The organism is Kitasatospora sp. NPDC056184, assembly GCF_042268405.1.
In the GTDB taxonomy this organism is placed as follows: domain Bacteria; phylum Actinomycetota; class Actinomycetes; order Streptomycetales; family Streptomycetaceae; genus Kitasatospora.
The window spans coordinates 31,738-89,408 of sequence record NZ_JBHJUI010000011.1 but is presented as its reverse complement, the minus strand read 5'-3'; the positions used below and the strand labels follow the sequence as shown (position 1 = coordinate 89,408).

Below are 57,671 nucleotides of genomic sequence, written 5' to 3'. Positions count from 1 at the left end.
TGCAGCACCAGCTTCACGCCGATGAAGCCGAGGATCACCGACAGGCCGTACGAGAGGTGGACCAGCTTCTTCAGCAGGCCGCCGATCAGGAAGTACAGCTGGCGCAGGCCCATGAGGGCGAAGGCGTTGGCGGTGAAGACGATGTACGGGTCCTGGGTCAGGCCGAAGATCGCCGGGATCGAGTCCAGCGCGAACAGGACGTCGGTGGTGCCGATCGCCAGCATGACGATCAGCATCGGGGTCATCAGCCGGCGGCCGTTCTCCCGGATGAAGAGCTTGGTGCCGTGGTACTTGTCGGTCGACGGGAAGCGCTTCTCGATCGACTTGAGGAGGCGGTTCTCCTCGAACTCCTCGTCCTCCTCGTCGGCCCGCGCCTCCTTGATCAGCTTCCACGCCGTCCAGATCAGGAAGCCGCCGAAGATGAAGAACACCCAGGAGAACTGCGCGACCAGCGCGGCGCCGCCGGCGATGAAGACCGCGCGCAGCACCAGGGCGATGATCACACCGAACATCAGCACGCGCTGCTGGTAGATCCTGGGCACCGCGAACTTGCCCATGATCAGGATGAACACGAAGAGGTTGTCGACGCTGAGCGACTTCTCGGTGATGTAGCCGGCGAAGAACTCACCGGCCGGCGTCGCGCCGGAGTGCCACCAGAGGAAACCGCCGAAGATCGCCGCCAGCACGATCCAGACCGTGGTCCAGATACCGGCTTCCTTGATCGACACCTCGTGCGGCTTGCGGCCGCCGATGAAGAAATCGGCGGTGATCAGGGCCAACAGCACCACGATGGTGCCGACCCAGAGGCTTACGGAAACGTCCACTACTGCTCCTCCGGCAGGTAGGCGAGACAGTCATCGTCACTGCCGGAGGTCTCTTCCGCCCGTCGGGCGCGCGGCCGCGCACCCGCGGACCAGCGCCCCGGGGCACCGCGACGGGTGCCCGTGATGACGGGGACGGCTGCGTGGGAATACTCCCCTCCGCTGCCAAGAAGGGTAACAGCACCGCCAAGGAAAGGTAAAGAAGGTAAAGGCCCGTCAGAACCTCCGGCCGGTCCGCGCCCCGGCCGGGTCCCGCTACAGGAACGGCTCGATGGCCGGCAGCAGGTCCTGGAAGGTCCGCCCCTTGGCCGGGGCGCCGATCGCCTGCATCTCCCAGCCCCCGCTGCCGTCCCGGAACACCTTCGCCATGATCTGGCCGGTGTGCGGGCCGCCGCCGGTCAGCTCGTAGCGGGCCAGCTCCAGCCCGGTCGACTCGTCCACCAGCCGGCAGTGCGCGTTCCGCACCTCGGCGAAGGTCTGCCCGGTGTACGAGCTGACCGTGAACACCACCTGGGTGATCTGCGGCGGCACGTGCGCCAGGTCGACCAGGATCGACTCGTCGTCCTCCCCGGCGCCGGACCCGCCCACCAGGTTGTCGCCGGTGTGCCGCACGGAGCCGTCGGAACTCTCCAGGTGCTGGAAGAACACCACGTCGGACGGGGTCCGCCCGGCGTACAGCAGCGCCGAGGCGTCCAGGTCGATCTGCCGGGTCCGGCTGCCGAACAGGCCCCGCCGGGGCGCCGCCTTCCAGCCCAGGCCCATCCGGACCACGGTGAGCGTCTCCCCCGGCCCCTTCTGCAGGCTGACCCGCTGGCCCTTGGCAAGGTTCACCGACACGGCGCATGTCCTCTCTGCCCGGCCGCGCGGGCACCCCCGCGCCGGCTCCACGGTGGAACACCCCGTTGCCGTCCCCCGGCTGAGGCCCCCTCTTCCGGCCGCCCGTCCAGGGCGGCACCGCAAGCCAGCCTAGGCCCTGCGGTCGAACCCGCTGCCCGCCCCGTACCCCTTTGTGGCAGGGCTGAGACACCGCCGGGCTTGACCGGGAACGGAACCGGCCACGCCCGGCGGGGAGGCCGGCGCGAACGCGCCGGGGCCCACCGGGCCCGGCTCAGGCGATACCGGCCTCGCGCATCTGCCGCAGCTCCTTCTTCAGCTCCTTGACCTCGTCCCGCAGCCGGGCCGCCACCTCGAACTGGAGGTCGACCGCGGCGGCGTGCATCCGCTCGGTCATCGACTGGATCAGCTCGGCCAGCTCGGCCGCCGGCAGCGACTTCGCCGGCTTGCGCTCGGCGCCGAGCGCCGGCACCGGGGCCTTGCCGCCCTTCCCGCCCGTGCCGCGGTAGCCGCTGGACAGCAGCTCGCCGGTGTCCACGTCCTCGCGGGCGAGGGTGTCCAGGATGTCGCCGATCTTCTTGCGCAGCGGCTGCGGGTCGATCCCGTGCTTCTTGTTGTACGCCTGCTGGACCTCCCGGCGCCGGTTGGTCTCCTCGATGGCCTTCTCCATCGACGGGGTGATCCGGTCCGCGTACATGTGGACCTGGCCGGAGACGTTGCGGGCGGCACGGCCGATGGTCTGGATCAGCGAGGTGCCGGAGCGCAGGAAGCCCTCCTTGTCCGCGTCCAGGATCGCCACCAGGGAGACCTCCGGGAGGTCCAGGCCCTCGCGGAGCAGGTTGATGCCGACCAGCACGTCGTACTCGCCGGCCCGCAGCTCGCGCAGCAGCTCGACGCGGCGCAGCGTGTCGATGTCGCTGTGCAGGTACCGCACCCGGATGTCCAGGCCGAGCATGTAGTCGGTGAGGTCCTCGGCCATCTTCTTGGTGAGCGTGGTGACCAGGACGCGCTCGTCCTTCTCCACCCGCTTGCGGACCTCGTGCACCAGGTCGTCGATCTGGCCCTCGGTCGGCTTGACGATCACCTCGGGGTCGATCAGACCGGTCGGACGGATGATCTGCTCGACCTGGCCGTCGCCCCGCGACAGCTCGTACGGGCCCGGGGTCGCCGACAGGTAGACGGTCTGGCCGATCCGCTCCAGGAACTCCTCCCACTTCAGCGGGCGGTTGTCCATCGCCGACGGCAGCCGGAAGCCGTGCTCGACCAGGGTGCGCTTGCGCGAGGCGTCGCCCTCGTACATCGCGCCGATCTGCGGGACGGTGACGTGCGACTCGTCGATCACCAGGAGGAAGTCGTCCGGGAAGTAGTCGAGCAGGGTGTTCGGCGGGGAGCCGGGCTCGCGGCCGTCGAAGTGCATCGAGTAGTTCTCCACGCCGGAGCAGGTGCCGATCTGGCGGAGCATCTCGATGTCGTAGGTGGTGCGCATCCGCAGCCGCTGGGCCTCCAGGAGCTTGCCCTGCTTCTCCATCCGGGCGAGGGTCTCCTCCAGCTCCTTCTCGATGTCGTTGACCGCGCGCTCCATCCGCTCCGGGCCCGCGACGTAGTGCGAGGCCGGGAAGACGTGGATGGCCTCGGGCTGGCTGATGATCTCACCGGTGAGCGGGTGCAGCGTGTAGAGCGCCTCGATCTCGTCGCCGAACATCTCGATCCGGACGGCCAGCTCCTCGTAGACCGGGAAGATCTCGATGGTGTCGCCGCGCACCCGGAAGGTGCCGCGGGTGAAGGCGAGGTCGTTGCGGGTGTACTGGATGTCGACGAAGCGCCGCAGCAGCACGTCCCGGTCGATCTCCTCGCCGACCTTCAGCTGCACCATCCGGTCCACGTACTCCTGCGGCGTGCCGAGGCCGTAGATGCAGGAGACCGACGCGACCACGATCACGTCCCGGCGGGTGAGCAGCGAGTTGGTCGCCGAGTGCCGCAGCCGCTCGACCTCCTCGTTGATCGAGGAGTCCTTCTCGATGTAGGTGTCCGTCTGCGGGACGTACGCCTCGGGCTGGTAGTAGTCGTAATACGAGACGAAGTACTCGACCGCGTTGTTCGGCAGCAGCTCGCGGAACTCGTTCGCCAACTGCGCGGCCAGCGTCTTGTTCGGCGCCATCACCAGGGTGGGCCGCTGCAGCTTCTCGATCATCCAGGCCGTGGTGGCCGACTTGCCGGTACCGGTGGCACCGAGCAGGACGACGTCCTTCTCCCCGCCCCGGATCCGCCGCTCCAGCTCCGCGATCGCCGCCGGCTGGTCACCGTTGGGCTGGTAGGGACTGACGACCTCGAAGGGCGCCACTGACCGCTCAATACTCGTGATGGGTCGCACGCCTCCACCGTACGACCCACCACCGACAACCGAGCACCGCTCCCTCAGGCCGCGTGCGCCTCGAACCTGATCGCGGGCTCCCCCGCCGGGTCGATGCGGACCGCCGAGTCGAAGGCGGCGGCCAGCCGCTCGATCAGCGGCAGGGTCGGATCGACCCCGCTCTCCTCGATGCTCTCGACGGTCTCCTCGTCCAGCCCGGCCCGCCCGGCCAGCTCGGCGAGGGTCCAGCCGAGCGCCGAACGACGGGCGTACACGGCCTCGGCCAGCGCCATCCGCCGCCCGGCCGCCCGGTACTCCTCGGTCTCCCGGTGCTCCGGCGGCACGACCCAGCGGGTGTGGTAGCCGCTGCTCATCGCTCCTCCTCGTCCCTGTCGTAGACCTGGTGGTCGCCGGCGGGGCCGTGCTCGGCCTCGCACACCTTCTGGGCCCGGTGCGCCCGCCCGACCTCGTCGGTCTCGCGGCTCCTAGTCTTGCGGAAGACCGTCAGCAGCACAGCCCGCCGGCCGGGGGCGAGCCAGTACGTGATGCGCATCGGCCCGACCCGGAGTTCCCGCAGCGGGCCGCCGAGGTGGCTGGCCAGCGGGAACGGCAGCAGCTCGCCGTCCCCGGCCAGCCGGTCGGCGGCGCGTTCGGCCGCCCGGTACTCGGTGATCGAGCAGGTGCGCAGCCACGCGCGCACCTCGGGCTCGATCTCAATCGTCCAGGCAGCCTGTTCCCCGGTCATGTTCTCCCCTCGCTTCGACCCCTGCCGCAGGGAGCAACGCCCGACCGGGGGCGCGGGTCACGCCCTCAGCTCTTGGCGCTGTCGCGGGCGAGGGCGACGAGGCGGGAGACGGCGCGGAGGTACTTCTTGCGGTAGCCGCCGCGGAGCATCTCCTCGGGGAAGACCTGGTCGAAGGGGAGGCCGGAGGCGGTGACGGGGAGTTCGCGGTCGTACATGCGGTCGGCGAGGACGACCAGGCGCAGGGCGGTGGACTGGTCGTCGACCTGGCGCACGCCGCGCAGGCAGACGGCGGTGACGTCGTCCAGCAGGGCGCCGTAGCGGCTGGGGTGGACGGCGGAGAGGTGGGCGAGCAGGGCGTCGAAGTCGTCGAGGGAGGCGCCCGGGGTGCGGGCGGCGACGGCGTCGACCTCGGCGGCCCGGTACGGCGGCGGGGCGTCCGGCAGGCCGCGGTGGCGGTAGTCCTGGCCGTCGATCCGCATCGGGCGGAAGTGCGCGGACAGGCCCTGGATCTCGCGGAGGAAGTCGGCGGCGGCGAAGCGGCCCTCGCCGAGCTTCTCGGGCAGGGTGTTGGAGGTGGCGCAGAGCTTGACGCCGTTCTCCACCAGGCGGCCGAGCAGGGTGGAGACCAGGACGGTGTCGCCCGGGTCGTCGAGCTCGAACTCGTCGATGCAGAGCAGCCGGTGCCCGGACAGGGTCCGTACGGCCTGCTGGAAGCCGAGCGCGCCGACCAGGTTGGTCAGCTCGACGAAGGTGCCGAAGGCCTTGGGGCCGGGGGCGGCGTGCCAGAGCGAGGCGAGCAGGTGGGTCTTGCCGACGCCGTAGCCGCCGTCCAGGTAGATGCCGGCCGGGCCGGCCGGGGCCGGGGCACTGCGGCGGAACCAGCTGCGCTTGGGCGCGGAACCGTTTCCGCCGTTGAGCGTGCCGGCGAACTCCTCCAGGACCTGCACGGCCTCGTACTGGCTGGGCTGGGCCTGGTCCGGGATGTACGTCCCGAAGCTCACGTCGGAGAAGCGCGGCGGCGGCACCATCTCGGCGACCAGGCGCTCGGCGGGGACGACGGGGCGCCGGGAGGTGAGGGCGATCGGTGAGCCGGAGGCGCTCGCGGCGGCTATCGACTCGGTCGCGGTGGCGGGGCGGGAAGCTGCGGGCACGGTGGTCAAGGGTACGCCTGGTCGCGAGGGCTCCGGGACGGTGGCCGCCGGAACCGCCGGTGGAAGACTGGGGGCATGCAACAGCTGATCAGCCCGGTGGCGCAGACCTTCGACGATCCGAGTTCGCTGGAGGCGCTGGCCGCCGTCTACGCGTACCCCGAGCAGGCGCGCGGGGGGCGGCCCTGGCTGCGCGCCAACATGGTGGCGGGGCTGGACGGCGGGGCCCGGCTGGACGGGCTCTCCGAGGGGCTCTCCGGCGACGCCGACAAGCGGATCTTCGGCGTGCTGCGGGCCCTGTCGGACGTGGTGCTGGTGGGGGCCGAGACGGTGCGGGCCGAGGGGTACCGGCCGGCCCGGGCGCGGGCCGACTTCGCCGGGGCGCGCCGGGCGGCCGGGCAGGCGCCGGCGCCCGCGATCGCGATCGTCAGCCGCTCGCTGGGGCTGGACCTCGCGGCGCCGCTGTTCACCGAGCCGCTGGTGCGCACCGTGGTGATCACCACCGAGGACGCGCCGGCGCGGAGTCTGGCGGCGGTGGCCGAGGTGGCCGACGTGATCGCGGTCGGCCGGGGCGCGGTGGACCTGCGGGCGGCGGTCGCGGCGCTGGCCGAGCGGGGCTGGACCCGGCTGCTGACCGAGGGCGGCCCCCGGCTGCTGGGGCAGCTGGCCGCCGCGGACCTGCTGGACGAGCTGTGCCTGTCACTGGCGCCGCTGCTCACGGGCGGCGACGCGCCGCGCATCCTGCACGATGCGCACATGCCCGACGTGCAGCGGATGCGGCTGGTCTCATTGATCGAGCAGAAAGGATTCCTCTTCACCCGCTACCTGCGTCCGACCACCCCGTGACCTCCGGATCGTGATCCCGCTCCCACTCGGGGCCTCCTCCGCGTGGCCCGTGTGCCGGGTGGGGAGCGTGCGGAAAGCTTCCGCCGGGCAGTATGGGATGCGAAGCCGGAGCCCGGGGGCCGGCGACTGGAAGGGACTCACGTGTTCAAGACGGTACTGATGATCGAAAAGGCGCTCTCCGACGCGGACGTGGAGCTGGTCACCACGCTCCACAGCGAGGAGAAGGTGTCCTTCGTCGTCCTGATGCAGCCGCGCGGCAAGCAGGACGAGCTGCTGCGGGCGCTCGACGACGTCGCGCTCGGCCACCTCGACAAGGTGGTGCGCGAGCACGACGAGTCCGAGAGCGGGCCGACGGTCGCCACCGAATCGCTGGAGCACAGCCTGCGCCACCTGCGGCGGGCCGGTGCCGAGGCGGTCGGCGAGCTGGTCGAGGAGTCTCCGCTGGAGCGGCTGCGCTCCGTGGTCGAGGAGCACCAGGCCGACGAGGTGGTGGTGCTCACCTCCCCGCACTTCGTGGAGGAGTTCTTCCACCGCGACTGGGCCTCCCAGGCCCGCCACAAGGTGGGCGTCCCGGTGCTGCGGCTGTTCGCCAGCGACTCCTGACGAACCCCGGCGTGGTGCAGAATCGTCCTTGCGGTCCGGCCGCGAGGACGATTCGCACGCCGTCCGCCCCTCCCCTGATCCCCGCCCGTACGGAGCCCCGCCTTGAACGACGCCGCGCACGACCTGCACGCCCCGCACTTCATCGGCATCGGCGGCGCCGGGATGTCCGGCCTGGCGAAGATCCTCGCGGTGCGCGGGGCCAGCGTCTCCGGCAGCGACGCCAAGGAGTCCGAGACCGTCCGCGCGCTGCGCGCCCTCGGCGCCGGCGTGCACATCGGGCACGCCGCCGAGCACGTGCCGGAGGGCGCGAGCAGCATCGTCGTCTCCAGCGCCATCCGCGCCGACAACCCGGAGCTGGCCGCCGCCCGCGAGCGCGGCATCCCGGTCGTGCACCGCTCCGACGCGCTGGCCGCGCTGATGGGCGGGCGCCGGGCGCTGGCCGTGGCCGGCACCCACGGCAAGACCACCACCACCAGCATGCTCGCCGTCGCCCTCGGCGAGCTGGGCCTGGACCCGTCCTACGCGATCGGCGGCGACCTCGACGCGCCCGGCTCCAACGCCCACCACGGCACCGGCGAGATCTTCGTCGCCGAGGCCGACGAGAGCGACCGCAGCTTCCACAAGTACGCGCCCGAGGTGGCGATCGTGCTCAACGTGGAGCTGGACCACCACGCCAACTACGCCTCGATCGACGAGATCCACGAGTCCTTCGAGACCTTCGTCGGCCGGATCGTGCCCGGCGGCACCCTGGTCGTCTCCGCCGACCACGAGGGCGCCCGCGAGCTGACCGCCCGGGTGTCCGGCCGCGCGGACCTGAACGTGGTCACCGTCGGCGCCGCCGAGGACGCCGACCTGCGCGTCCTGTCGGTCGTCCCGCACGGCATGACCAGCGAGGTCACCGTGCTGCTGGACGGCGCCGAGCTGGCCTTCACCGTCTCGGTGCCCGGCCGGCACTACGCCCACAACGCGGTCGCCGCGCTGGCCGCCGGCGTCGCGCTCGGCGTCCCGGCCGCCGACCTGGCCAAGGCGCTCGGCGCCTACACCGGCGTGCGCCGCCGGCTCCAGCTCAAGGGCGAGGCGGGCGGCGTCCAGGTGATCGACTCCTACGCCCACCACCCGACCGAGATGGCCGCCGACCTGGAGGCGATCCGGGAGGCGACGGCCGGCCGCGTGCTGGTGGTCTTCCAGCCGCACCTGTTCAGCCGCACCCAGCAGCTCGCCGAGGAGATGGGCGCCGCGCTGGCGCTCGCCGACGCCTCGGTGGTGCTCGACATCTACCCGGCCCGCGAGGACCCGATCCCCGGCGTCACCAGCGAGCTGATCATCGACGCCGCCCGCCGGGCCGGTGCCGAGGTGACCGCCGAGCACGACTTCGCCGCCGCCCCCGCGGTGCTGGCCGGCCTGGCCCGCCCGGGCGACCTGCTGCTCACCATGGGTGCGGGCGACGTGACGAACCTGGGTCCGGAAATCCTCGGGCACCTCGCGAACGTTGCCACCAACGTCTGAGTCCCCGGACGAGTCCCGGACCTGTCGCGACCTGGAGCTGTCATGAGCTACGAGATCGAGAAGACCGACGCCGAGTGGCGCGCCCAGCTCACCCCCGAGGAGTACCACGTCCTCCGGGAGGCCGGCACCGAGCGCCCCTTCACCGGCGAGTACACCGACACCAAGACCGTCGGCGTCTACGGCTGCCGCGCCTGCGGCGCCGAGCTGTTCAGCTCGGAGACCAAGTTCGACAGCCACTGCGGCTGGCCGTCCTACTACGCGCCGCTGGCCGGGGACCGCGTCCAGTACATCGAGGACACCTCGCTCGGCATGCGCCGGGTGGAGGTCCGCTGCGCCCGCTGCGGCGGCCACCTGGGCCACGTCTTCGAGGGCGAGGGCTACGGCACGCCGACCGACCAGCGCTACTGCATCAACTCGGTCTCGCTCACGCTGAAGCCGGCGGAGTAGCGCGGAGCACGAGGAGGCCCGGGCACCCGAGGGTGTCCGGGCCTCCCCGTGTCATCCGGCGACCGGGGTGAAGCGGACCGGGAGGCGGACCAGGGCGCGGTGGAAGGGGCCGGGGCGCCACCGGAGGTCCTCGGCGGGCTCGGCGAGTTCGAGGTCGCCGATCCGGCTGGTCAGCTGCTCGATCGCGGTGATCGCGATCAGCAGGGCGGGGTCCCGGGCCGGGCAGGCGTGCGGGCCGGCCGCCCAGGCCAGGTGGGCGGACTCGCCGCTGCGCAGCTCGGCGGTGTCCGCGGTGGCGGCGGGCGGGGCGGCCTGGGAGTTGGCGGCCGCGTAGGAGACCAGGATCAGCGAGCCCGCCGGGATCGCGCGGCCGTGCAGGGTGACGTCGACCCGCGGGTAGTGGGCGGAGAGGTTGGCCAGCGGCGGCTCGTGCCAGAGCACCTCGTCGATCGCCTGGTGCGCCGTCATCGCGCCGCCGAACAGCGAGCCGGCGTAGCGGGCGTCGGTGAGCAGCCGCAGCAGGGCGTTGCCGATGAGGTTGGTGGTCGGCTCGTTGCCCGCGATCATGGTGAGGGTGATCTGCCGGACCACCTCGTCGTTGTCCAGTCCCGCCGGGTGGGTGAGGAACCACGAGGTCAGGTCGTGCCGGGGGCGTTCGCGGCGCTCGGCGACCATCCCGGTGACCACCTCGACGAGGTCCGCGTACGCGGCCACCGCGTGCCGGGTGGACTCGATCGAGCCGACGATGCCCACCACCAGCCGCTCGCGGTGCTCCTCGGGCACGCCGAAGCCGGTGGTGAGGACGTGGACGGGCAGCCGGCGGGCGTAGTCGGCGATGAGGTCGGCGGAGCCGGCCTCCCCGAAGGCGTCGATCAGCCGGTGGGCGACCTCGGCGACCCGGCGCTGCAACTGGTGCGGCTCCAGCAGCGCCAGGCCGTCGGTGATCACCTGCCGGTAGCGGGCGTGCGTCGCGCCGTCGCTGAACAGCGCGGTCGGCCGGTAGCCGAGCACCGGCAGCAGCGGGGAGTCCGCCGGGACGGTCCGCTGCCAGGCGCGGGAGTCCTTGGAGAAGGTGTCGGTGTCGCGCAGCAGGTCGAGGGCGGCCTGGTAGTCGGTGACCAGCAGGGCCCCGACGCCGGGCGCGATCTCCACCTCGGCGATCGGGCCCTGCCGGCGCAGCCGCTCGTAGACGGCCTGCGGGTCGGCGGCGAAGGCCGGGCCGTGGAGGGCGATCGGGGGGTGGGCGGCGGGGGCGGTCATGGCTGCTCCGGGGCGGCGGCGGGGAGGCCGTGCAGGACGTGCTCGGTGAGCGCGATCAGGGCGTCCAGGCTGGAGCCGCGCTCCCGGGCGTCGCAGAGCACCAGCGGGGTGCTCGGGTGCAGGTCGAGGTGGCTGCGCAGCACCGCGGCCGGGTGGATCGGTGAGTCGGGGAAGCGGTTGACGGCGACCGCGTAGGGCAGGCCCTGCTCCTCGACCATGTCCATGATCTCGAAGGAGTCGGCGAGCCGGCGGGTGTCCGCCAGGACGAGGGCGCCGATGGCGCCGCGCGCGATGTCCTGCCAGAGCGGGAAGAACCGCCGCTGGCCGGGGGTGCCGAACATGTAGAGCACCAGCTCGCCGGGCAGGGTGAGCCGGCCGAAGTCGACCGCCACCGTGGTGGTGGTCTTGCCCGGCACTCCGGCCACGTCGTCGACGGGGGCGCCGGTCTCGGTCATCGCCTCCTCGGTGTGCAGGGTCGGGATCTCCGAGAGGGTGCGGATGAAGGTGGTCTTGCCGACGCCGAACGGGCCGGCGACCACCAGCTTCATCAGCGTCTGTTCGGGGTCGGGCAGGTAGCCCACCCGGTCCGGCCGCCCCGGACCGGGCGGATTACCGGAGAGTGCGGAGTCCAACGAGGAGCCTCTCGACGAGGGAGCGGTCGGTCTGCTGGGCGCGGGGGATCGGCGCGCGGGCCTGCAGGCAGCCCGCCTCGACCAGATCGGCCGCGAGGAAGACCGTGGCGCTGACCGGCAGCCGCAGGTGTGCGGCGGCCTCCACCACGGTGAGCGCGCCGGGTCGTAAGAGGTCCCAGAGCCGTCGGTGCTCCGCCTCCAGCTCCGCGAGCGCCGACGGCCGGTCGGCGCCGGTCGCGAACAGCACCGTGAGCCGTTCGAAGCCGGCGCCGCCCGGGCGGGTCCGGCCGCCGGTGGCCAGGTAGGCGGGCACCATCCGCCTGCGGGGGGTGGGGGTCATGACCGCGCGGGGGCGTCCTGCCGCCTGGCGGGGCTCGCCAGGGCCCGGCCCAGGGCGGCGACCTGGACCTGCATCTGGTAGGCGACGTTGCCGAGCTGGGCCTCGGGCGTGGTGAACACCGCGAGCGAGGTGTTCTCGCCGGCCGGGACGACGACGGCGAAGCCCAGGTCGGACTCGACCACGGTCTGCGCCAGCCGGGGCTGCTCGGCGTCGGTGAAGGCGGTGGTGAACGCCCGGGCGGCGGCGTGCACGGTGGCGGTCATCGCGGCGACCCGCTCGGCCGAGGCGCGGGCGAGGCCGTCCGAGGCGGCCTCGACCAGGCCGTCACCGGTGGCGATCACCGCGTGCACGACGCCCGGCAGTTCCAGGAGCGGGGTCAGCACCCAGGCGATGCCGTCGGTGTCGGACGGGCTGGGCGTGGTGCTGGTGGGGCTGGGCGTGCTGCTCACAGCGCGGCTCCTCAGGGGGTCTGGGTGGTGCGGCGGCCGGACGCGTCCGCGGGGCCGGCGCCGGTGCGGGCGGCGTCGGTGCGGGGCGGGGCCGCCCGGTCGGCGCCGGTGGGGCCGGTCGCCGCGGGGGACGGGGGGGACGGGGGGTGGGGGCTGGGGGCGGGGCCGGCCGGGTCGGCGGCCCCGGGGTCGGGTTCGGTGCGGGTGCCGGCGGCCTCGGCGACAGCGGCCTCACCGGTGCCGGCGGCCTCGGCGACGGCGGCGCGACCGGAGCCGGTGCCGTGCTGGAGCGCCTGCCAGCGGGCGGCGGCCTGCTCGGGCGTGCGCACCGGCCGGACGGCGGCGGCCGGATCAGGTGTTCCGGCGGGGGCGGCCTGCGGGGTCGGCGCCAGCGGCCGGCGCCGGCGGCGGCTGGGCAGGCCGGTGCCGTCGTCCGCCGGTCCGGGGCCGTCCGGTACCGCGCGCACCGGCGGGACGGCGTGCACCGGCGGCTCCTCCGACGGCCCGGGCGCGTCCGGCCCGTCGGGCGCGTCCGGCACCGGCGGCACGACCCGGATCGCCGGGACGCCCTCGCGGCCGCGGCCGCCCGCCGGGCCCGGGGCGGACGGCGCGGCGGGCGCGGGCCCGGGGCGCAGCGGCAGCGGGGTGAGCACCGAGAGCGGCTGCTCCTCGTCCACCACGGTCAGCAGCCCGGCCGGGATCCGGATCAGCGCGCGCATGCCCCCGTACGGGGAGGGCTCGACGTGGCAGGTGAAGCCGTACTGCCGGGCCAGCTTGCCGACCACCGCGAAGCCGGTCTTCGGCGGGTTGCCCAGCTCGGTGAGGAGCACCTCGGGCGGGCCGGCCAGCAGCCGGCGGGCCCGGCGCAGCTGGTCCTCCTCCATGCCGATGCCGCTGTCGTCGACGATCACCAGCGCGCCCCGGCCGCCCTGCTGGACGGTGACCGGGACGTCCGTCTCCGGGTGCGAGTACGCGGTGGCGTTGGCGAGCAGCTCGGCGATGGCGATGGCCACCGGCTCGGCGGCCCGGGCGACCACGGCGAGCCGGTCCTCGCGCAGGTGGTTGGCCACCTTGACGCGGGCGTAGCCGGGCACCCGGGAGAGCGCGCCGACCACGACCTCGGCGAGCGGGGAGTCGGTGCGGGCCAGGCCCGGCCAGGCCTCGCAGAGCACGGCGACGGTCTGGATCCGGCGCAGCGCGACCTCGTTGCGGAAGTCGACCTCCAGCAGCCGGGGGTCGTCGTTCTCGTGCTGGAGCTGCTGGACCAGGCTCTGGATCTGGTAGAGCAGGGTCTGGATCTTGGAGGTGGCGCCGCGCATCGCGGAGCGGGCGGCGGCGTCGACCCGCTCCCGCTCGTCGGTGACGGCGGCCGCGGCGGCGTCCAGGACGGCCTGCAGGGCCTGCACGGCGTCCGGGCCGACGTCGGCGGCGTCCAGCGGTCCGGCGATCGGGGCGTTGGGGTGGCTCAGGCGCAGGGCGGCGGCGGCCACGCGTTCGGTGGCGAGGTGGCCGATCTCGGCCAGCAGGGCGGCGGTGCGCCCCTCGGCCGCCGCGGCGGCCCGCTCGGCGCCGCCCGCCCGGTGCTCCGCCTCGGCGGCCGCCCGGTCGGCGCCGTCGGCGCGCTGCCCCTCCTCGGTCGCCCGCTGCTCGGCCCGGTCGGCACGGTCCCGGGCGGCCAGTGCGCGGTCGGCCGCGGCGCGGGTCCGCTCCGCCGAGCGGTCCGCCTCGTCCCGTGCCTCGCGGGCCTGCTGCTCGGCCCTTCCGGCCCGGGCCTCGGCGGCCTCGGCGCGTTCCTCGGCCAGGCCGGTGGAGGCCTCGGCGGCCGCGGCCCGGGCGAGCGCGCGGGAGCGGCCGCGGGCCAGCCGGCCGGCCGCGGCCAGCGCGGCGAGCACGATCAGCGCCAGGGCCGGGACCAGCAGCTGCGTCATCGACGTCCTCGGAGTTTCCTTGTACGAAGAACGGACTTGGGGCGGTCGGTGCTTGTGCGAACGGGTGCGGGCGGGCCGCTCAGGCCGCGTCGCCGGCCGCGCGGGGCCGGGTCGCGCGCCGTTCGGCGTCCTCGTCCAGCTCCCGGGCGACCAGGGCCACCTGGCTCATCGCCTCCAGCACGTTCGGCACCCCGGTGCCGTCCAGGTGCCGGTACTCGGCGGCGACGGTGAGCACCAGCCGCTCGGGCAGGCCGAGTTCGGGGTACCGCTGCTCGGCGATGATCCGGCGGGCCGCGTCCAGCGCGGGCAGGCCGGCCCGGTGCAGGGCGTGGGCGCGCTCGCGGACGTACCCGAGGTAGGCGATGTGCTCCCGGACGCCGGGCCGGTCGAGGACCGGGCCGTGGCCGGGGACGATGATCTCGGCGCCGGTGGCCAGGATCCGCTCGCAGGCGGCGACGATGTTCTCCAGCGGGCCGGCCCAGTGCGAGGGGTGGTCGCCGGGCTGCGCGGCGGTCGAGCCGAAGATGACGTCGCCGGCGAACACCGCGCGCTGGTGCGGGAGGTGGACGATGAGGTCGCCGCCGGTGTGCGCGGAGGGCAGGCCGGTGATCTGCACCGGGTACTCCCCCACCCGCAGCTCCAGCTCGCCGTGGAAGACGGTGTCCGGGTGGACCGGCTCGGTCCGCGACCAGTCGAACTGCCCGAAGTGGCGGCGGAGGTAGCCGCCGAGCGGGGAGTCCGGGTCGCTGCCGGTGACCAGGCCCTGGGTCTGCTGGGGCGTCGGCTCCCAGTGGATGTGCTCCAGCGCCTCGCGGGTGGCGATCACCTCGGCGTCGGGCAGGACGCCCGCGCCCCAGAGGTGGTCGCCGTTGGCGTGGGTGACGACGATCCGGTCGACGGTGACGCCGTCGGCCAGCCGCTTGCGGCTCTCGGCGAGGAACTCGGCGGCGAGCGAGGGGTCGTAGGGCGTGTCGATCCACAGCGCCGTGCGCGGTCCCGCGAGCAGTCCGCAGTTGGCCAGGCCCCATCCGCGCTTCGGCGGGAGCCAGACGTACAGGTCCTCGGCAATCGCGCTCACGTTCGCACGGTTGATCGTCATGGGCGCGATTATGCCGATGATGTGACGGTAGCGGAGCAAAAGCCTGATGAATCCGGCCACTTCCTGCCCCGGAGCCTCCCGGACTGTCCTGTTTGCCCCCGTCCCCGGCGGCCGGATCCGCCCTCCCGCCCTCACCCCCCGGGCAGGACGCGGCAGACCTCGACGGTCACGTCCACGGTGTCCAGCCCGATCACCCGGCCCTCGACGGCGACGAACCCCTTCTCCCCCGAGCGGAACAGCGCGGCCAGCGGCGACTGCCGCCCGGCGGCCGCCAGCGCCTCCACCGCCATCGCCGAGCCGAAGGCGAACACCCCGCAGAGCACCACGCAGGGCGCCTGCCGGGAGGTGCGGGTGACGAACACGAAGCCGTGGTCGCGGACGAGCTCGTCGGCCGCGTTGTACTGCGCCTCGAAGGCCATCCCGCCCCAGCGGGCCCGGGCCGCCTGCGGGTGCTCCAGTCGGAAGTCCGGGAAGCCGACGGCCAGGACGCCCGCCGAGTAGGCGTTGACGCTCGGCCCGCCGATCGAGAAGGTCGGCATCCGCGGGTCCTGCGCGCCGGCGGTGACCAGCTCGATGGTGGCCTTGCGGTTGATCTTCCGCAGCAGGTCGATGAGCTGGGCGATGGCGCGCGCCTCGGCCATCGGCATGAAGAGCACGTTCCGCGGCCCCCGGCTGGTGAGCCGGCAGCCGTCCTTGGCGTAGGCGAACTCGGCCACCTCGATGCTCGGGGTGACGATCTGCACCCGGCCGTACGGCCCGAGCAGCGCCCGCAGGAAGCCGTAGCGCAGGAAGAGCCGGGTGCGGGCGAGCGAACGGGCGGCGAGAAAACCGATCACGGCCGGGACGAACCCGACCAGGATCTGGAGCAGGATCTCCATGGCAACACCCCCGCGCGACGACTCGGGCACGAACAGTCTGCGCGGAGGTGATGCCCCGTGAGGCGCCGGGAACTCCCTCCCCCGCCGCCCTCCCCGCTGCCACGCCGGTGAACGCTCCTGATTCACCCGTCCGGCGGAGTCGACTGTCACGCTCCGTCACGCCGCGAGGCGGCCTCAGCCGTCCAGGCGCTTGATGAACTTCCGCTCGCTCGCGCAGCGCTCGTAGCCCAGCCAGGAGTTGATCGCGAGCATCGGCGCGTTGGTGGCGTCGTTGGAGGTGTAGGCGTGCCGCAGTCCGGCGGCCCGGGCGCGGCGCAGCGACTCCAGCTTGGCCAGCTTGCTCAGCCCCCGCCCGCGGTACGCCCGGCGGCAGGCGGTGAACGCCGACCAGTAGCGCCGCGCGCCGTCCGTGCTCACGGCGCTGAACGCGGCCGGCACACCGTCGGCCACGGCGACCACGGTCAGCTCCCGGTCGAGATCCGGGCGGTTCCACTCCCCCGCCAGCCACTCCTCGTACTCGGTGGCGTCCATCACGATCTCGCCCGGCTCGTCCAGCGCCGCGTCCGCCTCGATCTCGAAGACCGGGTACGGGTCGGCCGCGAAGGCGCTCGCCGGACGCAGCTCGACACCGGCCGGCAGCGGCGGGGCGGGCGGCAGCGGGGCGGTGAGGTCCCGGGCGGCGAAGTGGGCGGTCCGGCCGGCGGTGAAGCCGCGGGCCTCGGCGAAGGCGCACGAGCCGGGTTCGTCGTCCACCCAGCTGTGCAGTTCGACGACGCCGTGCCCGGCCAGGTGCTGCTCGGCCGCGGCCAGCAGGGCGGTGAACGCCCCGCGCCGGCGGTACTCGGGCAGCACGCTGCCGTTGGCGTGGCCGACGCCGGTCGTGGTGGTGCCCGTCACCACGCCGCAGCGCACCGTGCCGACCACCCGGCCGTCCAGCTCGGCGACGAAGGTGCGGTAGTGGGCGCCCTTCGCCCGGCGGGCGTTCAGCCAGACGAACATCTCGGGGGTCTGGACCAGGTGCTCGCGCCCGGCGCGGTGGGCCGCCGCGACGGCCTCGGCGTCCTCGGGGCGGAAGTCACGAATCGTCAGGGGTGTCATAGGAAGGTCACGGTAGCCCCACAACCGGCCCGCCCGCCCCTGGTTTTTCCGGCCGGAACCGCCTCCACCTGCGGTGATGTCAGGGCTCCGCGGCGCGGATCGCTCATTGACGCGACGCCAAGCTCAAGTAATGCTCTGAGATGACCGGGCGAGGCTTGGCAGCCGCGCCGTCCGGGGACATGCTCACCAGCACAGCCCGGCGGCCCCGGCGACGATGCCCGGCCGACCGACGGCTCTCCCACCCGGCCCTCCGAAGGGGGCGCACCGATGACTTCCCCTGCCCTGCGCACCGCACCGCACGCGCCCGCACCGACGACGGGCACCGACGGCACCACCGGGACCGCCACGACCACCGGCACCACCGGCACCACCGGCACCGCCGGGACCGCGCGCCGGCTCGGCGTCGGCCTCGGCTGGCGCAGCGAGATCGACACCGTGGTCGAACGGCAGCCCGGCCTGGACTGGGTCGAGGTGGTCGCCGAGAACGTCTGCGCCGACCACCTCCCGGAGTCCCTGCGGATCCTGCTCGACCGCGGCCTCACCGTGGTCCCGCACGGCGTCGGCCTCGGCCTCGGCGGCGCCGAGCGGCCCGACCCGGCCCGCCTCGCCCGGCTCGCCGGGACCGCCGGGGCGCTCGGCTCTCCGCTGGTCACCGAGCACCTGGCGTTCGTCCGGGCCGGCGGCCTGGAGGCCGGCCACCTGCTGCCGGTGCCGCGCTCGCGCGACGCCCTGCGGGTGATCGCCGAGAACGTCCGGATCGCCCAGGACCAGCTGCCGGTCCCGCTCGCCCTGGAGAACATCGCCGCCCAGCTGGCCTGGCCGGACGACGAGCTGACCGAGGGGCAGTTCCTCGCCGAGCTGGTCGAGCGGACCGGCGTGCGGCTGCTGATCGACGTCGCCAACCTGCACACCAACCGGGTCAACCTCGGCGTCGACCCGGCCGCCGAGCTGGACCGCCTGCCGCTGGAGGCGCTCGCCTACGTGCACGTCGCGGGCGGCACCATGGTCGACGGCGTCTGGCACGACACCCACGCCCACCCGGTCACCGAGCCGGTGCTGGAGGTGCTGGCCGAGCTGTGCGCCCGGGTCGCCCCGCCCGGGGTGCTGCTGGAGCGCGACGCCGCGTTCCCGCCGCCGGCCGAGCTGGCCGCCGAACTCGACGCCATCCGGCGGGTGCTGGACGGCGGTGCCGCACGGTGACCCCCCTCCGCCCGGCCGGCCCGGACGCCGCCACCGAAACCGCCACCGACACCTCCACCGCCGCTTCCACGGACGCCGCCCGCGCCCGGCTCGCCGCCCGGCAGACCGACCTGCTCACCGCCCTGGTGGCCGGCGGCCCGGTGCCGCCCGGCTTCGACCCCGCGCAGGTGCGCGCGCAGGCCGCCGGCCTGGCCGCCAAGCGCCGCGACACCGCCGCCAAGGTCGCCCCGGAGCTGCCCCGCCTGCTCGGCCCGCGGTACGGCCCGCTGTTCCTCGCCTACGCCCGCAGCCACCCGCAGACCGGCGGCTACCGCGCCGACGCCCGGGCCTTCGCCGCCTGGGCGCTCATCGAGGGCGCCGACGAGGGCGCAGGCCAGGGCACGGGCCCGGACGCCGCCGCCCGCCGGTCGCTGGCGCGGTGGCTCGACCCGGCCCCGGAACGGCCGCCGGGCCCGCTCACCCGCCTGAGGCGCCTGCTACGCCCCGGCCGCGACGCCTGAGCCACGCGTCCGGCCCCGCACCCCAGCACCGTCCGAACCACGGCGCCGCGCGCGCCGGAACCACGTCTCACCACCCGGGGGAACCACCCATGTGGCACAACGCCTACTACCTCGTCCCCGCCGTCCTGCTGACCGCCGCCGTCCTGTGGGCCTCCCGGGCCCGGCAGGCCGCACAGCGCGTCCCCAACCCCAAGGGGCTGCCCGGCCGCGGTATCCCGCTGCTCGACGCCGCCTTCCTGTCCGGCGGCCCCGGCCGGGTCTTCGACACCGCCCTGGTCCGGATGCACCGGGCCGGCCACGTCGTGGTCAACCGCGCCGGCCTGGTCACCCTCACCGCCGACAAGCCGTACGACAAGGTCGAGCGCGAGATCGTCGACGCGGTCGGCCCGACCCGCAGCCGCGACCTCGCCCCGCTGCGCCTCGCCGTGATGCGCTCGCCGGGTGTCCAGGCGATCGGCGACGAACTCGCCGGCCGGGGCCTGCTGCGCAACCCCGTCAAGCTGGACCGGGCGAGGACCGCGCACCGGCTGATCCGGCTCGCGCTGCTGGTCGCGGCCGGCTTCACCGCCGCCGCCTACCTGCTCGACTCCGACGAGCCGGGATACGAGCGGCCCGCGCTGTGGATCCCGCTGCTGCTGCTCGCCGTCGGCCTGACCTCCCTGCTGGCCACCCGGCCGCCCAGGGGCCGGATCACCCCGGCCGGGCGCCGCCAGCTCTCGCTGGTCGACGACGGCAAGACGTGGACGCCCCGCAACGGGGCCCGGAACGCCGACGCCGCCCTGCTCGGCGCGATCGCGCTCGGCGGTCTGGCCGCCGTCGGCGCCGCCGAGTTCGCCGACGAGGAACTGCAGCAGGCCCTGCTCGCCTCCGCGGCCGCCGACCAGACGGCCAGGGCGGCCGGCTACTCCGCGTCCTCCTCGTCCGGTGCCGGCTCCTCCGGCTCCTCGGGCTCCTCGGGCGGTTCGTGCAGCTCCGGCCCGGCGGTCTGGTGCGGCTCGTCCTCCGACTCCTCCGGCTCCTCCGGCTCGTCCGACTCCTCCGGTTCCTCCGGCTCCTCGGGTTCGAGCTGCGGCGGGAGCACCGGCTGCGGCGGCAGTTCCTCGGGCTCCGGCTCCGGCTGCGGGTCCTCCTCGTCCTCCAGCTGCGGATCCAGCTGCGGCGGAGGCTGCGGTTCCTGATCACCGGGACCGACGGGCCCGCCGGACGTCACAGTTCGGTATCGCGGTCCGGGAACACGTTCCGCGTGCGGCGCGGCCGGGACTACAACAACCCCATGTGGTTGCTCTTCCTGCTCCCGGCCTGCGTCGCCGCGGTGCTCTCCTGCATCCGGCTGGTCCGGATGACCGCCGCAGCCGACGCGTACTCCGGTCAGGGAGGCCCGCGGCCGCCCGAGGCGGTCGGCATCGGGCTGTACGAGACGGCCTACCTGGCCGGCGGTCCGGACCGGGTCGTCGAGCTCGCCCTCGTCCTGATGGCCTCCCGGGGCCGGCTGCATCTCGCCCACACCGGCTGGACCACCGTCGTCGACCCGCGCGGGCGCAGCCGGCTGGAACGCGCGGTGGTCGCCACCGTCGGCCCGGAGGGCCAGTGCCGCACCGAGGATCTGCGGGCGGCGATGGCCGCCCACCCGACCGTGCTGGAGATCGGCAGCCGGCTCTCGCTGGCCGGGCTGGCCACCCCGGCCGCCGTCCAGCGGCACACCGTGCTGGTGGTCCGGCAGGTCCGGCAGGCGCTGCTGCTGTCGCTGGTGATGCTGGCCGCCGCCCTGGTCGTCGGCGGCCTGGTGGACGGTGACGCGCTGACCCCGCTGGCCTGGTTCTCACTGCCGCTGGTGCTCACCTCGGGCACCCTGCTGATGGCCCGGGTCGACGTCTACCCCTACACCCACTGGGCCTCGCCGGTCGGCCAGGAGGTGCTCCGCGAGGTCCGCCCGCCGCGCCAGCACGGGCTCATCGACGACGACGAGCGCGAACTGCTCACCGCCGTCGCCATGAACGGCCCCGCCGCCCTCCCGGACGCCCGGCTCCGCGCCGCGCTGCGGCGGCAGTGACACGGGAAGGGGCCCCGTCCGGTGCGGACGGGACCCCTTCGCGCGGGCGTCGCGTGCTCAGACCAGGCCGTTGACCAGCTCGGCGACCGGCTTGCGGCGGCCGGTGAAGAACGGCACCTCCTCGCGGACGTGCAGCCGGGCCCGGGACGGGCGCAGGTCGCGCATCAGGTCCACGATCCGGTGCAGCTCGTCCGCCTCGAAGGCGAGCAGCCACTCGTAGTCGCCCAGCGCGAACGAGGCGACCGTGTTGGCCCGCACGTCCGGGTAGCCGCGCGCCATCTGGCCGTGCTCGGCGAGCATCGCGCGCCGCTCGGCGTCCGGCAGCAGGTACCACTCGTAGGAGCGGACGAACGGGTAGACGCAGACGTAGTCGCGCGGGCGCTCGTCGGCGAGGAACGCCGGGATGTGCGACTTGTTGAACTCCGCCGGGCGGTGCAGCGCCATGTTCGACCAGACCGGCTCCAGCAGCCGGCCCAGGCCGGTGCGGCGGAAGCGGTTGTACGCCTCCTGCAGGTCGTCGGAGTCCTCGGCGTGCCACCAGACCATGAGGTCGGCGTCGGCGCGCAGACCGGACACGTCGTAGGTGCCGCGCACCGTGACGTCCTTGGCGGCGAGCTGGGCGAACAGCTCGTCGACCTCGGCGGCCAGACCGGTGCGGTCCTCGGGCAGGGCGCCCTTGAGCTTGAACACCGACCACATGGTGTAGCGGATGACCTGGTTCAGGTCCCGCGCCTTCTTCTTCGCGGGCTGCTCGGCGGCCTGCTGCTCAACGGTCTCAGTCATGCGCCCATTGTCCTCTCCGTGACGTTCGCCCCGGCCGGCGGGGTCAACACTCTGTCGAGCCCGGCGACGGCCGCCCGGGCGCTCGCGATGCACGCCGGGATGCCGACGCCGTCGTACGCCGCCCCGCACAGCGCCAGCGCGCCCACCCGGTCGGCGGCCGCCCGGATCCGGGCGACCCGGTCCAGGTGGCCGACCGGGTACTGCGGCAGTCCGGCCCGCCAGCGGGTGACGGCGGTGTCGTAGGGGCGGGCGGTCAGACCGATCGCCTCGCCCAGGTCGGCCAGCGAGCGGGCGACCAGTTCCGCGTCGTCCAGCTCCAGCGGCTCCTCCTCGTGCAGCCGCCCCAGCGAGGTGCGCAGCACGAAGGCGTCCGGGGCGGAGCGCTCCAGCCAGCCCCACTTGTTGGAGGAGAACGTCGACGCCTTGATCCGGCGGCCGTCCACCGGCGGGACGAGGAAGCCGCTGCCGGCCGGGGGCTCGGGCAGGTCGGCGCGGCGGAAGGCCAGGGTGACCAGCGCCATCCCGGCGTACTCGACGCCGTCCAGCTCGGCGGCCGCGGCCGGCGCGTCGGCGCGCAGCAGCCGGGCGGCGGCGGGCGCGGGCACGGCCAGCACCACGGCGGCCGCGTCCAGGGTGTCGCCGTCGCCGGTGGTCACCCGCCAGCCGTCGGCGGTGCGGCGCAGCGCGGTCACCTCGGTGCGGGTGCGCAGCTCGACGCCGGCCTCGGCGCAGGCCGCGGCGACCGCCGCCGGCAGGGTGCCGAGGCCGCCGCGCAGGCCCTGGAAGACGGGGGTGTCGGCGGTCCTCGGCCGGCCGGCCAGCTCGCGCACCCCGTCGAGCAGCGACCCGCCGCCCCGGGCGAGCGGCAGCAGCGCGGGCACCGCGGCGCGCAGCGAGATCTCGTCGGCGTGCCCGGCGTAGACGCCGCCCAGCAGCGGCTCCACCAGCCGGTCCACCACCTCGCGGCCGAGCCGCTCGGCGATGTACCGGCCGATCGCGACGTCGTCCGCGACCGCCTCGCCGGCCACCTCGTGCCGGGCCCGCTCCAGCCCCTCGGGGCTCAGCACCCCGGAGTCCGCCAGCGCGGCGAGGTCCCCGGGAACGCCCATGACCTGCCCGCCGGGCAGCGGCCGCAGCGCGCCCCGGGTCCAGATCGCGGCCTTGGCGGTGGTCGGCGGCTCCAGCCGCTCCCCGAGCCCGACCGCCCGCGCCAGCTCGACCGCCTCCGGCCGCCGGGCCAGCATCGACTCGGCCCCGAGGTCCACCCGGACCCCGCCGACCTCGCCGCCCCACAGCTTCCCGCCCAGCCGCTCCGACGCCTCCACCAACGTCACCCGCGCCCGGGCCGGCTCCCCCGCCGCCCCACCGAGCACGGCGGCCGCGGTCAGTCCCGCGATACCGCCGCCGATCACCACGACATGTGCTTGCGCCATGCCTCGCAGTCTCGCAGGTCCTTACACCTTTGCCTCAATCCGCTGCACGCTTCGCCCTGGGGGCGGGGACGAGCGCGTCGAGGTCGATGTCGAGGGGGAACGGCACCGGCCGCTCCAGCCGCTTCCGGAAGATCCCGGCCGCGACGTAGGCGGAGGTCGGCCGGTCGAGTTCGTAGGCGTGCACCACCGGCAGGCCGTCCTCCTCCTCGATCAGCCAGTAGTGCGGGATGCCGGCCTCGGCGTACTTCCGCACCTTGACGACGCGGTCCCGGTGGGCGGACTCGGGAGAGACGACCTCCACGACGAGGGAGACCTCGTTCGGTGCGAACTGCGTCCGGCCGGGTTCGTACTCGGCGGTGGTCACGATCAGGTCGGGCTCGGGGCGGTTCCGCTTGTCGAGCCTGATCGTCATCTCCCGCCCGACCCTGCTGCCCTCAGGTACCTGGCCGCGCAAGGCGATGACCAGATCGGTGACAAGCTCGCCGTGCCACCAACGCTGCGGGGACATCATGAAGACCAGTGCTCCGTCGATCAGTTCGGTGTGGCGCGGCGCCTGCGGGAGGCGGTCGAGGTCCTCGGCGAACCACCCCTCGATGCGGGGCGGGTACATCCACTCCGGCAGCTCACTCATGGGCTCCACGGTAGCGACTTCGCAGCGGACGTAGGGGTTCATCCGCACGCCGGGGCCGCGGGGCGGGGCGGGCGGGTACATCCAGTCGGCCAGTTCGGACACGGCCGTACGCTGGCCACCCCGGCGTGGCACTCGATGAGGGATTCCCTCCGCGGCGGCCCTGACGGGTGAAGCCGTCCGGTGTTGATCACAGCGGGTGGCCGCCTGTGATAGAGGTGCGGTTCGCGGACCCGGACGGATGGGAGTGGCCGGTGGTGGACAAGACGGTGGCGTTCGAGGGCACCGACGGGAAGGTGCTGGTGAGTGCGTGTCTGGCCGGGGTGCCGTGTCGGTACGACGGGCGGGCGAAGGCGGCGCGGGTGGTCGGCGGGCTGGTGGCGGAGGGGCGCGGGGTGGTGGTGTGCCCGGAGGGGGCGGGCGGGTTGCCGACGCCGCGGCCGGCGGCGGAGATCGTGGGCGGGAACGGGGCGGACGTGCTGGACGGGCGGGCGCGGGTGGTGGACGCGACCGGGGCGGACCGCACGGAGGAGTTCGTGGCCGGGGCGCGGGCGGCGCTGGCCGCGGCCGAGGCGGCGGGGGCGCGGCGGGCGCTGCTGATGGCGCGCAGTCCGTCCTGCGGGTGCGGGGAGGTGTACGACGGCACCTTCGGCGGGACGCTGCGGCCCGGGGACGGGGTGACGGCGGCGCTGCTGCGGCGGGCGGGGATCGCGGTGGAGGCGGTCTGACGCCTTGTCCGGTCCGCGGCCGAGACGTGACCAAGCCGCGATGTACCGGGCGGATCCGATCCGGGCCTGGTCCCGTCGAATGGTCCGAGCGTCCCGGAGCGGGGACGCCGGTCGGTCGACGCGGGAGGGCCCGAAGGTGGGAAGAGGACGGCGAAGAGCGGGGGCGCTGGCGGCGGTGGCGGCCGCGGCTGCGGCGCTGGCGGCGGGGTGCTCGGCGAGCGAGGGCGGTGTCCGCGACAACGCGGCGGCTGCCCCCGCGCAGGCCGCCGCCGGGGAGGCGGCCAAGGGGGACTCCGCGCCGGGCGTGCCGGGCGCGGCCGCCTCGGCGGCGCCCAAGGCCGCGGAGACCGGGCAGGACCCGGCGGCCCGGACGGCCCCGGTGGTGGACGCCCGGCAGATCGCGTACTCGGCGCAGCTGACGGTGCGGACGGCGACGGTGGACGAGGCGCTGGCGCGCGCCCGCGGGCTGGCGGTCGCCGCGGGCGGCTATGTGTCGGCCGAGACGGCGAGCGGCACCGGCGGCACCGGGCCGACCGCCGCTCCGCAGAGCGGCCAGGTCACGGTGAAGGTGCCGTCGGCGGCGTTCCAGCAGACGCTGGACCAGCTGGCCGGACTGGGCGAGGTGCTCTCCCGGCGCAGCCAGGCGGAGGACCTGACCCAGCAGGTCGCCGACGTCAACAGCCGGATGCAGAGCCAGCAGGCGAGCGTGGACCGGGTGCGGGCGCTGATGGCGCAGGCGAAGACGCTGGCCGAGGTCGTCAGTCTGGAGAGCGAGCTGAGCCGCCGGGAGGCGGACCTGGAGTCGCTGCAGAAGCAGGTGAAGGAGCTGTCGGCGCGGACCTCGCTGTCCACCATCACGCTGGACGTGCGCCCGCAGGAGACCGCCCGGCCCGACGCACCGGCCCCGGAGGAGGAGGACGACGGCTTCTGGGCCTCGGTCGGCTCGGCGCTGGGCGGCGGCTGGCGCGTGCTGTTCGCGATCGTGCGCGGGCTCTTCGTGGCGGTGGCCGCGCTGCTGCCGTTCCTGCTGGTCGCGGTGCCGATCGCGGCGGTGGTCCGGGTGGTCCTCCGCCGGTGGACGCGGGCGGCGGGGCGTACCGGTCGGGACCGGGAGCCGGTCCCGGGCTTCGCACCGCCGCCGGCCGAGGACTCCACCGGTCGCGAGCCTGAGGAGGAGGGCCAGGAGGAGAAGCCGGGAGAGGAGCGGCGGACGCCCTGACCGCCGGGCGCGACGGCGACGGCGGCGGGCGCCGGCCCGGGGGAACCGGGACGGGGCCCGTCGCCGTCGCGGGGCGTCAGCGGGCGCTGGCCTCGTGCACGAAGGCGACCAGGCGGGAGAGCGCGTCCGGGTCCATGCTGGGCAGCACGCCGTGGCCGAGGTTGAAGATGTGGCCGCTGGTGCCGAGCGCCTGGGCGGCGTGCAGCACCTCGCGGGCCTTGGTCTCGACGGCCCTGGTCGGCGCGAACAGCACCGCCGGGTCGAGGTTGCCCTGCAGGCCCTTGCCGGGGCCGACCCGCTCGGCGGCGACGTTCAGCGGGACCCGCCAGTCGACGCCGACCACGTCGGCGCCGGCCTGGCCCATCAGGCCGAGCAGCTCGCCGGTGCCGACGCCGAAGTGGATCCGCGGCACGCCGTAGCCGGCGACCGCGTCGAACACCTTGGTGCTGGCCGGCATGACCGAGCGGCGGTAGTCGTCCGGGGCGAGCGCGCCGACCCAGGAGTCGAACAGCTGGACGGCGGAGGCGCCGGCCTCGATCTGGACCTTGAGGAAGGCGGAGGTGATGTCGGCCAGCCGGTCGACCAGGGCGGCCCACAGCTCGGGCGCGCCGTACATCATGGCCTTGGTGTTCTCGTGGTTCTTGGACGGGCCGCCCTCGACCAGGTAGCTGGCCAGCGTGTAGGGGGCGCCGGCGAAGCCGATCAGCGGGGTGCCGCCCAGCTCGTCGACGAGCAGGCCGACGGCCTCGGTGACGTAGGGGACGTCGTCCGGCTCCAGCGGGCGCAGCCGCTTGAGGTCCTCGGCGGTGCGGATCGGATCGGCGATGACCGGGCCGATGCCGGGCTTGATGTCGACGTCGATGCCGATCGCCTTGAGCGGCACCACGATGTCGCTGAAGAAGATCGCCGCGTCCACCTTGTGCCGGCGCACCGGCTGGAGGGTGATCTCCTTGACCAGCTCGGGCCGCATGCAGGACTCCAGCATGGGGATGCCCTCGCGGACCTTCAGGTACTCGGGCAGCGAGCGGCCGGCCTGGCGCATGAACCACACCGGGGTGTGCGGTACCGGCTCGTGCCGGCAGGCGCGGAGGAACGCCGAGTCGTACGCGGCCCCGCGGCGCGCGTCGGGCTGCTGACCGGGGGTGGCACCGGTCGGGGGGACTGCCGGGGTGTCTGCCGTCGTCTCGCTCACGCCCAAATCTTCGCACGCGGCCCGGGCCCCTCCGCCCCGGTGGCCTCGTCGGTTCCTCCAAGATCTGGCCGGATTGCCGCCCCGGCGCGCCGCGCGGGAAGAAGTTGCGGCGATTACCCGGCTTTTCGACCTAGTCTTCGGGTCATGGCAGCGGTCGGAGGGCACCCCGCACAGGGTGGCGGAGCAGGTGGCGGAACGGGTCGGGAGGCGGCGCCGAGCGAGTTCCGGGCCGCCGTGGAGGCGCTCTCCGAGGCCCGGCTGCGCCCCGAGCTCGTCCTCTCCCCCGCCCCGGCGCCGCGCCGGCTGGCGCCGCACGCCTTCGCGCTGACCGCCGCCGTCGAGGTGGACGGCGAGGAGCTGGCCGACGGCCGGCTGGTGCTGCTGCACGACCCGGCCGGGCAGGAGGCCTGGAACGGGGACTTCCGGGTGGTCACCATGACCCGGGCCGAGCTGGAGCCGGAGATGGCCGGCGACCCGATGATCTCCGAGGTCGGCTGGGCCTGGCTGCTGGACGCGCTGCAGGCGCACGGCGCCGGGTACGCGGAGCCCTCCGGCACGGTGTCGCTGTCCGCCTCGCAGTACTTCGGCGGGCTGGCGGACCGGGCCTCCAGCACCGAGATCGAGATCCGGGCGTCCTGGACGCCGGCCGACGGCCGCTTCGAGCGGCACCTGGCGGCCTGGGGGGACCTGCTCTGCATCAGCGCGGGCCTGCCGCCGGCCGCCCCGGCCCCGCACTCCCCCGCGGACGTCACGTCACTCGGTGGAGTGGTCCCGATGCCCGCGCGGCGACGCCCCCGTTCGCACTGAGGAGTGGCGCTCGCCGGGGCGTCACCGGTGGACGCCCCGCCACCCCCAAGGCTGACAGAGTGTGACTTCAGTGCGGCTCTCCGTCAACAACGCGCTCGGAACTGACCGGTTTGCGCTGGATCTGATCGATTTTGTACGAATTCCACGCATGTCGCATCAGTCATCTGCGCGATTTGTCCGTATTGTGACTCACTAGATCGTGATCTTTCGCTAAAGCCGGGCACGGATGCTGCCGAAGCAGACTGTGACCCTTTCCGAACGCGGAACACTCCGACCGCCCCCTCGGGGTTCCGTCCGCCACTCCCGCAGGAGGCCTGGTGTCGGTCCTTCTTGAGCACCCCGCAAACGTGGTCGCCTACCGCCCGACCAAGCCCACCGCCATGGTGGTCATCGCGGATCCCCGCGTCCGAAACACCGTCACCCGTCACCTCTGGGCGCTCGGCGTCCGGGACGTGATCGAGGTGTCCTCGATCGCCGAGGCCCGTCCCCGGGTCTCCACCCCGCGCGACATCTGCGTCGCCGACGTGCACCTCCCCGACGGCTCCGGACTCACCATCCTGGCCGAGACCCGCGCCGCCGGCTGGCCCAACGGGCTGGCGCTCTCCGCCGCCGACGACATCGGCGCCGTGCGCAGCGCGCTGGCCGGCGGGGTCAAGGGCTACGTCGTCACCGGTACCCGCACCAACGTGGCCATGCCGGGCCGCCCCGGCCTGCCGCTCGGCGCCGCCGGACTGGCCGGGCGGATGCGCCGGCCCGGGATGCCGGGCATGCCGGGCGTGCACGGGGCGCCGGGCGCTCCCGGGGCGCACGGTGCGCCGGGCGCGCAGCAGGCCGCCTACCGCGAGCTGTCCGGGCGCGAGGTGGAGGTGCTGCGGCTGGTGGCCGAGGGCCAGTCGAACAAGGCGATCGGCGTGGCGATGGGCCTCTCGGCGCTGACCGTGAAGAGCCACCTCGCCCGGATCGCCCGCAAGCTCGGCACCGGCGACCGCGCCGGGATGGTCGCCGTCGCGCTGCGCACCGGCATCATCCACTGAGACGGCCACCGCCGCGGCGGCTCTGGAGGAACGTTTCCTCCGGGGCCGCCGCAGCGTGCTGGGGAGCACCCGGACACCCCCGCCGGGCGGTGCCGCGGCGCCTCCCGCATCGGTCTGACCAGTCCGACAACACTCCCGGTCGCGGGGTCCGTCGTACCCTTGGGGAGTGACCGACGCCGTAGCAGCCATCCCAGAAGAAGCAGCCCCGGTCCCGCTCCTCGAACCGAAGGAGGGGATCCCTCCGGTCGTGGCGGACGAGCAGGCGCTGGCCGCCACCATCGCCGCCTTCGCGGCGGGAACCGGACCGGTCGCCGTCGATGCCGAGCGGGCCTCCGGCTACCGCTACGGCCAGCGGGCGTACCTCATCCAGCTGCGCCGCGCGGGCGCCGGTACCGCGCTGATCGACCCGATCGCCTGCCCCGACCTCGGCGCGCTGGGCGCGGTTCTCGCGGACACCGAATGGGTGGTGCACGCCGCCACCCAGGACCTGCCCTGCCTGGCCGAGGTGGGCATGAGACCCCAGCGCCTGTTCGACACCGAGCTGGCCGGCCGGATCGCCGGCTTCGCCCGGGTCGGCCTCGGACCGATGACCGAGAGCGTGCTCGGGCTGAGCCTGGCCAAGGAGCACTCCGCGGTCGACTGGTCCACCCGCCCGCTGCCCGAGCCGTGGCTGCGCTACGCCGCTCTGGACGTCGAGGTGCTGGTCGAGCTGCGTGACGCACTCGAACGGGAGCTGGACGCCCAGAGCAAGCTCGGCTGGGCCCTGGAGGAGTTCGCGGCGATCGCCGCCGCCCCCCGCCCGGCCCCGCGGACCGACCCCTGGCGCCGCACCTCGCAGCTGCACAAGGTGCGCCGGCGCCGCCAGCTGGCCGTGGTGCGCGAGCTGTGGCTCGCCCGCGACCGGACGGCACAGGAGCGGGACGTCTCGCCCGGCCGGGTCCTGTCGGACGCCGCGATCGTCAACGCCGCGCTGGCCATGCCCCTGAACATCGCCGCGCTGCAGGCCGTCCAGGGCTTCGGGCCGCGGGTGCACCGGCGCCAGCTGGAGCAGTGGCTGGCCGCCGTCCAGCGCGGGCGGGAGGTGCCGGAGAACCAGCTGCCGCCGGCCGCCGCGCCGCACGACGGCCCGCCGCCGCCGCGCGCCTGGGCCGAGAAGGACCCGGTCGCGGCCGCCCGGCTGAGCGGGGCGCGCGCCGCGGTCAGCGAGCTGGCCGAGCGGCACCACCTGCCCGCCGAGAACCTGATCACCCCGGACCTGGTCCGCCGGGTGTCCTGGGAGCCGCCGGCCGACGCCTCCGCGGCGAACGTGGCCGCGGCGCTGCGCCGGCTGGGCGCCCGCCAGTGGCAGGTCGACCAGGTCGCCCCGGTGCTGGCGGACGCCTTCGCCAAGGCGGCGACCGCGGCGGCGCAGCAGGGCTGAGCGGCGGACGAGCGGAGAGAAGGGGATGTCGCCCGCGGAGGGCGGCGTCCCCTTCGTCATGCCCGCTCGCGTCCGGGCGCTTGAGTCACAGTGGCGGGGGACACACCGGGTGATGCGGCGTCCGGGCCTGGGCAGAGAGGTTACCGACGGGTAGCATGGCCGACAGGCGGCGCCGCCCGCGTCCCCCCGTGGGACGGTGAGCGGCAGCCTGCCCACCTGAACCGTTGGTCCCTGGGAGGAGAGCCCCCGTGCCTCGTACCGTGAGGGACGTCGTCTTCGTCGACGGCGTCCGCACCCCGTTCGGCAAGGCCGGCCCGAAGGGCATCTACCACGAGACCCGCGCCGACGACCTGGTCGTCAAGTGCATCCGGGAGCTCGTGCGCCGCAACCCGAACCTGCCCGTCGAGCGCATCGACGAGGTCGCCATCGCGGCCACCACGCAGATCGGTGACCAGGGTCTGACCATCGGCCGCACCGCCGCGCTGCTGTCCGGCCTGCCGAAGTCCGTCCCCGGTTACGCGATCGACCGCATGTGCGCCGGCGCGCTGACCGCCGTGACCACCACCGCCGGCGGCATCGCCTTCGGCGCGTACGACGTGGTCGTGGCCGGCGGCGTCGAGCACATGGGCCGCCACCCGATGGGCGAGGGCGTCGACCCGAACCCGCGCTTCGTCTCCGAGAAGCTGGTCGACGAGTCCGCCCTGTTCATGGGCATGACCGCGGAGAACCTGCACGACCGGTTCCCGCACCTGACCAAGGAGCGCTGCGACGCCTACGCCGTGCGCTCTCAGGAGAAGGCCGCCAAGGCGTACGCCAACGGCGACATCCAGCCCGACCTGGTGCCGATCTCGGTCCGCAACACCAACCCCGAGGTCGGCGAGACCGGCTGGGGCCTGGCCACCGTGGACGAGCCGATGCGCCCGGGCACCACGCTGGAGAACCTGGCGGGGCTCAAGACCCCGTTCCGCCCGCACGGCAACATCACCGCGGGCAACTCGGCCGGTCTCAACGACGGCGCCACCGCCTCGCTGCTGGCCGCCGAGGACGTGGCCGAGGAGCTGGGCCTGCCGGTCAGGATGCGCCTGGTCTCGTACGCCTTCGCGGGCGTCGAGCCCGAGGTGATGGGCATCGGCCCGGTGCCGGCCACCGAGAAGGCGCTGGCCAAGGCCGGTCTGACGATCGACGACATCGGCGCGTTCGAGGTCAACGAGGCCTTCGCCGTCCAGGTGCTGGCCTTCCTGGACCACTACGGCATCGCGGACGACGACGAGCGGGTCAACCCGTACGGCGGCGCGATCGCCTTCGGCCACCCGCTGGCCTCCTCCGGCGTGCGCCTGATGAACCAGCTGGCCCGCCGCTTCGAGCAGCGCCCGGACGTCCGCTACGGCCTCACCACGATGTGCATCGGCTTCGGCATGGGCGGCACCATCGTCTGGGAGAACCCCCACTTCGAGGGTGGTAAGTGAGCATGAGCACCACGACTGAGCTGCTGACCCGCGCCGCCGAGCTCTTCCCCGGCGAGGTCGTCACCACCGCGCACGTGCGCCACCTGGACCTGCCGCTGCAGGCCGGCCGGCTCGCCCTGATCACCCTGGACAACGGCTTCGACCACACCAAGCCGACCACCTTCGGCCCGGGCTCGCTGCTCAAGCTGAACGAGGCGCTGGACCAGGTCGAGGCGGAGGCCGCCGAGGGCGCCGTCGTCGGTGCCGCGATCACCGGCAAGCCGTTCATCTTCGCGGTCGGCGCCGACCTCAAGGGCGTCGAGCTGCTCAAGGAGCACGCGGACGCGCTGGCCATCGGCAAGGGCGGCCACGAGGTCTTCAAGCGGATCGCCGCGCTGCCCGTCCCGACCTTCGCCTTCTACAACGGCGCGGCGATGGGCGGCGGCGTCGAGGTCGGCCTGCACTGCGACTACCGCACGGTGTCGGCGGGCGTCCCGGCGTTCTCGCTGCCCGAGGTCTTCCTCGGCCTGGTCCCCGGCTGGGGCGGCTGCAGCATCCTGCCGAACCTGATCGGCCCGGCCAAGGCCGTCAAGGTGATCATCGAGAACTCGATGGCGCAGAACAAGCAGCTCAAGGGCAAGGACGTGTTCGAGCTGGGGATCGCCGACGCGATCTTCGAGCCGGCCGACTTCCTGGAGCAGTCGCTGCTCTGGGCGGCCCGCGTCCTCAAGGGCGACCTGGTCGTCGAGCGCGAGGCGATCGACCGCGGCAAGGCCTGGGACGACGCCGTCGCCTGGGGCCGGCTGGTCGCCGACGCCAAGGTGCACGGGGCGGCCCCGGCCGCGTACCGGGCGCTGGACATCATCGCCCAGGTCAAGACCGCGACGCTCGACAGCGCGGACCTGCAGGCCGGCTTCGACGCCGAGGACGCGGCCCTGGCCGACCTCATCATGGGCGGCGAGCTGCGCAGCGGCATCTACGCCTTCAACCTGGTGCAGCGCCGGGCCAAGCGCCCGGTCGGCGCCCCGGACAAGTCGCTGGCCCGCCCGGTCGGCAAGGTCGGCGTCGTCGGCGCCGGTCTGATGGCCTCGCAGCTGGCGCTGCTGTTCGCCCGCCGGCTGGAGGTGCCGGTGGTCCTCACCGACATCGACCAGGAGCGCGTCGACAAGGGTGTGGGCTACGTCCACGCCGAGATCGACAAGCTGCTGGAGAAGGGCCGGATCGGCAAGGACAAGTCCAACCGCCTCAAGGGCCTGGTCTCCGGCTCGCTCGACAAGGCCGCGGCCTTCGGCGACGCCGACTTCGTGATCGAGGCCGTGTTCGAGGAGATGGGCGTCAAGCAGACCGTCTTCGCGGACCTGGAGAACGTGGTCTCGCCGACCTGCGTGCTGGCGACCAACACCTCCTCGCTCTCGGTCACCGAGATGGCCTCGAAGCTGAAGCACCCGGAGCGGGTCGTCGGCTTCCACTTCTTCAACCCGGTCGCGATCCTGCCGCTGCTGGAGATCGTCCGCGGCGAGAAGACCGACGACGCCTCGCTGGCCACCGCCTTCGGCGTCTCGAAGAAGCTGAAGAAGACCTCGGTGCTGGTCAAGGACGCCCCGGCGTTCGTGGTCAACCGGATCCTGACCCGCTTCATGGGCGAGATCCAGAACATCATCGACGAGGGCACCCCGATCGCCACCGTCGAGAAGGGCGTCGAGCCGCTCGGCCTGCCGATGTCCCCGATCGTGCTGCTGGAGCTGGTCGGCCCGGCCATCGCCCTGCACGTCTCGGAGACCCTGCACGGCGCGTTCCCGGAGCGGTTCACCGTCTCCGAGAACCTCGGCAAGGTCGTCAAGGCCGGCAAGCGCGGCTTCTACACCTGGGTGGACGGCAAGCAGGTCCTCGACCCCGAGGTGCTGGAGCTGCTCTCCTTCGGCGACACCGTGCTGACCGAGGAGCAGGTCCTCGGCCGCGCCCTGGAGGCCGTCGCCCAGGAGATCGGCCTGATGCTGGAGGAGGGTGTCGTCGCCGAGGCGCAGGACATCGACCTCTGCATGATCACCGGCGCCGGCTGGCCCTTCCACCTGGGCGGGATCACCCCGTACCTGGACCGCGAGGGCGTCTCGGAGCGGGTGAACGGCAAGCGCTTCCTCGCCCCGGGTGTGGCCTCGGTGCCCGCCTAGCAGGAACGCGGAAGGGCCCCGGTGACCGATCGGTCACCGGGGCCCTTCCCGTTGCGCGCGGGGCGTGTCCGACGGCCCCGGGAGGCCGTCTCAGCGCTTGAGGCGGTAGACGACGGTGTCGGCGAAGACGCCGACCATCTCGTAGTGGGTCTCCAGCAGGTTCTCGATCTTCGGGATCATGCCGGGCTGGTAGGGCGCGAGGCCGGAGTCGTCGACGACGACCTCGGGCAGGCTCTTGGCGATCTCCTGGTCGAAGGTCTGCCAGGCGTCGGCCATCGAGAACTGCTCGCCGACGTTGGGGCTGCCGTCCTTGCCGCCGCTGTAGTTGGTCAGGAAGCCCGCGGTGAGGTACCGGGTGGCGGGCTTGCGGTCGGCGAGCCAGTACAGCTCCGGGTGCATGCCCCAGACCAGCACGGTGTCCTTGGGGGTGGTCTGCGCGGCGACCGCGGTGGCGACCTCGGTGGTGCGGTCCAGCCGCTCCCCCGGCCAGGCCAGCGCCAGGCCCCAGAAGAAGGTGGCGGCGGCCGTCGTGTACGCCAGCACCGGCTTCCAGCGGACGGCCGAGGTGGCGATCGCCCCGGTCCCCAGCAGCACCAGCGGCGGCATCAGCTGGAGGTAGTAGTGGCCGAAGAAGTGGAAGCCCATGCTGACCGCGACGACCGAGGAGAGCAGCCACGTCCACAGGTCGGTGGTGGAGCCGTGCTCCTCGCCGGCGACCGGCAGCGGGCGGTGCCGGTGCTTCAGCCAGAGCCGGCGGCCCACCGGCAGCAGGAAGCCCAGGCCGGCGCCGATCAGGATCGCCGAGTTGCCGAGCGCCCGGCCGAGCATCTGCAGCCAGGCGCCGCCGACCGTGGCGTAGTCGCCGCTGCCGGTGACCACCCAGAACAGGAAGCCCTTGGGTTTGGTGAGGATCACCGCGACCAGCGCTATCGGCAGGGTGAAGCCGAAGCCGATCTTGAGCAGGGCGGGGACCCAGCGCACGCCGCGCCGGCGGGCGTCCTGGTAGAGCATCCAGAGCACCGGCAGCAGCACCGCGCCGCCGGTCTGCTTGGTCAGCGAGCAGAGCGCCACCGCGATGCCGGCGGCCAGCCAGCGGCGGCGCTCGGCGTAGCGGAAGGCGGCCACCATGGCGGGCAGCATGAAGACCTCGAAGGTCGCCGCCTGGGTGTCCTCCGGGGAGAGCCCGATGGAGACCAGCAGGTAGAGCAGCCCCGCGCCGACGCCGGCCCGGTCGCCCCAGCGGCCGCGGGCGATCGAGGCCAGCAGGATCGCGGTGACCAGGTGGGCGACCACCGCCAGGGTGCGCAGCGGCCAGAGCGAGGCGGAGCCGAAGACGGCGAAGCAGGCCTGGTAGAGCCAGGGCAGCAGCGGCGGCTTGCGGTCCACCACGGTGTCGTAGAGCACGCCTCCGTCGGCGAGCATCCGGGCCTGGGTGGCCAGGAAGCCCTCGTCGGGGCTCCACACCGGGCGGACGAAGGACGGCAGGTGGGTGAGCAGGGCCACCAGGGCCAGCAGCGGCACCAGCCGCGTCCAGTAGCCGGTCCTCACACGCTCCCAGCCGGTGGCCGGGGGTACCCCCAGGGGCAGGCGCTCGGCGAGCGCGGTCAGGCGGGATCGGGTGGGGGTCGGCACGATGACAACCTACCGGGCGGGATCGGCGCGGGCAGCGCCGGTCCCGCCTTTGGTGCGATTATCGGCCCCGGGCCGGTGCGACTGGTACAGAGCTGTCACACAACGGCCCGGGCGAGGCGGCGGGCGGCGGCCCTCAGGCCTCCACGGCCACGTCGAGGCGGGAGACCAGGGCGGTCACCTGGCGGGCGATGTCCGGGGCGGTGAGGCCGATCTCGGCGAGGATCTCGGGCCGCGAGGCGTGGTCCAGGAACTCCTGCGGGATGCCGAAGTCGCGCAGCGGCAGGTCCACGTCCGCGTCGCGCAGCGCCTGGGCGACCGCCGCGCCGACGCCGCCGACCCGGCCGTTGTCCTCGACGGTGACGACCACCCGGTGCTCGGCGGCCAGGCCCGGCAGCGCCCGGTCGACCGGCTTGACCCAGCGCGGGTCCACCACGGTCGAGCTGATGCCCTGGGCGGCCAGCAGGTCGGCCACCTCCAGGCACATCGGGGCGAGCGCGCCGACCGAGACGATCAGCACATCGGCCCGGCGGCCCTCCTCGGCCTCCCCGAGGGAGTCGGGCACGGCCGCGCGCAGCAGGTCCATGCCGCCGACCTTGCCGACCGCCGGGACGGCCGGGCCGACCGAGCCCTTGGAGTAGCGCACCACGGTCGGGGCGTCCTGGACCTCGACGGCCTCGCGCAGCTGGGCGCGGAGCTGGTCGGCGTCGCGCGGGGCGGCGAGCCGCAGGCCGGGGACGACCTGCAGGATCGACATGTCCCACATGCCGTTGTGGGAGGCGCCGTCGTTGCCGGTGACGCCGGAGCGGTCCAGCACGAAGGTGACGCCCAGCTTGTGCAGGGCGACGTCCATCAGCACCTGGTCGAAGGCCCGGTTGAGGAAGGTCGCGTAGACCGCGAAGACCGGGTGCAGGCCGCCGGTGGCCAGGCCGGCCGCGCTGGTGACGGCGTGCTGCTCGGCGATGCCGACGTCGAAGATGCGGTCCGGGAAGGCCTCGGCGAACGGGGCCAGGCCCACCGGGTGGAGCATCGCGGCGGTGATGCCGACGATGTCCTCGCGCTCGCGGCCGAGCTCGACCATCTCCTCGGCGAAGACCGAGGTCCAGTCCTTGCCGGAGCTCTTGATCGGCAGGCCGGTCTCCGGGTGGATCACGCCGACCGCGTGGAAGCGGTCCTCGTCGTTGTTCTCGGCGGCGTGGTAGCCGCGGCCCTTCTCGGTGAGGCAGTGCACGATCACCGGGCCGCCGAAGCCGCGCGCCTTGGTGAGCGCGGACTCCAGGGCGGTGAGGTCGTGGCCGTCGATCGGGCCGATGTACTTGAGGCCGAGGTCCTCGAACATGCCCTGCGGGGCGATGAAGTCCTTCAGGCCCTTCTTGGCGCCGTGCAGGGTCTCGAAGAGCTGCTGGCCGACCACCGGGGTGCGCTGCAGCGCGTCCTTGCCCCAGGACAGGAAGCGCTCGTAGCCCTGGGTGGTGCGCAGGGTGGCGAGGTGGTTGGCCATGCCGCCGATGGTGGGCGAGTAGGAGCGCTCGTTGTCGTTGACGACGATGACGACCGGGCGGTCCTTGGCGTCGGCGATGTTGTTGAGCGCCTCCCAGGCCATGCCGCCGGTCAGCGCGCCGTCGCCGATCACGGCCACCACCGGGTCGTTCTTCCCGAGCAGCTGGTTGGCCTTGGCCAGGCCGTCCGCGTAGGAGAGGACGGTGGAGGCGTGCGAGTTCTCGATCACGTCGTGCTCGGACTCGGCGCGCGACGGGTAGCCGGACAGGCCGCCCTTGGTGCGCAGCCGGGAGAAGTCCTGGCGGCCGGTGAGCAGCTTGTGGACGTAGCTCTGGTGGCCGGTGTCGAAGAGGATCCGGTCGCGCGGGGAGTCGAAGACCTTGTGCAGCGCGATGGTGAGCTCCACCACGCCGAGGTTCGGGCCGAGGTGGCCGCCCGTCTTGGAGACCTCGGTCACCAGGAAGGTCCGGATCTCCTGGGCCAGGGCGGCCAGCTGTCCGGGCGTGAGCCGGTCGAGATCGCGCGGTCCCCGAATGCGGGTCAGCAGGGCCACCCGTTCCTCCTCGTTCAGTGTTCGCGGACCGCGGGGGCCCGACGGGCGTCGCTGCCCGGTGTCGACCGGTCGAGTCTAATGTCCGCCTACCGAACACCGGGCGGGGCGTCCGGTGTCGACGGCCGGTACGCGCCAGCCACCTCGACGGTCACTCTTTCGAGTGAACGAGAAAAACCGGCGTGTCGGCGCGCCCGGCCGCGGGGCGGACGAGCGGCGGGCGGCGGCGGTCAGGACCGGGCGGCGGCGGTCAGGGCCGGGCGACCGCGAGGGCGCTGGAGTCGCCCGCCTCGCTCATCACCAGCGCGAGCGCGCCCAGGACCTCGGCGCGGCCGCCCAGGGTGCCCGGGACCACCGAGAGCTGGCGGGCGGCGCTGGGGATCGCGTAGCGGGCCACCGAGTCGCGGATCGGCGCGAGCACCAGCTCACCGGCGTCGGCGAGGTCGCCGCCGAGGATCACCCGGCGCGGGTTGAGCAGGTTGCACAGGGTGGCCACGCCGGTGCCGATCTGCCGGCCGGCGTCGGCGATCACCCGGCGGCAGCCGAGGTCGCCCTCGCGGGCCAGCTCCACCACCCGGGGCAGGGTGAGCCCGGTGCCGAGGGTGGGGGTGAGCAGGTTCAGGAGGTAGCGGGAGCCGACGAAGGTCTCCAGGCAGCCGCGGTTGCCGCAGCGGCAGACCGGGCCGGCCTCGTCCAGGGTGATGTGGCCGATCTCGCCCGCGGTGCCGCCCGGCCCCCGGTAGATCTGTCCGTTGACCACCAGGCCGGCGCCGACGCCGCTGGCGACCTTGATGTAGGCGAGGTCGCTCAGGCCCCGGCCGGCGCCCCAGACCAGCTCGCCCAGCGCGCCGAGGTTGGCGTCGTTGTCGACGTGCACCGGCAGGCCGAGCCGCTCGGCCAGCTCACGGCCGGGAGCGATGCCCGTCCAGCCCGGCAGGATCGCGGTGGAGCCCAGCGCGCCGGTCTCCACGTCGATCGGGCCGGGGACGCCGAGGCCCACGCCGATCACCTTGTCGGACCGGAAGCCGGCCTCCGCGAGCAGCCGCTCGACCAGCGCCTCGGCCCGCTCGAAGCCCTGGGCCGCGGAGACGTCGACGTCCATCGGGGCGCTCTCCTCGGCGAGCACCCGGTGGGCGAGGTTGCCGACGGCGACCCTGAGATGGGTGTGGCCGAAATCGATCCCCACCACGATGCCCGCGTCCCCGCTGAGGGAGACGCTGCGGGCGCGCCGGCCGCCGGCGGAGGTGTCGGCCACCACGACGGTGCCGCTCTCCTTCAGTTCCCGGACGATGTTGGACACGGTGGCCGCCGAGAGGCCGGTACCGCGGGCGATCTCGGCCTGGGTCAGCGAGCCGGCCATCCGCACCGCCCGGAGCACCCGCTCCAGGTTGGCCCGGTGCAGCGAGGACTGCGAGCCCGGAGTGTCCGTCGACATGATTCCACCCTCCCAAGGGCGTGGGGACCCCTCCGCCGGGCGTCCCCTTTCAAGTCCTGAAGCCTAGGGCCTGGCGTCAGACTCCCGTCGTCCGCCCGAAGGGCGGGCCGTGCGGCGTCTGGGTGCGTGCATCGCAAGGCGGAGGAGGGAGTCCATGCGGTGGGGGCACCTCCCGGCCGAAGGCTGGGGGCCATCGGCGACCGACGACAACGCGGCGTGGGGGTACCTCCCGGCCGGAGGCTGGGGGCGTGCGTGCCCAGACGCCGCACGGCAGGCGGGAGTCTGGCGCCAGGCCCTCAGGCCTGGCGGAAGGTGAAGGCACAGGGGAGGGAACGCGAAGGGACGGTGTGTGGCGCCGGATTCCCCGAAGCGGGTGCGCGGGGTTCCGGGCCAGGTCGGAGGGGGTGTGCGGGGCCTGACATCGGCCCAGGTCGGCACGGGGGCGGCCGGGGGCCGGGGTTCCGCCGCCCGTCCGAAAATCGACCCCCCGTACGATGGTGCCCAATCTCACCCGTCCCGCCGGTCACTGATGTGCACCGAGCCCGGGACGCGTCCAGACATGACGGGGCATCAGATGGCAGGGGATCACCCGATGGCGGGAGCTGGCGAAGCTCCCGGCGGCGGTCCGGACAACCGGGGCGTCTCGCTCGGGCGCAAGCCGGGCGGCGTCGACCCGGCGGCCGTGGCGGACCAGCAGACACAGCTCGACGGGGCGGCGGTCCCCGGTCAGGCCGCTCCACCGGCCCCGGCCGCGCCACCCGCCGCTCCGCCGGCCCCGCCCGCCGCGGCACCGGGCGGGTACGCCTACGCGCCCACCGCCCCCGCCTTCCCCGCGCAGGGACCGGCGCCGGTCGGCCCCTACGACCCGGCACCCGGCCAGCAGCAGTTCGGGGCCCCCGCCGCCGGCCAGCCGCCGTACGGCTACCCCGCCGCGCCGCCCGCCGACGGCGGCGCCGGCGGGTACGGCTACCCGCAGCAGGGCGGCTACGGCTTCCCCGGAGCCCCGGTGCCCGCCCCGCCCAAGCAGCGCAACCCCGTGCTGGTCTGGGGCGGCGCCATCGGCGGCGTGCTGGCGATCGCCATCGTGGCCGGCCTGGTCGTGCTGTTCACCGACGACAACAAGAAGAAGGACGACCCGCCGGCCGCCTCCGGCGGCGCCACCGGCGCGGTCACCGGCGGGGCCTCGCCGGACACCGGCGGCAGCACCAGCCCCTCGCCGTCGACCAGCGGCGGCACCGCCGGCGGCGGGGGCGGCGGCAAGGCCGGCGCCTACAACCTGGCCTGGGCGGCCGACAAGCCGGCCAGCTCGGTCAGCGGCACCACCCGGCTGCTCGCCATCTGGGGCGCCGAGAAGGTCGCGGTGCGCGCCGACACCACCGGCATCCGCGCCGTCAACACCTCCGACGGCAAGGAGGCCTGGAGCATCCCGGTGCCGGCCGGTGCCAAGGAGTTCTGCACCGCCTCGTACAGCGCCAACTCCAACCACATCGCCGCGGTCTCGCTGAACACCGGTGACAGCGACTGCTCCACCATCGCCGCCGTCGACCTCACCACGGGCAAGCTGTCGTGGACGGTCAAGGTCGGGCAGAGCCGGATGTCCTCCCCCAGCCTGAGCATCACCGACAAGGTCGTCGGCATCGGCGCCAACACCGCCGCCGCGGTGAACGTCGCCGACGGCTCCGCGGTCTGGGCCTTCCAGCCGCGTGAGAAGGACTGCAGCGTCTACGGCACCGCCGCCGGCACGCAGATCGTGGTCACCGACCGCTGCTACGGCCTCAACACCACCGTCAAGTCACAGCTGGTGATCGTCGAGACGGAGACCGGCAAGGTCGCCTCGCCCGCGCCGATCACCCTGTCCGGCAGCATCGAGCGGGTCGACAAGGTCCTCTCCGACCAGCCGCTCGTGCTGTCGATGTCCAGCGGCGCGAACGGCGACTACGTGCTGCCGTTCGACAAGACCAACAAGCCGGGCACCCAGATGCCCGTCAAGGAGCCCGGCTACGACACCCTGCGGCTCAGCGGCCTGGCCGACGCCTTCACCCAGAGCGTGGTCAGCGGCACCACCCTGTACGTGCAGACCAACCCGAGCAAGCCGGCGATCAACGCGTACGACCTGAACACCGGCAAGCGGCTCTGGTCGACCGACGGCAAGGCCAAGGACGGCCTGCGGCTGGTCTCCGGCACCGACAAGGAGGGCAAGGTCCGGGCGATCCTGGACATGGGCTACGGCAACGACGCCAAGCTGGTGACGCTCGCCCCCGCCGACGGCGCGGTGAGCGAGCTCGGCAACCTCACCGTCGGCAAGAGCTCCTCCTTCAACATCGGCATGAGCACCAACGAGTTCGTCATGAACTCGGACGGGTCGCTGTACGGGTTCTCCCGGGGCAGCTTCGACTCCCCCGTGTTCAAGTACGTCAAGAAGTAGCGGCGCCGCGGGCGGGGCGGCAGGGGCTCGTCGGCCCCTGCCGCCCCGCCCGTCCCGTATCCGGGCACATTCCGGCGGACCCGGCGGGCGGGCATGGCAGGATGCCAGACATCAGCCTGACGAAGGAGTCCAGCGAGTGCCCGGCACCAACCTGACCCGCGAGGAGGCCCGCACCCGGGCCGACCTCCTGCACGTGGACGCGTACGACATCGAGCTCGACCTGAGCTCGGCCCGAGAGGGGGGCACGTTCCGGTCCACCACCGTGGTCCGGTTCACCGCCACCACCCCGGGCGAGGCCAGCTTCATCGACCTGGTCGCCCCGGGCGTCGAGGAGATCGTCCTCAACGGCGAGCGGCTCGACACCGCCGGCTTCGCCGACAGCCGGATCGCGCTGCCGGGCCTCGCCGCCGAGAACGAGCTGCGCGTCGTCGCCAACTGCGCCTACACCAACACCGGCGAGGGCCTGCACCGGTTCGTCGACCCGGTCGACGGCGAGACCTACCTCTACACCCAGTTCGAGGTGCCGGACGCCCGCCGGGTCTTCGCCAACTTCGAGCAGCCCGACCTCAAGGCCGCGTTCACCTTCACCGTGACCGCGCCGGCCGGCTGGAGCGTGGTCTCCAACTCGCCCACCCCCGAGCCGGAGGGCGAGGGGGACACCCGGGTCTGGCGCTTCGCCCCGACCGGCCGGATCTCCTCGTACATCACCGCGCTCATCGCGGGCCCCTACGTCGGGGTCTTCGACGCCTACGAGAGCGGCGAGCAGAAGGTGCCGCTGGGCATCTACTGCCGGCCCTCGCTGCGCGAGTTCCTGGACGCCGAGGCGATCTTCGAGGTCACCAAGCAGGGCTTCGACTACTTCCAGGAGAAGTTCGACTTCCCCTACCCGTTCCCCAAGTACGACCAGCTGTTCGTGCCGGAGTTCAACGCCGGCGCGATGGAGAACGCGGGCGCCGTCACCCTGCGCGACCAGTACGTGTTCCGGTCCAAGGTGACCGACGCCGCGTACGAGGCCCGCGCCGCGACGATCCTGCACGAGCTGGCCCACATGTGGTTCGGCAACCTCGTCACCATGGAGTGGTGGAACGACCTCTGGCTGAACGAGTCGTTCGCCACCTACGCCGAGGCGGTCTGCCAGGCCGAGGCGCCCGACTCGCGGTGGCCCAACTCCTGGACCACCTTCGCCAACCAGATGAAGACCTGGGCGTACCGGCAGGACCAGCTGCCGTCCACCCACCCGATCATGGCCGACATCAACGACCTGGAGGACGTCCAGGTCAACTTCGACGGCATCACCTACGCCAAGGGCGCCTCGGTGCTCAAGCAGTTGGTGGCCTACGTCGGCCAGGACGCCTTCTTCGAGGGCGTGCGCGCCTACTTCAAGCGCCACGCCTGGGGCAACACCCGGCTCGGCGACCTGCTCGGCGCGCTGGAGGAGGCCAGCGGCCGCGACCTCAAGGCCTGGTCCGCCGCTTGGCTGGAGACCGCCGGCATCAACGTGCTGCGGCCCGCGCTGACCCTGAACGGCGACGGCGAGATCGAGTCCTTCGCCGTGCTGCAGGACGCCCCGGCGCTCCCGGCCGGCGCCAAGGGCGAGGCCGTGCTGCGCCCGCACCGGATCGCCGTCGGCCTGTACGAGCTGGCCGACGGCGCGCTGGTGCGCACCGACCGGATCGAGCTGGACGTCGACGGCCCGCGCACCGAGGTGCCGCAGCTGGTCGGCCGGCACCGCCCGGCCGTGATCCTGCTGAACGACGACGACCTGTCCTACGCCAAGGTCCGGCTGGACGAGGACTCGCTGGCCGTGGTCACCGAGCACCTCGGCGGCTTCACCGACGCGCTGCCGCGCGCGCTGTGCTGGGCCTCGGCCTGGGACATGACCCGCGACGGCGAGCTCGCCGCCCGCGACTACCTCACGCTCGCCCTCTCCGGCCTGCCGGGCGAGAGCGACATCGGCGTGGTCCAGTCGGTGCACCGCCAGGTCAAGCTGGCGCTGGACGCCTACGCGGACCCGGCCTGGCGCGAGCAGGGCCTGGCCCGCTGGGCCGAGGCCGCCGAGGAGGCGCTGCGCGCCGCCGAGCCGGGCAGCGACCACCAGCTCGCCTGGGCGCGGACCCTGTCCGGTGTCGCCCGCACCGACGGTCAGCTCGGCCTGCTCGCCGGGCTGCTGGACGGCACCGCCGAGATCCCCGGCCTGGCCGTGGACACCGAGCTGCGCTGGACCCTGCTGAACCGGCTCGCCGCCACCGGCCGGGCCGACGAGGCCGAGATCGCGGCCGAGCTGGCCCGCGACAACACCGCGGCCGGCCAGGAGCACGCGGCCAGCTGCCGGGCGGCCCGGCCGACCGCCGAGGCCAAGGCCGCGGCCTGGGCGTCCGTGGTGGAGTCGGACGAGCTGACCAACTACGTGCAGGCCGCGGTGATCGGCGGCTTCCAGCAGGCCGACCAGCGCGCGCTGGTCGCGCCGTACGCGGCGAAGTACTTCGCCGCGGTGAAGGGCGTCTGGGAGACCCGCAGCCACGAGATCTCGCAGCAGATCATCGTCGGTCTGTACCCGTCGCTGCTGGTCGAGCAGGCCACGCTGGACGCCACCGACGCGTGGCTGGCCTCGGCCGACCCGGCGCCGGCCCTGCGGCGCCAGGTCGTCGAGGCGCGGGCCGGTGTGGAGCGGGCGCTGAAGGCGCAGGCCGCCGACCGGGCCGCCGCGCAGCGCTGACCCCGCTCCCCCCTCCGCACTCTCCGGGAGCACCCGGGAGTACGGAGGGGGGGCGGAGACGCCCGAGGGGGCGCCGGACCTGGTCCGGCGCCCCCTCGGGGTCTGAGCTGGGCTTCGTGGGTGGAGGAAGAAGCGCCTCGACTACTTCTTCTTGTCCTTGCCGCCGCCGAGCGGCAGCGCGGCCAGGCCGCCGATGATCACGAAGAGCGCGATCGGGAGCAGCACGTACAGACCGAGGGTCTCGGCGACGCTCAGGCCGCTACCCGGGTCGTCGCCGTCGTCCCGGGTGAGGGCCATGGCGGGCGACGACAGCAGCATCATCAGCGTGACCGTGGCGGTGACCGCGCCGGCTCGCAAAGCGTTCCTCTTGTCCACGGTGCCAACTTACCCGTCACTTACGCCGGCCCGCTCGGCGGGGTCGGCCTTTCGGGACCGGGCCCGCCGGCGGTGCCCGGCCGGGCGCCCACGGAGCGCAGCAGCTCGGCGAGGGTGCGGACGTCCGGGGCCGCGGCCAGGGTGTCCAGGGTGACCGGCGTGCCCGAGCCGTCGGCGACCGGCAGGCGCCAGTTCGGGTACTGGTCCCAGGTGCCGGGGAGGTTCTGCGGACGCGGGTCGCCGACCACGTCCGGCAGCCAGACCCCGACCAGCCCGGCCGGGGTGGCGGCCAGGAAGCGGTGCAGCGCGACGGCCGACAGCGGCTCGTCCGCGCCCAGCAGGCCCCGCCGGACCAGCTCGGCGTGCCAGTCGGCCAGCTCGGCGGCGGCCTGCGCCTGCTCCTCGCCCAGCGGGCGGGCCAGCAGGCCCAGCCGGTGGCGCAGCTCCACGTGCTCGCCGGAGAGCCGGGCGGCGGTGGACGGCAGGTCGTGCGTGGTCAGGGTGGCGAGGCTGCCCGCCCGCCACCGCTCCGGCGGCAGGATCCCGCCGCCGGCCTGCCAGTCCCGCTCGAACCAGAGCACCGAGGTGCCGAGCACCCCGCGCGCCGCGAGCTCCTCGCGGACCCCGGGCTCCACGGTGCCGAGGTCCTCGCCGACCACCGCGGCGCCGGCCCGGTGCGCCTCCAGGGCGAGCACGGCGAGCATCGCCTCGGCGTCGTAGCGGACGTACACGCCCTCGGTCGGCGCGTGCCCGGCCGGCACCCACCAGAGTCGGAAGAGGCCCATCACGTGGTCGATCCGCAGCGCGCCGGCGTGCCGGGCGGCGGAGCGGATCAGCTCGGCGAAGGGCGCGTAGCCGGCGGCGGCCAGCGCGTCCGGGCGCCAGGGCGGCAGGCCCCAGTCCTGGCCGTGCGCGTTGAAGGCGTCCGGGGGCGCGCCGACCGAGATGCCGGCGGCGAGCACGTCCTGGAGCGCCCAGGCGTCGGCGCCGTCCGGGTGGACGCCGACGGCGAGGTCGTGCACCAGGCCGACCGGCATCCCGGCGGTGCGGGCGGCCTGCTGCGCGCGGCCGAGCTGGAGGTCGGTCTGCCAGGCCAGCCAGCGGTGGAGGTCGACCCGGTCGGCGAGCTCGGCGGCCTCGTGCCGCACGTGCGGGGAGTCGGGGTGGCGCAGGCCCTTCGGCCAGCGGTGGTGGTCGGCGCCGTGGCGCTCGGCGAGGGCGGTCCACACCGCGTACCGCTCCAGCCACTCGCCCTCGCGGGCCCGGTAGGCGTCGAACGCGGCGGTGCGGACGGCGCCGTGCCGGGCCGCGTGCCGCCGGTGCTCGGCGTGCAGCAGCTCCAGCGCGCGGCGCTTGAGGGCCCAGACCTCGTCGCGGTCGATGAGGCCGTCGTGCTCCAGCACCTCGGAGCGCAGCCGGGCGGCGCGGACCAGCAGCGCGTCCGCCTCGGCGCGGGGCCCGCCGGTCAGATAGGCGTACTCGGGGACCTCCTCGACCCGCAGGTGGACCGGGTCGGCGAAGCGGCGGGAGGAGGGGCGGTAGGGGGACGGGTCGGAGGGGACGGCGGGCAGGGCGGCGTGCAGCGGGTTGATCTGGAGGAAGCCGGCGCCCAGCGAGCCCGCCCAGGTGGCGAGGTCGGCGAGGTCGGCGAGGTCGCCCATGCCCCAGGAGCGGTCGGAGAGGACCGAGTACAGCTGGGCGAGGAAGCCCCAGCCGCGGCCGGGGAGGGCGGGCAGGCGCGCGGGGGCGACGATCAGGTGGGCGGTGGCGGCGGGGCGGCCGGGGAGTTCGGCGTGCAGGGTGTGCCGGCCGGGCGGGAGGTCGTCGGGCAGCCAGTGGGCGTGGCCGCGCGGGAGCTCCCAGCGGCCGCCCTGCTCCAGGGCGACGGCGAGCCGGGTGTCGGCGGGGAGGTCGAGCGCGGTGCGGCGGCCGGCCCGGGCCACGACGGTCGGGGGCAGCAGCCGGGTGCGCTGCCCGGCCCGGTGCCGGGCGAGCGCCGCGCGGGCGGCGTCGGGGGTGGCCGCGTCCACGCCGAGCGCGGCGAGCACGGCGACCAGCGTGCGGGCGCCGGCCGGCACGCCCCCGGGGCCGGTGCGGGTGTCCACCCCGTGGGCCTGCGCCAGGGCCACCAGCTCGGGCGGGGGCGGCGGCGCGTCCTGCGCCGGCACGTCCGGTCCGTCGGCTCCGTCACGGTCGAGATAAGCGGCCACTCGCGGCTCCTGCGATGTCTCGGCAACGCCCAGTCAGGACAGCCACAGTCCTACCCGGGTGACGGCCCGGTGACCCGGCGCGACACACACGGCCGATGGGGTGGGAGGTGCGGGAGCGGGTGTTCCGGAGGCGGGGCGGGGCGCATGAAGGGAGCCTTAAGTCCTGGTCAAATCGGACAATATCGGCATACCCGTCGACGGCGTTGACACCGGGAAACGTAGCTGGTGGGCTGTGCCGCGATGTGGTTCCGGCCTGGCGAGGAGGCTCCTGTGCAAGCCCGAGTGTCCGAGGTGGCCGGCCGGCGGTTCCGCCAGCAGCTGGAGCAGAGTCCGGCGCTGCGCGAGGTGCTGCAGCACCCGGCGGCCCTCGCGGCACGGCGGGCCACCGCGCGGACGTGCCGTCAACTGGCGCCGCGGACGGCGGACCGGCTGATCGCGGACCTCAAGGGCACCGAACCGCTGCTCCGCTCCGTCCGGACCGAGCGCGCGCTGGCCGCCCGGCCCGGGGCACCGAGCCGGCGCACCCTCCAGGTGGCGGCCACCCTGTCGGCGGCGGCCGTGGTCGGCGGACTGCTGGTGAGCGGCCCGGCCGCGTACGCGCAGGCGCCCGGGTTCACGCCCGGGCCGGACGTGGTGAGCACCGCGAACAGCGCCCCGCAGACCCCGCTCGGCAGTGTGAGCGACCCGCAGGTCTTCCCCCGCCCGCAGGAGCGGACGGTGGCCGGCAAGCCGGTGACCGTGCCGGGCACCGTCTCCCTGGTCGTCGCGCCGAAGGCGGACCACGGCGCGGTCGCCGCGGTGCACGAGATCCTCGGCGTCGCCGGGGCGGCCACCGTGAACCCGCTGTCCCAGCCCCCCGCGCCGGTCGCCGGCTCGCTGGTGGTGTACGTCGGCGGCCCCGCCGAGGGCGCGGGCGGCGCGACCGACCGGGTCCTGCGCGAGCTGGCCGTCGCGGCCGGCGGCAAGGACACCGCGGCCCCGGGCACGGCCGGCATGCCCGCCGGCGGCTACGTCCTGGCGGCCGGTCAGCTGCCGGTGGCCTCCGGCGGCAGCTACGGCGCGGTCGTGCTGGCCGGCACCGACGCGGCCGGCACCTTCTACGCGGCCCAGTCGCTGCGCCAGCTGCTGGCCGCCGTCCCGGCCGAGCAGGGCCAGGCACCGGGCGCGGCGGGCCTCGGCCTGCCCGGGATCACCCTGCGCGACTGGCCGTCCGGCGCCCCGGCGCGCGGCACCGCCGAGGCGTTCTACGGCACCCCGTGGACCCAGCAGCAGCGGCTGGACCAACTGGACTTCCTCGGCCGCTCCAAGCAGAACCTCTACCTCTACGCCCCGGGCGACGACCCGTACCGCACGGCCCGCTGGCGGGACGCCTACCCGGAGGCGAAGGCCGCCGACCTGCGCGCGCTGGCCGCCCGCGCCGGGCGCAACCACGTCACGCTCGGCTACGCGATCGACCCCGGCCAGTCCTTCTGCTACAGCTCGGGCAAGGACGCGGACGCCCTGGTCGCCAAGCTCGACGGGCTGCGCGGGCTCGGCTTCACCGCGTTCCAGCTGCAGTTCCTGGACGTCTCCTACGACGAGTGGCACTGCTCCGACGACCGGGCCAAGTACGGCACCGGCCCGGCCGCCGCCGCCAAGGCGCAGGCCGAGCTGGCGGCCAAGGTGCAGGACCGGCTGGTCGCGCGGAACCCGGGCCTGGCGCCGCTGTCGGTGGTCCCCACCGAGTACCACCAGCAGGGCGCCACCCCGTACCGGACGGCGCTGGCCGCCGCGCTGCCCTCGGCCGTGCAGGTGGCCTGGAGCGGGGTCGGGGTGATCCCGGAGCGGATCACCGGCACGCAGGTCGGCGACACCGCGGACCTGTACCGGCACCCGCTGGTCACCATGGACAACTACCCGGTCAACGACGCCACCCCGGACCGGCTCTTCCTGGGCGCCTACACCGGCCGCGACAGCGAGGTGGCGACGCGCTCGGCCGTCATGCTGACCGGCGCGATGCGCCAGCCGGTCGCCTCCCGGATCGCGCTCGCCACGGCCGGGGACTTCGCCTGGAACCCGGGCGGCTACAAGCCGGAGGACTCCTGGCGGGCGGCGCTGCGCTCGCTGGCCGGCCCGACCGGCGCGACGGCGACGCCCACCGGGGAGACCCTGCCGGCGGTCACCGCGCTGGCCGGCAACAGCGTGTCCTCGCCGCTGGCCAAGCAGGAGTCCGGCTACCTGCTGCCGCTGCTGGACCGGTTCTGGGCGACCGCCGAGCCGACCTCGGGCGCCACGCCCGACCTGGCGAAGCTGATCGAGGCGGCCGCCCCGCTGCGGGAGGCCTTCGCCGCGATGGCGGGTGCCCAGCAGGCCCTGGCCGCCGCCCCGGCGACCGCCGAGCTGGCCGCCGAGGCGGCGTCCTGGCTGGCGCCGCTGCGCGACTACGGGCTCGGCGGGCAGGCCGCCCTGGACATGCTGCTGGCGCAGCGCGGCGGGGACGGCGGGGCCGCCTGGAAGGCCCGGGTGGAGCTGAACAAGCTGCGCGAGCAGCTCGGCCAGAGCCCGGCGACGGTCGGCGCGGGCGTGCTCGGCCCGTTCCTGGAGCGGGCGCTGCGGGCCGCCGACACCTGGGCCGGCGTGCAGGGCGGCGGCATCACGCCGACCACCACGATGGGCACCGCGCACGACCACCTGCCGGCGCTGATGGCCGACGGCGTCGCCGACACCTTCTACTGGAGCTCGGCGCCGCCGCAGGCGGGCGACTCGGTCGGCCTGGATCTCGGTGACGGGCGGCCGGTCGGCAGCGTGACCGTGCTGATGGGCTCCTGGGGCACCGGCCCGGACGGCCAGAGCGCGCTCGACGACTACCTCCGCGAGGGCGTGCTGGAGTACTCCACCGGCGAGGGCGGCTGGAAGAAGCTGGCCCCGGTGAAGAACCAGAAGTCGGTCTCCGCGCAGCTGCCCGCCGGGACGGTCGTCCGGGCGGTCCGGCTGCGGGCCACGGCCGCGCAGAAGACCGCGGTCGCGGTGCGCGAGTTCTCGGTGACCGCGCCGGACGAGCTGCCGGCCAGCGTCTCCGGCGGCCCGGCCGCGCTGCCCGGCTCCTCGGCCGCCGCGGTGCTGGACGGCAACCCGGACACCGCCTACCGGGCGGCCACCGCGCCGACCGCCTCGGACGAGCCGCTCACCGTCGAACTGGGCGCCGCCCGGCCGCTGGACCGCCTCACCGTCCTGACCGATCCGGGCGTGCGGGCCTCGGCCACCGTCGCGGTGCGGCACCCGGACGGCTCCTGGACCGAGATCGGCACCGTGCAGCCGGGCTGGAACGAGCTGTCGGCCGGCGGCCTGCCCGCCGACGCCTTCCGGCTGGCCTGGAAGCCGGGCGGGGAGCCGCCCGTGGTCAACCAGGTGATCCCCTGGTACGCGGACGCCCCGGCGGCCCGGCTGAGCCTGGCCGACCCCTCGGTGGACGCGGTGATCGGGGAGGCCGCGCCGGCGCAGGCCCGGGCGATCGTCGAGGCCGGGCGGCCGGAGGGCGTCACCGGGGAGCTGCGCACCGAGGTGCCGGCGGTCGCCAAGGGGCTGACCGTGGCGCCGGTGACCGGGGTGAGCGTGCCGCGCGGCGGGAGGGTCGGGGTGCCGCTGCTGGTCACCGCCGGGCCGGAGACGCCGTCCGGGACGTACCAGGTGCCGGTGGTGTTCGCGGCCGGGCAGACCACCGTGCGCCAGGTGCTCCAGGTGCACGTGGTGCCGCCGACCGGCGGTCCCGACCTGGCGATCACCGCGCAGGCCACCTCCTCGGCCGACGAGACGCCGGGCTTCCCGGCCTCGGCGGTGGCCGACCAGGACCCGAAGAGCCGCTGGTCCTCGCCGGCGGCCGACGACGCCTGGGTCCAGCTGGAGCTGCCGGAGGCCACCCATCTGGGCTCGGCGGTGCTGCACTGGCAGGCCGCGTACGCCTCGTCGTACAAGATCCAGGCCTCGGCGGACGGCCGCTCCTGGACCACCGTCGCGACGGTGGAGAACGGCGCGGGCGGCAACGAGAAGGTGCGGTTCGACGCGCCGGGCGCGAAGTTCCTGCGGATGCAGGGCGTGGCCCGGGCCACCAAGTACGGCTACTCGCTCTGGGGCGTCGAGCTGTACGCCGCCACCCCGGCGGCCGGGACGGCGACGCCGCCGGCGCAGCCCCCGGCCGGGACGCCCGGCGGGACCCCGGCGGGAACGCCGAGCGGTGGCACGCAGTCGGGCGGCCAGGCCGCCGGACCGGGGCCGAGCGCGCCGCCGGCCGTGCCGACGCCCTCGGGCACCCCCGCCGCCCCGACGCCGAACCCCGGCGGCACCCCCGCGAGGTCGCAGGAGAAGCCCTGACCGGCTCCGGACGGCGGGCCGCCGCGCTCCCCGACCGAGGGGGTGCGCGGCGGCCCATGAGGCGTACCGGGAGATATGACGGGCAAGCCCTTGTGGTGCGGGGTCAGGCGGAGAGCGGCTCTGGCTGCTCGCCGCGGCGGGCGGGGGCGGGGTGGGCCGGGTGGGCGGAGTGCGCCCGCCCGAGCGGCACCGGATGGGGTGCGTCGGTATGGTCGTGGTGCTCGTACTCGCCCCACTGCGGGGCGCGCAGTTGGTCACCGCCGCCGTACGGCTCCAGGTAGGGCCGCCAGCGCGGGTCCTTGATACCGGTGCCGATGATCCGCCAGGCCAGGCCGGAGGGCGGCGCGGGTGGTCGCTTCATCCGCCAGCCGAGTTCGGTGAGGTGGCGGTCGGCCTTGGTGTGGTTGCAGCGGCGGCAGGCCGCCACCACGTTGTCCCACCGGTGCTGGCCTCCCCGGCTGCGCGGGATGACGTGGTCGACGCTGGTGGCGGCGGCCCCGCAGTAGACGCAACGGCCGTGGTCGCGGGCGAACAGCGCCCGGCGGGTGAGCGGGACGGGCCCGCAGAACGGGACCCGGACGAAGCGGGTCAGTCGGACGACGGACGGCGCCGGAAGGGCGCTGGTGGCGCTGTGCAGAGTGACACCCGAATCCTCCAGGCTGACCGCCTTGTGATTGAGGACGAGGATGAGTGCGCGGCGCATCGATACGACACCGAGTGGCTCGTACGACGCGTTGAGGACCAGGACATGCGGCACGGATGCCTCCTTGGACGCCTGCGGCGCGTGGCTCGCGCCGGGACGAGCGGTTGGATCGCGCAACGGGTGCGTGATCTCCCCCAGTGTCGCCTTACGCCTTCGTACGGCGCCACCACTCCTGTGTAACGGACCTGACGTGAACTCCGGGTGTGGCTTCTGTCATACCCGGTATGCCCGGGGGAGGAGCGGGTTGCACTCCGGTGCCCCGGCGGGGTACCGCTGGGCCGGTCGGACCAGTGCGAACAGCGGCGCTCAGGAGCGCGGACAGGGCGTTCACACGGATCCGCGCGCCCTCCGGACGGCCCATCGGCGTGTCGGGGTGCGGGCCGGACGGCGGTTAGGGTAGTGCGGACGGTCCGCAGGCCAGGGGGCGTGTGCCTCGTGGAGACGCGGCCGTGCCACGACCCCAGCAGGAAGGTCCCGCACGTGTTCCGGTCCGGTGCCGCCGGCCTCCTCGCCGACGCGTCCGTCGCGACGCCGGCCTCGACGCCCGCCCCCTCCCCCACTCCCACGGCCCCGGAGTTGCCCGACCTGAGAATCCCGACGAGCGCGCAGGAGGTCTCCGACACCACCCGGCAGGCCGCCGGCTGGTTCGACTCGCACTGGCAGGACTGGCTGGCGAGCGGGATACGGATCGTCTTCATCATCGTCCTGGCACTGGTGCTGCGGGCGATGGTGCGCAAGGTGATCACCCAGCTCATCACCCGGATGGTCCGCCCGGGCGAGAGCGAGGAGGAGCCGAGCCGGCTGGGCGGGCTGCTGGCCAACACCGGGGTGGTCAACCCCGAGCGGCGCCAGCAGCGCGCGGAGGCGATCGGCTCGGTGCTGCGCAGCGTCGCGTCGTTCACGATCCTCGGCACGGCCGCGCTGATGGTGCTCTCGGCGCTCGGGATGAACCTGGCGCCGCTGCTGGCGAGCGCCGGTGTGGCCGGTGTGGCGATCGGTTTCGGCGCCCGCAACCTGGTCACCGACTTCCTCTCCGGGGTCTTCATGATCATGGAGGACCAGTACGGCGTCGGCGACGAGATCGACACCGGGGTGGCCACCGGCACGGTGCTGGAGGTCGGCCTGCGGGTGACCAAGCTGCGCGGCGCGGGCGGTGAGATCTGGTACATCCGCAACGGCGAGGTGAAGCGGATCGCCAACATGAGCCAGGGCTGGTCGACGGCCTCGGTGGACGTCCAGGTCGGCTACAAGGAGGACCTGGAGCGGGTCGAGGCGCTGATCACCGAGACCGCCGAGGCGATGGCCAAGGAGGCGCCGTACGACGAGCTGGTCTGGGCGCCGTTCAAGATCCTCGGCGTGGAGTCGGTGGCGGCGGACTCGGTGGTGCTGCGGATCGAGGCGCGCACCGCCCCCGGCAAGTCGCTGAGCGTGGCGCGGGCGCTGCGGCAGCGGGTCAAGCGGGTGCTCGACGAGGCCGGGATCAAGGTCAAGGAGGAGCTTCCGCTCCCCACCGCCGCAGGTACCGGCACCGGGACCACCGCCGCGATGGTGCTGACCACGGCCGCGGTCCCGGCGCCGGCCACCGACCCGGCCCCGCCGTCCGCGCTGTCCGACCCCACCTCGGCCGGCTACAAGGCGGCGACGCCGATACCGGCCCCGGTCCGACCGGCCGACGACACCACCACCAAGGCGCCCTGACCTTCGGGCACCGCCGCCGGGCCCCGTCTCCGAGTCACTCGGGGACGGGGCCTTCGCGTTGTCCGCCTTCCCTACCGAGGGACCGGCGGGAGGTCGGTGAGTGTGCGAAGAGCCCGATCACGCGCGCGGAAGCCGAAGCTGATGAGGGTGACGCTCTCTCCGGCACTGAGCGGCGTCCGGCCGTGCGGCGTGAGCGCGCCGTCGAAAACGACACAGTCGCCCTCGCCGAGATCGCATGCGAGATAGCCGTCAGCACGGATGAACACGGTGCTGCTCGCCGTGGGCGCACCGGTGACGCGAGCGCGCTTGAGGCAGAGGATCAGGTTGGCCTCACCGAAGCCGGACTCGTCGAGGTGGAAGTCGAGGAACTGCCCTTCCTCGTAGCCGATGTAAACGCCGGTGTGCGGCTGCACGACCTCCAGGCCGGTGGACCGTGCTACGACTGCGGCGAGATCGATCTGTGCGGCGAACCGGTTCGCGGCGTCGCCGACGGCCGCGTTCCACTTGCCGTTGTGGAGGTACCCGTCAGTGGCTACGGCCTTCTCGGCCTCCTCCGCCATGGCGGCGATCAGCTCGACGGGAAATGACTGATCACGCAGGTGGCGCGGGTGGACACGCTGGTACGCGGTGAGCCCGTGTACAGCGTCCCGGAGAACAGGGAAGTCCCCTGCCCACCGGGCCGGCGTCTGCACCGTGGTGCAGGCCCGGAGCCATGAGGTCCACCTGCGGCTCCACTCGCCCGGTGCCTCGCCGAGCAGCAGCTCGACCCGGTCGAGTGCGGCCTGCGTGGACTCGACCAGCTCGGTTTTCCCCTTGGCGATCCGCAGCCGCAGGGCTTCTCGCAGATGGGCCCGAGCCGCTGCGAGGTCGCCGCACTCCATCAGATGCTTGCCGGTGTGCTGGAGGGCGAAGTCAACGAGTTCCGGGTGCCGGCTTCGCGCGGTGTTCAGCGCGCTGCGGTAGAGCGCGTCCGCCGTCTGCGCGTCACCGGAGTAGCGGTGCGCGTCGGCCAGGTTGAGCCCGGTGGCAATGGCGGCTCCGGTGTTGCCGGTCGCTGCGGCCAGGTCGAGTGACTGCTGAAGGAACACACGGGCCTCCCCGTGGTTTCCCAGGCACATCTGGCCGATGCCGATCCACCTGGTCAGGACCCGCGTGCGAGCGGGGTCGGTCCCCTGAGGCAGGCCCCGCAGCTCCTCGTGGAGTCGGCCGACCGCGGTGGTCAGCTCGTTCCGGTCGGTGGGGACCATTCGCAGGCCGTCGTCGTGTCTGATGAGGTGCTGAAGCACTTGACCCTTCCCTCCTTCGGTTCTGCTGAGATGGCGCTATAGGTGGTCGGTCCGGTGGCGCAGGTCGGCCAGCAGTTCCTCACCGTGGGTGGAGAAGTGCTGACGCAGGAGTTCGAGTTCGCGCATGAGGTAGCGGACGGCCGGCAGGCCCTCGTCGTAGGCGGACCGGAAGCTCGCGCGCTCGTTGGGTGTCAGATCGTCGCGGTTCAGTTCGGTCCGGCGGAACCGCAACAGCTGGTTGTAGACGCAGGTCGCGTGGAAGGCCCGGTCAATCTCCCAGAACTGGTTGCGGGCCACTCCCTGCGCGGCGCGCCACGCGATTTCGATCTTGGGCGAGGTCTGGGACGAGTACCCGTCGGCGAAGACCTGGTTCTGGAGGATGTGGAAGCTGATCGACTGGTGCATCCCCTCGTGGAGCAGGTTCTCCGCCAGGAAGAGGGAGGACGGCTCCGCGCTGACGGTGTTCGGCGGGATGTGGTGGCGCGCCTTCTCGGAAAACACGATGACGTACGGGAGCGCCGGGTCACTGGAACTGGTCAGCGAGGATGTCCGGACACCGGGCTTGAGGCCCACCCACAGGAGCCCACGAACGAATTCGCACACGCGGGCGAACTCCTCGGGGTGGACCAGCGACAGGCGGTCCAATGCCCGGGTCAGCGCCTCGCGGCGCTCGTCGGTGTGCTCGATGATCTCGTAGTCCCCCAGGTTGATCTCGTCGGCGATCTCGCCGGGAAGCTCGGAATCGAACCAGTCGAAGCTCACCCCGGCCACGGACACATTCTCGCTGCGCAGGGACCGGGCGTGCTCCGCGTAAGGGGTACCGGACTTGACGAGGCGCTCCATCAGGACGAACGGCAGAGAGCTTTCCGCGCCTTCCTCGCGCAGGCGGATCAGGTCCGGGTCCTTCCGGCCGACGTCGAAGAAGGAACCGGCGGGGACGCGGGTGGCGATGGTGGTCTTCAACGCGGACTCTCCTTGATCGGGGTGTGTGCGCCGCCGAGCGGCGGGTCGGCTCGGATGATGACGGAGCCGACCCGCCATGCCGGCAACCAACCGGCTTCAGTTCGGAACTGCGGTCAGACCTCGGTCTCCACCGGGGCGAAGTCGCCGTCCGGGACCGAGTGGTCCAGACGGCGGGTCAGGTTGGTGACCTCCGGGTCACTGGAATCGCTGGTGGTGTCGCTCACGTACCTCTCCAATCGGGCTGAGTCTGCTCGCCCGGGCGGCAGCTCGGGTCATTTGGAGACGGTAGGAAGCGACGGGGGGCACGGTCGACGAACTTGCTTGAGCTTGCCCGCATTCACCCGAGTGCGTTGATGGCACCAGTGATGAGCGATCTTGCCGCAGCACCGTAGACAGCGATGCCGGCCAGTTCGGAGAATGCCTGGCCGTATTCGGAGATCTCGGCCGGCTGAGTGATGGTGAGGTGGGCGGAGACGAGCTCGACGTTCACCTGCGCATCGTCGTAGACGGTGAAGGACTCGACCGGCCAGCCGGCGCCTCTGGCCGAACCGAGGGGAATCACCCCAAGACTCACCGACGGGAGGGAGCCGACGGTGATGAGATGCCCGAGCTGACCGGCCAGGATGTCCGGAGTGCCGATGACGGTCCGCAGCACCCATTCCTCGATCAGAATGGCGAACCGATGGTCTCCCGTGTACAGCACCTTCTGCCGCTCCATCCGCACGGCGACAGCGTCGTCGACATCGTCAGGAGTGCTGCGCAACGAAACGATCGTGCTCAGCACTGCGCGCGTGTAGGGCGCTGTCTGGAGCAGGCCGGGGATGACCCACGACTGGTACATCCGGAATCGCCGCGTGCGCTCGAAGAGAGGGCGTACGGACTCCTGAGCCCGCTTGAGGCCGGCGCGCTCAAGGCGCTGCCACTCAACGTACATTCCCTCGATGTTCCGGGCCGTCGCGATGAGGTCTGCCACCTGCTCCGGGACACCGCAGATGGCCGTCCAGGCGCGCAGGTCCGCCTCCGAGGGCATCACCCGGCCGCTCTGGATCTTGGAGCATTTCGATTCATGCCACCCAGCAGCTTCGGCCAGCGCCCGCGCACTGAGTCCGGAGTCTCGCCGGATGTCGCGCAGACGCCGACCCAGGGACTGCTTGGCTTGCTGAACGCTGGACGACGCGGACACGGTCAGTGCAGCCGGAATTCCTCGTGCGGGACCGCCCGTTCCCAGACGGCCTCGAATGCGGTGGCGCAGAGCTTCACCGTCCGGTGATCGGTGGCGAGCTCGTCGTCCACGAAGTCCCCGTCGCCGCTGAAGTGATGGACCAGGAGAACCCGACCGTCGATCAGCCAGAAGTCGTTGCCCGGGAGCGCCAGGCCGGTCGCCTGCCGCCGGGGAAGCCACCTGACCTGCTCCCCGGAAGCGACGTTCCGGAACGTGACCTCGTGCTCGAACCGGATGTACTCGCTCACCGGTTCCGAGACGACCCGCGCGCGCCGCACCTCGACGCCGCGGCTCGTGGTCTCCTCGATGAGCTGCAACCAGGGGCTCCACCACGAGGAGCGGTCGGCAGGGTCGTCGCGCTGTCCGCTGAGCCAACGGAGGAACAGCGGGTCGTCCCGCATGTAGCCATCACGTGTCTCCAGGTGGAGAGCTGAGCGGTTACAGGTTCGCAGCAGATCCTCAAGCGATGGGACTGCTGCCACCGTTCACCTCCGGGAAGAACCGCATCATTCGCCTGGGGAATTCGATCACGGTCTCGTGCCCGGGAATGTCCATCTGCACCAGACGTTCCGGGTCGAGCACCTTCCAGCCCTGGAGGATGTAGTTGCCCGTCGCGTCGTCGAAGTAGACCGTCGGGGACTTGCCTTCGGGGCTGTCGGGATCTTGTCCGAGCTTGTGCAGTGCCATGGTGAGCCTCCTAGCAGGTCGGAGCCGATCGCCTTGAACGATCTTGCCGTGCACGTCGCCACTCGCACCATGAACTTGCTTGAACTTGCTTGAACTGCCCTGCCAGATGGTCGAACTCACCTTCCTGCGCAGGGAGGAGGTCCCCTCGTCGCCACGGCGCCCCCACCGGCCCGACCGCCCGCCTGCGCAGGAAGTCGGCTGAGCCGACTTCCAGCGCAGGCGGGAAGTTACCGGGCCCCCCGAGCCCCCCCCCCCAAGGCCCCGCCACCAAACCCCCCGCCCCCCCCCCCCAAAAAACCGGGCCCCCCAGGACCAACCCACCCAAACACCCCCG

45 protein-coding genes and 2 pseudogenes (1 of these 47 running past the window's edge) are annotated in these 57,671 nt (G+C 73.8%); 18 read left to right on the top strand and 29 right to left on the bottom strand.

Annotation, left to right across the window (positions count from 1 at the left end; translation table 11 throughout):
- The 6 genes from ACFC0B_RS22390 to zapE form a co-directional block, all read right to left on the bottom strand.
- Nucleotides 1–824, bottom strand: partial view of a TerC family protein gene (locus tag ACFC0B_RS22390; protein ID WP_376088369.1) — the 5' portion only. The gene continues 160 nt to the left of window position 1, outside the view; only the first 824 of its 984 coding nucleotides appear in the window; its start codon is at nt 822–824; the stop codon falls past the left edge of the window.
- Nucleotides 825–1,076: 252 nt separating this feature from the next.
- On the bottom strand, nt 1,077–1,658 hold the full coding sequence (locus ACFC0B_RS22385) for a TerD family protein (protein WP_376088366.1): 582 nt from the start codon (nt 1,656–1,658) through the stop codon (nt 1,077–1,079).
- Nucleotides 1,659–1,929: 271 nt separating this feature from the next.
- Nucleotides 1,930–4,026 carry an excinuclease ABC subunit UvrB gene (gene uvrB, locus ACFC0B_RS22380; RefSeq protein WP_376088363.1) on the bottom strand — a complete coding sequence of 699 codons (2,097 nt, stop codon included), beginning with the start codon at nt 4,024–4,026 and terminating at the stop codon, nt 1,930–1,932.
- Nucleotides 4,027–4,070: 44 nt separating this feature from the next.
- Nucleotides 4,071–4,379, bottom strand: a complete 309-nt coding sequence (locus ACFC0B_RS22375; RefSeq protein WP_376088360.1) for a helix-turn-helix domain-containing protein — start codon at nt 4,377–4,379, stop codon at nt 4,071–4,073.
- The gene (locus tag ACFC0B_RS22370) at nt 4,376–4,750 is read right to left on the bottom strand and encodes a type II toxin-antitoxin system RelE/ParE family toxin (RefSeq protein ID WP_376088357.1); all 375 of its coding nucleotides are present in this window, start codon (nt 4,748–4,750) and stop codon (nt 4,376–4,378) included. Before ACFC0B_RS22370 ends, ACFC0B_RS22375 begins: the two co-directional genes overlap by 4 nt.
- A gap of 65 nt (nt 4,751–4,815) precedes the next feature.
- Nucleotides 4,816–5,862, bottom strand: coding sequence for a cell division protein ZapE (gene zapE, locus ACFC0B_RS22365; RefSeq protein WP_376088969.1), 1,047 nt, complete (start codon nt 5,860–5,862; stop codon nt 4,816–4,818).
- 114 nt (nt 5,863–5,976) lie between these two features.
- Here zapE and ACFC0B_RS22360 point away from each other — a divergent pair, with 114 nt between their 5' ends.
- The 4 genes from ACFC0B_RS22360 to msrB all read left to right on the top strand — a co-directional run bounded on the left by ACFC0B_RS22360 (nt 5,977) and on the right by msrB (nt 9,300).
- Nucleotides 5,977–6,744: a pyrimidine reductase family protein gene (locus ACFC0B_RS22360; RefSeq protein ID WP_376088354.1), complete on the top strand. Its 768-nt coding sequence runs from the start codon at nt 5,977–5,979 to the stop codon at nt 6,742–6,744.
- 141 nt (nt 6,745–6,885) lie between these two features.
- Nucleotides 6,886–7,347, top strand: a complete 462-nt coding sequence (locus ACFC0B_RS22355) for an indole-3-glycerol phosphate synthase (protein WP_376088351.1) — start codon at nt 6,886–6,888, stop codon at nt 7,345–7,347.
- Between the two features lie 123 nt (nt 7,348–7,470).
- The gene (murC, locus tag ACFC0B_RS22350) at nt 7,471–8,853 is read left to right on the top strand and encodes a UDP-N-acetylmuramate--L-alanine ligase (RefSeq protein WP_376088966.1); all 1,383 of its coding nucleotides are present in this window, start codon (nt 7,471–7,473) and stop codon (nt 8,851–8,853) included.
- Nucleotides 8,854–8,895: 42 nt separating this feature from the next.
- Complete coding sequence (gene msrB, locus ACFC0B_RS22345) at nt 8,896–9,300, top strand: peptide-methionine (R)-S-oxide reductase MsrB (protein ID WP_350552787.1); 405 nt, start codon at nt 8,896–8,898, stop codon at nt 9,298–9,300.
- A 51-nt stretch (nt 9,301–9,351) separates the two neighbouring features.
- Here msrB and ACFC0B_RS22340 read toward each other — a convergent pair whose 3' ends face one another.
- The 8 genes from ACFC0B_RS22340 to ACFC0B_RS22305 all read right to left on the bottom strand — a co-directional run bounded on the left by ACFC0B_RS22340 (nt 9,352) and on the right by ACFC0B_RS22305 (nt 16,984).
- Nucleotides 9,352–10,560: a cytochrome P450 gene (locus ACFC0B_RS22340; protein WP_376088348.1), complete on the bottom strand. Its 1,209-nt coding sequence runs from the start codon at nt 10,558–10,560 to the stop codon at nt 9,352–9,354.
- Nucleotides 10,557–11,192 carry an ATP/GTP-binding protein gene (locus tag ACFC0B_RS22335; RefSeq protein WP_376088345.1) on the bottom strand — a complete coding sequence of 212 codons (636 nt, stop codon included), beginning with the start codon at nt 11,190–11,192 and terminating at the stop codon, nt 10,557–10,559. Before ACFC0B_RS22335 ends, ACFC0B_RS22340 begins: the two co-directional genes overlap by 4 nt.
- The gene (locus tag ACFC0B_RS22330) at nt 11,170–11,532 is read right to left on the bottom strand and encodes a DUF742 domain-containing protein (RefSeq protein ID WP_376088342.1); all 363 of its coding nucleotides are present in this window, start codon (nt 11,530–11,532) and stop codon (nt 11,170–11,172) included. The genes ACFC0B_RS22335 and ACFC0B_RS22330 overlap by 23 nt, the downstream gene beginning before the upstream one ends.
- Complete coding sequence (locus ACFC0B_RS22325) at nt 11,529–11,981, bottom strand: roadblock/LC7 domain-containing protein (protein ID WP_376088339.1); 453 nt, start codon at nt 11,979–11,981, stop codon at nt 11,529–11,531. The genes ACFC0B_RS22330 and ACFC0B_RS22325 overlap by 4 nt, the downstream gene beginning before the upstream one ends.
- A gap of 11 nt (nt 11,982–11,992) precedes the next feature.
- Complete coding sequence (locus ACFC0B_RS22320; protein ID WP_376088336.1) at nt 11,993–13,909, bottom strand: ATP-binding protein; 1,917 nt, start codon at nt 13,907–13,909, stop codon at nt 11,993–11,995.
- Nucleotides 13,910–13,988: 79 nt separating this feature from the next.
- Complete coding sequence (locus tag ACFC0B_RS22315) at nt 13,989–15,008, bottom strand: MBL fold metallo-hydrolase (protein ID WP_376088333.1); 1,020 nt, start codon at nt 15,006–15,008, stop codon at nt 13,989–13,991.
- Nucleotides 15,009–15,139: 131 nt separating this feature from the next.
- A complete protein-coding gene (locus tag ACFC0B_RS22310; RefSeq protein WP_376088330.1) occupies nt 15,140–15,886 on the bottom strand; it encodes a hypothetical protein in 747 nt (248 codons plus the stop codon).
- 174 nt (nt 15,887–16,060) lie between these two features.
- Nucleotides 16,061–16,984 carry a GNAT family N-acetyltransferase gene (locus ACFC0B_RS22305; RefSeq protein ID WP_376088327.1) on the bottom strand — a complete coding sequence of 308 codons (924 nt, stop codon included), beginning with the start codon at nt 16,982–16,984 and terminating at the stop codon, nt 16,061–16,063.
- A 267-nt stretch (nt 16,985–17,251) separates the two neighbouring features.
- Between ACFC0B_RS22305 and ACFC0B_RS22300 the strand changes: the two are divergent.
- From ACFC0B_RS22300 to ACFC0B_RS22290, 3 genes and pseudogenes are all read left to right on the top strand, one after another.
- Nucleotides 17,252–18,684 (top strand): annotated as a pseudogene (locus tag ACFC0B_RS22300) (DUF692 domain-containing protein).
- 89 nt (nt 18,685–18,773) lie between these two features.
- Nucleotides 18,774–19,862: a TIGR04222 domain-containing membrane protein gene (locus ACFC0B_RS22295; RefSeq protein ID WP_376088324.1), complete on the top strand. Its 1,089-nt coding sequence runs from the start codon at nt 18,774–18,776 to the stop codon at nt 19,860–19,862.
- A 95-nt stretch (nt 19,863–19,957) separates the two neighbouring features.
- Nucleotides 19,958–20,734 carry a TIGR04222 domain-containing membrane protein gene (locus tag ACFC0B_RS22290; RefSeq protein WP_376088321.1) on the top strand — a complete coding sequence of 259 codons (777 nt, stop codon included), beginning with the start codon at nt 19,958–19,960 and terminating at the stop codon, nt 20,732–20,734.
- Nucleotides 20,735–20,791: 57 nt separating this feature from the next.
- Here ACFC0B_RS22290 and hemQ read toward each other — a convergent pair whose 3' ends face one another.
- The 3 genes from hemQ to ACFC0B_RS22275 are packed head-to-tail and all read right to left on the bottom strand — an operon-like array spanning nt 20,792 to nt 23,581.
- On the bottom strand, nt 20,792–21,517 hold the full coding sequence (gene hemQ, locus ACFC0B_RS22285; RefSeq protein ID WP_376088318.1) for a hydrogen peroxide-dependent heme synthase: 726 nt from the start codon (nt 21,515–21,517) through the stop codon (nt 20,792–20,794).
- The gene (hemG, locus tag ACFC0B_RS22280) at nt 21,514–22,950 is read right to left on the bottom strand and encodes a protoporphyrinogen oxidase (RefSeq protein WP_376088315.1); all 1,437 of its coding nucleotides are present in this window, start codon (nt 22,948–22,950) and stop codon (nt 21,514–21,516) included. The genes hemQ and hemG overlap by 4 nt, the downstream gene beginning before the upstream one ends.
- A gap of 34 nt (nt 22,951–22,984) precedes the next feature.
- Nucleotides 22,985–23,581, bottom strand: a complete 597-nt coding sequence (locus tag ACFC0B_RS22275; RefSeq protein WP_376088312.1) for a Uma2 family endonuclease — start codon at nt 23,579–23,581, stop codon at nt 22,985–22,987.
- Between the two features lie 251 nt (nt 23,582–23,832).
- Here ACFC0B_RS22275 and ACFC0B_RS22270 point away from each other — a divergent pair, with 251 nt between their 5' ends.
- The gene (locus ACFC0B_RS22270; RefSeq protein WP_376088309.1) at nt 23,833–24,306 is read left to right on the top strand and encodes a DUF523 domain-containing protein; all 474 of its coding nucleotides are present in this window, start codon (nt 23,833–23,835) and stop codon (nt 24,304–24,306) included.
- 136 nt (nt 24,307–24,442) lie between these two features.
- A complete protein-coding gene (locus ACFC0B_RS22265) occupies nt 24,443–25,525 on the top strand; it encodes a DUF4349 domain-containing protein (protein ID WP_376088306.1) in 1,083 nt (360 codons plus the stop codon).
- 76 nt (nt 25,526–25,601) lie between these two features.
- Here the strand turns inward: ACFC0B_RS22265 and hemE are convergent, their stop codons facing one another.
- Nucleotides 25,602–26,717, bottom strand: a complete 1,116-nt coding sequence (gene hemE / locus ACFC0B_RS22260) for a uroporphyrinogen decarboxylase (RefSeq protein WP_376088303.1) — start codon at nt 26,715–26,717, stop codon at nt 25,602–25,604.
- 144 nt (nt 26,718–26,861) lie between these two features.
- Here hemE and ACFC0B_RS22255 point away from each other — a divergent pair, with 144 nt between their 5' ends.
- The 5 genes from ACFC0B_RS22255 (at nt 26,862) to ACFC0B_RS22235 (ending at nt 33,591) form a co-directional block, all read left to right on the top strand.
- The gene (locus tag ACFC0B_RS22255; protein WP_376088300.1) at nt 26,862–27,524 is read left to right on the top strand and encodes a DUF3000 domain-containing protein; all 663 of its coding nucleotides are present in this window, start codon (nt 26,862–26,864) and stop codon (nt 27,522–27,524) included.
- A 317-nt stretch (nt 27,525–27,841) separates the two neighbouring features.
- Complete coding sequence (locus ACFC0B_RS22250) at nt 27,842–28,558, top strand: LuxR C-terminal-related transcriptional regulator (protein WP_376088297.1); 717 nt, start codon at nt 27,842–27,844, stop codon at nt 28,556–28,558.
- A gap of 166 nt (nt 28,559–28,724) precedes the next feature.
- Nucleotides 28,725–29,978 (top strand): HRDC domain-containing protein, encoded by a 1,254-nt coding sequence (locus tag ACFC0B_RS22245; protein WP_376088294.1) that lies wholly within the window; start codon nt 28,725–28,727, stop codon nt 29,976–29,978.
- Nucleotides 29,979–30,226: 248 nt separating this feature from the next.
- Nucleotides 30,227–31,444 (top strand): thiolase family protein, encoded by a 1,218-nt coding sequence (locus ACFC0B_RS22240; RefSeq protein WP_376088291.1) that lies wholly within the window; start codon nt 30,227–30,229, stop codon nt 31,442–31,444.
- Between the two features lie 2 nt (nt 31,445–31,446).
- A complete protein-coding gene (locus ACFC0B_RS22235; RefSeq protein ID WP_376088288.1) occupies nt 31,447–33,591 on the top strand; it encodes a 3-hydroxyacyl-CoA dehydrogenase NAD-binding domain-containing protein in 2,145 nt (714 codons plus the stop codon).
- A gap of 90 nt (nt 33,592–33,681) precedes the next feature.
- Here ACFC0B_RS22235 and ACFC0B_RS22230 read toward each other — a convergent pair whose 3' ends face one another.
- The 3 genes from ACFC0B_RS22230 to ACFC0B_RS22220 all read right to left on the bottom strand — a co-directional run bounded on the left by ACFC0B_RS22230 (nt 33,682) and on the right by ACFC0B_RS22220 (nt 38,705).
- Nucleotides 33,682–35,223 carry an ArnT family glycosyltransferase gene (locus ACFC0B_RS22230; protein WP_376088285.1) on the bottom strand — a complete coding sequence of 514 codons (1,542 nt, stop codon included), beginning with the start codon at nt 35,221–35,223 and terminating at the stop codon, nt 33,682–33,684.
- A 133-nt stretch (nt 35,224–35,356) separates the two neighbouring features.
- Entirely contained in the window at nt 35,357–37,273 is a 1,917-nt protein-coding gene (gene dxs / locus ACFC0B_RS22225; RefSeq protein ID WP_376088282.1) for a 1-deoxy-D-xylulose-5-phosphate synthase, read from the bottom strand.
- A 247-nt stretch (nt 37,274–37,520) separates the two neighbouring features.
- Nucleotides 37,521–38,705, bottom strand: coding sequence for an ROK family protein (locus ACFC0B_RS22220; protein WP_376088279.1), 1,185 nt, complete (start codon nt 38,703–38,705; stop codon nt 37,521–37,523).
- A 592-nt stretch (nt 38,706–39,297) separates the two neighbouring features.
- On the opposite strand from ACFC0B_RS22220, the gene ACFC0B_RS22215 reads away from it, so the two are divergent.
- Together ACFC0B_RS22215 and pepN are read left to right on the top strand one after the other, a co-directional pair.
- Complete coding sequence (locus ACFC0B_RS22215; protein ID WP_376088276.1) at nt 39,298–41,130, top strand: PQQ-binding-like beta-propeller repeat protein; 1,833 nt, start codon at nt 39,298–39,300, stop codon at nt 41,128–41,130.
- 136 nt (nt 41,131–41,266) lie between these two features.
- On the top strand, nt 41,267–43,846 hold the full coding sequence (pepN, locus tag ACFC0B_RS22210) for an aminopeptidase N (protein WP_376088273.1): 2,580 nt from the start codon (nt 41,267–41,269) through the stop codon (nt 43,844–43,846).
- A gap of 141 nt (nt 43,847–43,987) precedes the next feature.
- On the opposite strand, the gene ACFC0B_RS22205 is transcribed toward pepN, so the two are convergent.
- Together ACFC0B_RS22205 and malQ are read right to left on the bottom strand one after the other, a co-directional pair.
- Nucleotides 43,988–44,221 carry a hypothetical protein gene (locus ACFC0B_RS22205; protein ID WP_376088270.1) on the bottom strand — a complete coding sequence of 78 codons (234 nt, stop codon included), beginning with the start codon at nt 44,219–44,221 and terminating at the stop codon, nt 43,988–43,990.
- Between the two features lie 20 nt (nt 44,222–44,241).
- Nucleotides 44,242–46,389: a 4-alpha-glucanotransferase gene (gene malQ, locus ACFC0B_RS22200; RefSeq protein ID WP_376088963.1), complete on the bottom strand. Its 2,148-nt coding sequence runs from the start codon at nt 46,387–46,389 to the stop codon at nt 44,242–44,244.
- A gap of 312 nt (nt 46,390–46,701) precedes the next feature.
- Here malQ and ACFC0B_RS22195 point away from each other — a divergent pair, with 312 nt between their 5' ends.
- The gene (locus ACFC0B_RS22195) at nt 46,702–50,778 is read left to right on the top strand and encodes a beta-N-acetylglucosaminidase domain-containing protein (RefSeq protein WP_376088267.1); all 4,077 of its coding nucleotides are present in this window, start codon (nt 46,702–46,704) and stop codon (nt 50,776–50,778) included.
- A 253-nt stretch (nt 50,779–51,031) separates the two neighbouring features.
- On the opposite strand, the pseudogene ACFC0B_RS22190 reads toward ACFC0B_RS22195, so the two are convergent.
- A pseudogene (locus ACFC0B_RS22190) lies at nt 51,032–51,535 on the bottom strand (HNH endonuclease); the annotation flags it as partial.
- Nucleotides 51,536–52,057: 522 nt separating this feature from the next.
- Between ACFC0B_RS22190 and ACFC0B_RS22185 the strand changes: the two are divergent.
- A complete protein-coding gene (locus ACFC0B_RS22185) occupies nt 52,058–53,179 on the top strand; it encodes a mechanosensitive ion channel family protein (protein ID WP_376088264.1) in 1,122 nt (373 codons plus the stop codon).
- Between the two features lie 71 nt (nt 53,180–53,250).
- Here ACFC0B_RS22185 and ACFC0B_RS22180 read toward each other — a convergent pair whose 3' ends face one another.
- The 5 genes from ACFC0B_RS22180 to ACFC0B_RS22160 all read right to left on the bottom strand — a co-directional run bounded on the left by ACFC0B_RS22180 (nt 53,251) and on the right by ACFC0B_RS22160 (nt 57,337).
- Complete coding sequence (locus ACFC0B_RS22180) at nt 53,251–54,465, bottom strand: hypothetical protein (protein ID WP_376088261.1); 1,215 nt, start codon at nt 54,463–54,465, stop codon at nt 53,251–53,253.
- Nucleotides 54,466–54,501: 36 nt separating this feature from the next.
- On the bottom strand, nt 54,502–55,428 hold the full coding sequence (locus ACFC0B_RS22175) for a hypothetical protein (protein WP_376088258.1): 927 nt from the start codon (nt 55,426–55,428) through the stop codon (nt 54,502–54,504).
- Between the two features lie 337 nt (nt 55,429–55,765).
- On the bottom strand, nt 55,766–56,617 hold the full coding sequence (locus tag ACFC0B_RS22170) for a helix-turn-helix domain-containing protein (protein ID WP_376088960.1): 852 nt from the start codon (nt 56,615–56,617) through the stop codon (nt 55,766–55,768).
- Nucleotides 56,614–57,132 (bottom strand): DUF6879 family protein, encoded by a 519-nt coding sequence (locus ACFC0B_RS22165; protein ID WP_376088255.1) that lies wholly within the window; start codon nt 57,130–57,132, stop codon nt 56,614–56,616. The genes ACFC0B_RS22170 and ACFC0B_RS22165 overlap by 4 nt, the downstream gene beginning before the upstream one ends.
- Complete coding sequence (locus ACFC0B_RS22160; RefSeq protein ID WP_376088252.1) at nt 57,110–57,337, bottom strand: hypothetical protein; 228 nt, start codon at nt 57,335–57,337, stop codon at nt 57,110–57,112. The genes ACFC0B_RS22165 and ACFC0B_RS22160 overlap by 23 nt, the downstream gene beginning before the upstream one ends.
- Between the last annotated feature and the right edge of the window lie 334 nt (nt 57,338–57,671).

Excerpts from the sequence above, each read along its gene's own strand:
- ACFC0B_RS22375 (WP_376088360.1), bottom strand. The coding sequence starts at position 4,379 with ATGAGCAGCGGCTACCACACCCGCTGGGTCGTGCCGCCGGAGCACCGG.
- ACFC0B_RS22370 (WP_376088357.1), bottom strand. The coding sequence starts at position 4,750 with ATGACCGGGGAACAGGCTGCCTGGACGATTGAGATCGAGCCCGAGGTG.
- ACFC0B_RS22360 (WP_376088354.1), top strand. The coding sequence starts at position 5,977 with ATGCAACAGCTGATCAGCCCGGTGGCGCAGACCTTCGACGATCCGAGT.
- msrB (WP_350552787.1), top strand. The coding sequence starts at position 8,896 with ATGAGCTACGAGATCGAGAAGACCGACGCCGAGTGGCGCGCCCAGCTC.
- ACFC0B_RS22340 (WP_376088348.1), bottom strand. The coding sequence starts at position 10,560 with ATGACCGCCCCCGCCGCCCACCCCCCGATCGCCCTCCACGGCCCGGCC.
- ACFC0B_RS22330 (WP_376088342.1), bottom strand. The coding sequence starts at position 11,532 with ATGACCCCCACCCCCCGCAGGCGGATGGTGCCCGCCTACCTGGCCACC.
- ACFC0B_RS22320 (WP_376088336.1), bottom strand. The coding sequence starts at position 13,909 with ATGACGCAGCTGCTGGTCCCGGCCCTGGCGCTGATCGTGCTCGCCGCG.
- ACFC0B_RS22315 (WP_376088333.1), bottom strand. The coding sequence starts at position 15,008 with ATGACGATCAACCGTGCGAACGTGAGCGCGATTGCCGAGGACCTGTAC.
- ACFC0B_RS22310 (WP_376088330.1), bottom strand. The coding sequence starts at position 15,886 with ATGGAGATCCTGCTCCAGATCCTGGTCGGGTTCGTCCCGGCCGTGATC.
- ACFC0B_RS22305 (WP_376088327.1), bottom strand. The coding sequence starts at position 16,984 with ATGACACCCCTGACGATTCGTGACTTCCGCCCCGAGGACGCCGAGGCC.
- ACFC0B_RS22295 (WP_376088324.1), top strand. The coding sequence starts at position 18,774 with ATGTGGCACAACGCCTACTACCTCGTCCCCGCCGTCCTGCTGACCGCC.
- ACFC0B_RS22290 (WP_376088321.1), top strand. The coding sequence starts at position 19,958 with ATGTGGTTGCTCTTCCTGCTCCCGGCCTGCGTCGCCGCGGTGCTCTCC.
- hemQ (WP_376088318.1), bottom strand. The coding sequence starts at position 21,517 with ATGACTGAGACCGTTGAGCAGCAGGCCGCCGAGCAGCCCGCGAAGAAG.
- hemG (WP_376088315.1), bottom strand. The coding sequence starts at position 22,950 with ATGGCGCAAGCACATGTCGTGGTGATCGGCGGCGGTATCGCGGGACTG.
- ACFC0B_RS22275 (WP_376088312.1), bottom strand. The coding sequence starts at position 23,581 with ATGAGTGAGCTGCCGGAGTGGATGTACCCGCCCCGCATCGAGGGGTGG.
- ACFC0B_RS22255 (WP_376088300.1), top strand. The coding sequence starts at position 26,862 with ATGGCAGCGGTCGGAGGGCACCCCGCACAGGGTGGCGGAGCAGGTGGC.
- ACFC0B_RS22235 (WP_376088288.1), top strand. The coding sequence starts at position 31,447 with ATGAGCACCACGACTGAGCTGCTGACCCGCGCCGCCGAGCTCTTCCCC.
- ACFC0B_RS22220 (WP_376088279.1), bottom strand. The coding sequence starts at position 38,705 with ATGTCGACGGACACTCCGGGCTCGCAGTCCTCGCTGCACCGGGCCAAC.
- ACFC0B_RS22215 (WP_376088276.1), top strand. The coding sequence starts at position 39,298 with ATGGCGGGAGCTGGCGAAGCTCCCGGCGGCGGTCCGGACAACCGGGGC.
- ACFC0B_RS22160 (WP_376088252.1), bottom strand. The coding sequence starts at position 57,337 with ATGGCACTGCACAAGCTCGGACAAGATCCCGACAGCCCCGAAGGCAAG.